Here is a 55,602-nt window from a genome sequence, read left to right on the forward strand (position 1 = left end):
TCTGGGCCAACTGCACATAGTCCGGGTTGTTGTCGTCCGTCACCGCGATCGTGTACGTCGTCACGTTCTGGCGGTTGTCCATGTTGCCCTGCACATCGGTCTGGTTCAGGAACCGCGCCCACTCGTCGCCCCAGTTACTCTGGTACTTGGCGTTGGTCGCCAGCACGATTTCCTGCTGCTGCGCCTTGGTGGCGCCGGCGCTGACCAGTGAATCGAAGGCGTTCTGGCCGGTGTCCTGCGGCTTGCCGTTGTTGACCGCGTTGCCAATGTAGATGATGAAGTTCCGCTGGCACGGATTGTCGATCGGCGACGTGTACTTGGTGCCGGACAGCCCCGTGTTGCCCGAGAAGAAGGCCCACGCTTCCTGCATCGCGCCGCCTACCTGCGAATTGTTCGAATTGTCGGACTGGCGGTCGATCGACTTCAGGTAGGTAAGGAATGCGGAGATGCCGTCTTTGTCCATCAGCGGCAGCTTGTACGGCGCCGCGCCCGGATAGCGCATCTTGCCGCCTGCGTTGTTGCCGGTGCCGAACATCATCAACCCGATGTTGATGTTGCCGTAGAGCGTGGGCGACGTCGTGATCGAGTTGATCGCGTTATAGAGCGCGCACTGCAGCGCGCCCACGTCCTTGCCGGCGTTGTTGCTGGTGACCACCCCGTCCGTGGAGCAGGTGAAGTTGGCGGAGGCATCCCACGTCGACGCATTGTCGAGGATGATCAGCACGTTCGGCTTGCCCGCCTGGGGCTGCAGCCCAGTGTAGAGGTCGATATCCTCCGCCAGGCTCGGAGACGCCGCCGTGGCCAGGCTCAGGCCAAGGGCCAGACAAAGAGAAGAAATGCGCATGAGTGCTGATGTCGGAGAAAACGGCGCTGGAATGCGGATTGGCGACCGGTCCGGAGACCGGCCAGGCCTTGTTCAGGACGGACACGCGGTGCCATACGGCACCCGCACGGCAATCCCCTGGTGCAGGGTGACGCGGCTGGCGGTCACGGCGGTATCGCTGACCGTCGCGGCCACGTCCCACTGGGTACCGTTGCAGAGCGAATTGCCGCCCCCGCCGCCGCTGCCGGTAACGATGCCCGTGTTGTTGTTGCCGTTGCCCACGAAACAGGACACGTCGTCGGCATTGTTTTCGTCCAGTTCGACGTTCTTGACCGGCTTGCTGGTCTCGCAGACCGGTGCGGCGACCTGCACGGTGTAGTCGGCCTTGCCGTCGCCCGTCACGTCGACGGGCACCGTCCTGGCCACCGGCGCCGCCGTGAAGTTCTGGCTGATGACCTGCTCGATCCCCTGTTGCGCGGCATGGCGCGCCTCCACGCCGTACTGCTGGTTCGCCGCCACCTTGGTGTTGACCACGCTGGAACCCACCAGCGAGATGGTCAGCATCAGGAACACGACCAGGAACACCAGCGTGATCAGCAGCGTGACGCCTTTCTGGCGATGTCGGATCGGACTCATTGGGACTCCCGGGAACCGGCGACGTTGGCAACGCGGGCCAGTTCGGCATAGACGTGGCGCTTGTATCCATCCCGGAACGGGCCGCTTGCCTGCGCCCGGCCCAGATCGTAGGTGCGCTGGTCGGTCCAGCCATTGGTCGCCACGGCGGTGCGGGCCAGCAACTGGACCCGCACGGCGGTAACGTTGCGCCAGTTCGTCAGCGCCACGGACCAGTCGTAGGCGGGCGCGCCAGTGCAATCTGCCGAGTTGTCGGCACCGGGATCGGCGACGTAGCAGTCCGGCGCGCCGTTGCCATCGAGATCGACCCCGTACGACAGGTGCATGTCCTCGATGCCATTGGCCACCGCCTGCACGCGGAAGCCGCCATTGAACAGTTCCGCCATCTTCAGCGTGGGCTTGCCGTCGCCGGTGCCGGTGCACAGGTCGCATCCGGCCAGGTAGAAGATGCGGACCACCGCCGCACGCAGTTCGGACGGCACCGTGCTGTCGCAGGCCTTGGTGCGCAGCTTGAACGCCGGGGCGCTGGCACCGAATACCAGCGGCGCCGTGTCGTCGGCACAGTAGGAAGCCTGCAGGTATGGCGTGCCGACCACCCCCGCCGACACCGGCGTGGTGCTGACGCGCCGCACGGCCAGGATCTCCGATCCAGGCAGCAGGTTGGGCAGGCATGGCGCCACGGCGCCCGGTGCGAAACCCTGCACGGCCAGCGGCACGGTGGCGGGCGATCCCGAGAAGCCGAGCAACGCCGGATCCGTCGCGCACAGGTCTGGGGCCGACACCAGCGCGCCAGCCGCCACGTTGGCAGGCCCGAAGAAGCCCGCCAGTTCCACCTCGCGGCTCATGATGTCTAGCGCGTATCGGCCGTTCTCGATCTGCTCGGCGCTGTTTGAAAACGCATTGCGCGCACGGCTGGTATTGAAGTACAGCGTCGCCAGCGCCGTGATCAGCAACAGGCCAAGCGTCATCGACACCATCAGTTCCACCAGCGACAGGCCTCGCTGGCGGCGCATCGACGCGACGCGTCGCACGGGATCGCGCCGCGTCATGACAGCACCCCGATACGCACCTGCACGCTGACCGCACGCCGGTTCGCGTCATTGCCGAACTGGTTCTGCCCGCACGGCAACGCCGGCGCCCCGGTTCTGGCCAGTCCTTGCCAGGCCACGGTGACGCGGTACGTCTGCGTGGCGGGATCGATTGCCTCGATACAGCCCAGCGCACCGATCATCGCGCCCACCTTGTTGCCCCCATCGGTCTCCGTACTGCCCTGCAGGGCGGCGCCCCATGCCGCCAGGTCGGCGGCGGCCACCGCGCGTTGCGCGTTGGTTCCCAGCGTGCATGCGGCCGGCGGCACCGTCGTGCTGCCCGCCACGGTGGCGTTCGGCCCGCTTGCGTAGCAGCCGATGACCTGCCGGTTGGCGTTGAGCCGCGCCACCATGTCCTGGAGCAGCGTCAACGCCTGCCCGCGCTGGTACGACTCCATTTCCGTCTGGCCCGAGCGCGCGATCATCCCGGCTGTGCCGAGCAACGCCACCAGCACGATCACCACCGAGACCAGCACCTCGATCAGCGTCGCCCCCCGCTGCGACGCACGCTGGCCGCCCCCGGAACGCCGCGAGCGGCGAGTACGGACAGACGTGTTCATGAGCAGGCTCCGCTGACGGTGGCCACACGGCCGGTGCCGTTGATCTGGATACAGACGACGTTCGACGTGCCGGTGCCCCCCATCGAGACCTGAAACGTCTGGCTGCCGTTGCCGGGCCGGCCATCGTTGCCAACCCACAGCGAGTTGCCGCCGGCCGTGCTGACGGTGATATCCGTATAGGGGCCATAGGCACGCAGGCGCTCGGCACCGGCCGTGACGACCCAGCCAGCCGACCACGTGCCATTGGCCGCCAGCGTCGCGATGCCATTGCGCTTGACGGCCTCGCTGCGCATCAGCGTAAACGCCGACGCCAGGTCGCTGGCGGCATTGCGCACGCGCTGGCCGGCAATGAATTGCTGGAACGAAGGCGCCGCCATGGTGGCCAGGATCGCCAACACCAGTAGCGTTACGATCAATTCGACCAGGGTGAAGCCCCTGGCCCCCACGTTCGCCCCGGCCATGCCGCGCCGGCGGGTTGCTGATCCCAGATCGACCGGCATGCGCTTATCTCCAGCAGCCGGCCTGTCCGGCAGCGCCGGTGGCGGTCTTGTCGCCGGCCTGCGTCAGGGCCAGCGTGCCGCAGCTGGTATCACGCGACGCCTGGCTGCCGATTGGCGCGGCCGTGATCGTATAGCCCGGCGGCGTCGCGGTGGCGGTCACGGTGATCTGGTAGTACGCCGACACGCTGGCCGGCGTGGCCGGGGCATTCAGCGCGGCCAGGCTGGCAGCATAGGCGCGGTTGTCCACCATGAACCGTTCCTGCAGGCTCGCCAGTTCCAGCATGTAGGACTCGGCGGCCGCGCGGTTGCCGCGGACGACATAATTGGTATACGAGGGAAATGCGAAGGCGGCGATGATGCCGATGATGGCCACCGTGATCATCAATTCGACCAGCGTGAAGCCGACCGACGGCGCGTGGGCGCGCGAAATGGCACCCCTGCCCGACCCGATAATCCCGACGATCCCGTTTGGCGCAGGCGCGAACGTGCGTCCGCGACCCGGCTGCCTTGTGGGGCTATGCTTGCCCATTTTTTTTCTGCTCCCGTTTCTTTCCGGCTGACCCTTAGCCGCGAGGAACCTTTGCCGGCGAGTGTAGGGGCAGCCCTCTAAATGAGTCAACGCTTTCTGAGTGTCGGTTATGTACAGCGTTGCCGATTTGCAAACGGACAGCAAAATGCGCGATCAAGCGGGCGCGTGTGCGCGCGGATTAATGCATGGTTAATGTTTGGCCAGTAGCGTCATCCGGCCAATGACTTTCCGTTCCGGCACATTAGGCTGCTTCCTTTCCCCTTGAGGAAGCAGCCTGTTTTTTTGGCGACGATCAGGCGGGCCCCGACTGCACGGGCTGCATCGCCGGCCGGTCCCCGTCGCCCTCGATCCGCAACCTTGGCAGGAATTGCGGATACTCGCGCTGCATGAAGTCGATCAATGCCTCACGCACGGCGCAGCGCAGGTCCCAGGCGAGCCCCGACGACGCCGCGGTACATAGCACGCGCAGCTGCATTGTCTTGTCGGTGGTATCACTGACCACCAGATTAAAGAATCGGCCATCCCACTCGGGACGCGCATGGACGATGCGCGTGAGCGCCTCGCGCAACGGCGCCAGCGGCATGCCGTAGTCCACGTGGAAAAAGACCGACCCCATGATCTGGGCGCTATTGCGGGTCCAGTTCTGGAACGGCTTCTCGATGAAATACTGCAGCGGAATGATCAGGCGGCGTTCGTCCCAGATCTGCAGCACCACATAGGTACTGGTGATTTCTTCCACGCGGCCCCATTCGCCCTCGACGATCAGCACGTCGTCAAGCCGAAGTGGCTGCGTCAGGGCCAGCTGCAGCCCGGCGATCATGTTGCTGAACACGGGCTTGGCCGCGAAACCGGCAATCAGGCCGACCACGCCGGCCGATGCCAGCAGGCTTGCGCCCACCTGCCGCGCGCCCGGAAACGTCATCAGCAGCATGGCCGCGCCTATCACGATGACCAGCGTCATGGCGATCCGGGAGATCACGCGCGTCTGGGTATGGATACGGCGCGCGCCCATGTTGTCGGCCACATTGACCGGGTGCTGGTCCAGCACACCCTGCGCGAACCCGGCGATGATGCGCACCAGCAGCCAGGTCACGGACACGATCATCAGCAGGCCGTTCAGATGCCGGACGCTGTTGATCCAGGCCAGGTCGTCGGGCGCGGCCTGCCAGGTGGTCTGCAGCAGGAACAGCGGCACCACCACCTTGGCGGGCACGCGCGCCTTCACCACCATCGCATGCAGTACCGGGGTATGGCGCGTCATCCGCAACAGCAGCAGGCCGCCTAACCGGTGGGCGAGCAGCCCCAAAAGAATGGCGGCAACGGCACCCATCGCCGTGCCGAACCAGGGATGACCTACCACGATTGCCATGTTCATCTATCAGCACCCCTGCGCACTTGGATCGTCGATATGCAGATAGCGACGCCTGCGGCGGGCAAAAGTTTCCCCAAAGGCAGTTTTACGGATCAGACAAAGACCGACACGGCGAGATGGCGCATCGGGCATAGGCGTATCGGGGATCTGGCGCCTAGACTCGTATCTGGTACGACGTGGAGTATCGCTTACGTACCGCACACCCAGACGCACCGGCAGGCAGCTCATTCGATGGGCGGGCCATCGGTGCATTCCACGATCGGATATGGAGTCAATAATATGAAGTATCCCGTCATCGTCGTACTGGCCGCGGCCACGCTTGCAGGCTGCGCCAACATGCCCGCTCCCTACACCCCGCCGCCAACCGCAGCCACGCGAGCCGTTGGCGAAAGCAAGCTGGCGCCGAAGGCTGCCGCGCAATGCATCGGGCAGAAATGGGCGGATGCCACCAAACAGCAGGTGTGGATGCAATACATGCTGGCCAACGACCAGGCATTCGATGTCTACGTGCCCGGTCAGCAGCCGCCAGCCGGGTCCGCGGCCGTCGTGCGGAAGTCCGCCAGCGGGCCAGGCTCGTGGCTGGGCTTCCGCGGCGACGACAGCAACGCTGCGAGCGCGCTCAGCCAGTGCCAGTAACGGCGCGACCGATGCGGTTGGTGTGAGTCGCCTGATGGCTTGATGGCTGGAGTACGCGAGGCGCACCCGACCGGCGCGCCTCGCGTGCCTGTCGGGCCGTGCCCGCGTCCCGGATTACTATGCAGCCGGCGCACGCGCGCCGCGCCCTCGCGTCGCGAGCCAGCACAGGATGGACCCCGCGCAGACCATTGCCGCGCCTTTCCAGAACGAAAGGGAAAGCGGCGCGTTCAGCAGCACGGCCGCCAGCGCGGCCGAGATCACCGGGATGAAGTACGACGCGCCCGCCAGCACGGTGACGTTGCCGTGCAGGATGCCGACATTCCAGGCGGCATAGCCAAACCCCATCGCACAGGCCGCGAGCGCCAGGTACGTGAAGCCCTTGAGACCGAACACCATGGTTTCGCCATCGGTGACCAGGTATTTGCCCCACAGGGTCAGCGCCGTCAGCATGAAGAACAGCGTCACGGCGTTCCTGCCCTGCGCGATCCGGCTCGTCACGGTGCAATACGCGGCCCAGATCAGGGCCCCGGCGAATGCCAGGCCATAGCTGAGCGGGTTGTCCCGCACGTTGCCGGCCATGCCGGCCAGGTCCAGCCCCTGATCGCCCCCCAGCACCGAAGCAATCCCCAGCATGGCCACCAGGAATCCCGGCACGACCAGCCAGTTGGCCCGCTGGCCGTTGAAGGCGATGGCGGCCAGCATCGTGAAGCTTGGCCACAGGTAATTGACCATGCCCACCTCGATGGCCTGCCTGCCGGTGTTGGCGTATCCGATGGACAGCGACAGACAAAGTTCGTAGGCCACGAACAGCAGGCTGCCCCAGATCAGATAGGCGCGTGGCAGCACGCGTATGCGGGGCGGGCCCACGGTGAGCCAGAGCAGCGCGGCAGCGACCGTATAGATCAGTGCGGCGCCGCCCGTGGCCCCGAAACTTTCACTGACACCCCGGATCAGGCCGACGATCGAACTCCACAAAAGGACCGCGACCAGCCCGATCAGCGTTGCCTGCCTCTTACTGCGCGTCACTGCCATGTGCGTGAGAACTTCGATGAATGCGGGAGGAGCGGCATTCTACCCGCTGGCGCCCCTGCAAAAATGCGCCGCGTGGGGCCTGGTGTATGGGGCTGGCGGCGCCCGGCCCGGTAGAATGCCGGCCATCGACAGACAACCTGCTCCGGATGCACCGCCTCAAATCCATCCAGATGATGCTGGTCACCGCCGTGGCCGCCCTTGTGACAACGGCATGCTCGCGCGAAGCCCAGACGCCGCCCGTCCCGGCTTCCCAGCCCGACACCCGCAGCGAGCTTGCAGTATCCGCCGGGCTCGTGCCCCAGATGGACGAGGCCGTGCTGCGCAATACGGTCAACTTCTGTGTCGAGCACGCGCCCAAGGCCCGCAAGGCCGTCCAGGGGGCGTGGACGCTCTGGCTGGATCGCAATGCGGCGCGGCTCGCCGTGGCCCGCCTCTATCGCCAGCGTCTGGAAGACGCGGCCGCCAATGGCACCAGCGAAAGCGAGCGGCAGACCAGCCAGAACCTGCTGGACCAGCATGCAACGCTGATCGAGAGCTTTACCAACCAGCAGCTCGACGTCATGCGGGTGGCCCTTGCGCACGAGCAACCGGATGCGGTCGAGCAACTCTGCACGGAGCAATTCGCGAAGGTCAATGCCGGCGAATGGGACATCGGCCAGCGAGACCCCGAGATCGCCGCGCTGCTCGACGCGGGTCCGCCAAAGCCGGTCATCCCGGCATCGGCTCCGGCTTCACCCGACACTGGCCAGCGTTGACTCCCGCCTGGCGTTCGCCTCATCGGACACATCCGACCCGCCATGCCACGAAAACGCCCCGTTGCATCGTCGATTCTTTAGTTTCAACGTGCTCGAATTGATCGAGGACAAATTGACGCAGTTCCGGCTCTTGCAAACTTGCGAACATGAATTCGAACTCCACTTCGTCCCCATCCGCGCGTCGCGCTCCACCCACCGGATCGGTCCCGCCCCAACCTCCCCAACCTGTCGATACCGCAAGCCGGCAGCCGTCCAAGGCCAGGCCGCAGCGCCTGGCATGGCTGACCGGCCTGCTCAGCGCCACGCTGCTGGTGCTCAACACGCTGGCCTGCTTCGTCCCGATCGTCCCGCTGGCACTGCTCAAGCTGGCCGTGCCGACACCGGCGGTGCGCCGCCGCGTGGACCCCTGGCTGAACGGCATCGCAACGGGCTGGATATCCCGGAACACCCGCTGGATCGCGCGCCTGCAACCGGAAATCTGGGACGTCCGGGGCAATACGGATCTGCGCCTTGACGACTGGTATCTGGTCAACTGCAACCACCAGTCGTGGGTGGACATCTTCGTGCTCCAGCGCGTGCTGAACAAGCGCATTCCGCTGCTGAAGTTCTTCCTGAAGCAGCAGTTGCTCTACGTGCCGGTGATTGGCCTGGCCTGGTGGGCGCTGGACTTCCCGTTTATGAAGCGGTACAGCAAGGCACAGTTGCGCCGCAATCCGGCACTGGGCCGCAAGGACCAGGAGACCGCGCGGCGCGCCTGCGAGAAATTCAAGCTGGTGCCCACCAGCGTGATGGTGTTTGCCGAGGGCACGCGGTTTTCGGAGGCGCGGCGGCAGGCGCAATCGTCGCCGTATCGCAACCTGCTCAAGCCGCGCGCCGGCGCGCTGGCCACCACGCTGAACGCCATGGGCACCCAGTTCCGCTCGATGATCGATGCGACGATCATCTACCCGGACGGCGTGCCAAGTTTCTGGCATCTTGCCTCGGGCCGTGCCGGCCGGATCGTCGTCCGGATTCGGCAAATTCCGATTCCCGACGACTTCTGCGGCGGCGACTACGCGGGCGACAAGGCTTTCCGGTCGGCGTTTCACCATTGGCTCGCCGATCAGTGGCAAGCCAAGGACCGCGAAATCGATGCGGTCATGGAGGTCCAACGGCCCCTGAACGCCGACCGAGACTGAGACAAATCGCACTCGAATTTCAGAAGATTCCGATGTTCGAATGAGAATCGTCTTCTTACACTGCAGTCGCCCGTGCAATACGGGTGACCCAACGGAGTTCAGGGTTGACCCCTCCCCTGCTCTCTTCACTTCAGATGCCACGCGGTTCCCCGCCGCGTGGCATTTTTTTCGTCCGTGGCCGGTGACAGCCGGCGGAATAGCGCGCCGGCTAATCCGGCATTCGCAGTGACTGCAGCAGGGTTGGTACCAGTTCGGAAACCGTGGGATGGATATGCATGGCGCGACTGATGGTGGTGTACGGCGCCCTGGCATACATGATGTCCAGCAGTGCATGCACAACCTCGTCGCCGCTCAGGCCGAGGATCGAGGCACCGAGAATCAACCTTGTGTCCGCATCGACCACCACTTTCATGAAACCCAGGCTTTCGCCTTTCTCGACGGCCCGCCCCACGCGGCTCATCGGGCGGGAGCCGACCAGCACCTTGCAGCCGGATTGCCGGGCCTCCCGCTCGCTCATGCCCACGCGACCCAACGGCGGGTCGATGAACAGCGCGTAGGCCGGAATGCGGTCTGCCACCGAGCGCGGATCGTTGTCGAACAGGTTGGCCGCAACGATTTCATAGTCGTTATACGAGGTGTGCGTGAAGGCGCCGCGGCCGTTGCAGTCGCCCAGCGCCCAGATGCCCGGCACATTGGTCCGTAGCTGTTCGTCCACCTTGATATATCCCCGCGCATCGGTCTCGACGCCCGCCTTGTCGAGGCCCAGATCGTCGGTGTTGGGTACCCGCCCCACCGCCATCAGCAGGTGCGAGCCCACCACTTCCGGCGAGCCCGCCGCGCAATCGAGCCCGACCGCCACGCGGTCTCCCGCCATGCGCGCGCTCAGGCAGTTGGCATCGAGCCGGATATCGATGCCCTCGGCTTCCAGAATCTCCTGAACGGCGTGCGATACATCCTCGTCTTCGCGCTGGATCAGCCGCGGGCCCTTCTCGACGATGGTCACCCTCGAACCAAAGCGCCGGTACATCTGGCCAAACTCCAGGCCGATGTAGCTGCCGCCCACCACGATCAGGTGCTCCGGCAGGAAATCGACATCCATCATGGTCGCGTTGGTCAGGTACGGCACGCGGTCCAGGCCGGGCATCGGTGGCACCAGTGCGCGGCCGCCGACGTTCACAAAAATCCGCCCGGCTTCCAGCAGTTCGCCGCCGACCCGCACCGTCCGCGCACTCTCAAGGCGGGCATGGCCCTCGAAGACCGTAGCGTCCTGCAGTCCGCGCATCCATTGCTCCACCCCGGCGCTGGACTGGCCGGATATCTGGTCCTTGCGCGCCTTGACCTGCTTCATGTCGACGACCACCGGCCCGCCGATCGTCACGCCGTACTCGCCCGCCCGCCGCGCCAGTTGCGCCGCATAGGCGCTGGCGATCAGCGTCTTGGTGGGAATGCAGCCGGTATTCACGCAGGTGCCGCCGAAGCGCCCTCGTTCCACGACGGCCACCTTCATGCCCTCGCCAGCCAGACGTGCCGCCAGCGCGGGGCCGGCTTGCCCGGTGCCGATGATGATCGCGTCGAACTGTCTGGCCATCCCTCCCAACTTGTCGCCTTGCGTCATCGCCGTTCCTTTGACTTGAAATGTCCTGGCCTGCCCCCACACCAGAATATGTCACCGGCGGCGGCATCAACCGCCCGTCTGTTTTGTTGTATTGCGCCCTAATCGGCATATTTGCGACAAAAAAACGTGCCGCCGGTTATTGCACCGCACAACTTCGTCAAGTATGATGCGCGGTTCCCCATTTTGCGCACACTGGATTCTGCGGGAGGCATTCGGCCTCGACGTTCCGTGCGCCACTCCACGATTTCGTTCGCGCCCGCAGGCTTGACCGACGGTCATGTCCGCGACGATCGTCGGCCACCAGTCCAGGAGAATGTATTGGCAAATCCGGTTCGTGACGATTCCGCATCCCGCATGACGACGGCTATTTCGAAGACCGCCCGCAAGAAGCCGGCCGGCAAGGCCCAGGCCACCGCCGCCCCGCTGGACCACGCTTCCGCGGCGCGCCTGGACGAGGAGCGCCAGCGGCAGATGCGCGCGCTGATCGCGCTTGGCCGGGAGCGCGGCTACCTCACCCACGCGGACATCAACGATCACCTTCCCGACAACGTGACGCAGACGGCTGCGATGGAAACCATCGTCAGCACGTTCAACGACATGGGGGTGTCCGTCTACGAGCAGGCGCCGGACGCCGAGACGCTGCTGCTGAGCGATGCCGCCCCGGCCGCGACGTCCGACGACCAGGCGTACGAGGAAGCCGAAGCCGCCCTGTCGACCGTCGACTCCGAATTCGGCCGCACGACCGACCCCGTGCGCCTGTACATGCGCGAAATGGGTGCCAGCGAACTGCTGACCCGCGCCGGCGAAATCGAGATCGCCAAGCGCATCGAAAGCGGCCTGCAGGACATGATTCAGGCCGTTGCGGCGTGCCCGTCCATCGTTTCCGCGCTGCTGGCCGATGTGGACCGTATCGTCGCCGGCGAACTGCGCATCGACGAACTGGTTGACGGCATCAACGACGGCGCGGAAGACGTCGACGTGGCCAGTGCGGCCGATGACGCGTCCGACGACGCCGATGCCGACGACGACAGCGCGTCCGCCGACGACGAATCGGACGATGACGACGACGATGCGGACACCCCGAACCCCGAAAAGGCGAATGCCGCCCGGCTGGAGCAGCTGACCACAGACAGCCTGGCGATTTTCGCGCGCGTGCGGACGCTCTACGAGCAACTGCCCGGCACCCCGGTAACGGGCAAGGCCCGCTCGGCGGCCGTCGCGCAGGTGCTCGCCGAGATCCAGCGCGAACTGGCGCCAATCCGCTTCGCCGCCAAGATGATCGACCGCCTGTGCGCGAGCATGCGCGAACAGGTTGACGCCGTGCGCGCGATCGAGCGCAGCATCCTCGAGATCGCCGTCGAGCGTTGCGGCATGCCGCGCGAGGCCTTCGTGGCGTCGTTCCCCGGCCGCGAGACCGACCTCGACTGGACCAGCCAGATGGCGGCCACGTCGAAGCAGTTCGGCCCGGCGCTGGAGCGTCACCTGCCGGCCATCCAGGCCTGCCAGCGCAAGCTCGTCGACATCGAGACCGCCGTCTCGGTGCCGCTGCAGCAGCTCAAGCAGATCTACCGCCAGATGAGCGCCGCCGAGCAGAAGATGCGCCAGGCCAAGCGCGAACTGACCGAGGCCAACCTGCGCCTTGTGATTTCCATCGCCAAGAAGTACGTGAACCGCGGCATGCAGTTCCTGGACCTGATCCAGGAAGGCAACATCGGCCTGATGAAGGCGGTGGACAAGTTCGAATACCGGCGCGGCTGGAAGTTTTCGACGTATGCCACGTGGTGGGTGCGGCAGGCCGTCACGCGCGCGCTGGCCGATCAGGCACGCACCATCCGGGTGCCGGTTCACATGATCGAGACGATCAACAAGCTGAACCGCATTTCACGCGAAATCCTGCAGCAGACCGGCCAGGAGGCCCATCCTGCGGTGCTGGCGGAACGCATGGAAATGACCGAGGAAAAGGTGCGCGGCATCCTGCGCATCGCGCGGCAACCCGTTTCGCTGGAAACCCCTGTGGGTGACGACGCCGACGCAACGCTCGGCGACATGATCGAGGACGTATCGGCCAGCTCTCCGGCCGAAGCGGCGATTCAGGCCAACCTGCGGGCGGCGATCGACGAGGCGCTCGACGCGCTGACGCCGCGCGAGGCAAAGGTCCTGCGCATGCGATTCGGGCTGGACATGGTGTCCGATCACACGCTGGAAGAGGTCGGCAAGCAGTTCGATGTGACCCGCGAGCGGATCCGCCAGATCGAGACCAAGGCGATGCGCAAGCTGCAGCATCCGAGCCGTGCCGACAAGCTGAAGCTGTTCCTGGAGCGTTAAGCAGGAATCCGGCAGCAAAAGAGATACGGCGCCCCGATTTAACGCGGGGCGCCGCAGATCACGCAGTCAATGCGTGAGGATTTACAGCGGCTTGATTGCGCCTGCCTGCTTGCCCTTCGGGCCCTGCTTCACTTCGAAGCTGACCTTCTGGCCTTCTTGCAGCGACTTGAAGCCGTTGCCCTGAATTTCGGAGAAGTGCGCGAACAGGTCTTCACCGCCGTCATCCGGCGAGATGAAACCAAAACCCTTCGCATCGTTAAACCACTTCACGGTACCAGTTGCCATTTTCTGAATATTCCAACAAAAACGAGATAAAGACGACGCCGCCAATATGGCGGACGTGCGGTTACCTTGTATCACACCCCGGCCGTTCGCGACAATCAGGATTGTTCTGACCCCGCCAATTACGCCTTGTCAGGCATCGCACCGACATAGCGGCCTCTCGGGCGGATCACCTGCCCAACTCCCAGCTGTTCCAGACTGTGCGCCAGCAGGCCTATGCTGCGCGCCGTGGCAAACATGGCGAACGCGGCGTCGTCCGGCAGTGCGCAATGAATCACCAGGGCCGCCAGCGCCACATCGATATTGGGCTGCAATCCGGTCAGCCGCGTGGCCTGCTCGATGAAACGGGCGATGCCCGGCGGGGGCGCGAACTGGCTCAGCAGCGCCACGGCACGCGGATCGCCGTCGGGATAGAGATGGTGGCCGAAGCCTGGGAGCGGCTGGCCGGTAGACAGGTACTGCGTGATGACCGGGTCTTCGCCCTGCCGCTCGACTTCGCTGAATAGCGCCTTGACACGCCCCGAGGCGTCGCCGTGCAGGGGCCCCGACAGCGTGGACAGCCCCGAGAGCAGGCAGGCTGGCAGCGACGCGCCGTTCGACGCCGCGATGCGCGCGGCAAATGCCGAACTGGTCAGTTCGTGATCGACCAGTAGCACCATGGCCACGCGTAGCAATTCCGCCACGTTCGGCCCCTGGCCCCAGCCCTGCGCGAAGCGTTCGTGCAGCGGTGCCTGCCCTGGCTGCGCGCCGAATGCGTTGGCCAGCAGCCCCACCAGCGCCTGACCCTCGCCATGCAGCACGCGCGTCATGCGGCCATGTGTGGAATGGCCGGTGGCGGCCAGTTCGGCCAATGCCATGAACGCCGCCACACGCCCCGGCTTGTCGATCCGCACGGACGACGACAGATCCACCGCCTGCGCCGAATCCCACAGCAAGCGCGCCGCGTCTTCCAGCGTGGCCGTGTCGGCCAGGGCCACGGCGTCGCGCCCCCGGAAGTAGAGCCGCTCGCGCACGAACGTCGAGATCGACGTGGGGATGCTGGGCTCGGCACCAAACAGCGTGTTGGTGGCCAGCGTCTCGTGCTTGCGGCCGGCCTGCTTGCGCCTGGCCAGCGTCGCCACATCCTCGGCCCGATACAGGCTGCGGCGGGTATCCGTCGGGTCCGACGTCACCTCGATCTTGCCCCGGCTCACGTACGCGTAGACCGTCTGCGGCCGCACGCCAAGCCGCGAGCACGCTTCGTCCATCGATATCCAGGCTCCCATCTGCACTCCTGCACGTCCCGCGGCATTTTATTTATGTTGATTTTATATATCAATATTGCGTACTGAATCAATATTTAACTACCATGAGTTCCACATTCCAGCCAAAAACGGACCGCTCATGAAGCCTCAGATCCTGCAACTGAATCCCATCCTGATTCCCGCCGCCAATGACGAACTGGCTTCGCTGTACCAGGTACACAAGCTGTTCGAGATCGACGACCAGGACGCCTGGGTCGCGCAGCACGGCGCGTCGATCGAGGCTGTCATCACGGGCGGTCACACCGGCATTTCGCGCGCCATGCTGGAACGCCTGCCGGCCCTGAAGGTAGTGGCCGTCAACGGCGTGGGCACCGACGCGGTCGATCTCGCCTATTGCCGTGAGCGCAAGCTGCCCGTGACCGCCACAATCGGCGCCCTGACCGAGGACGTGGCCGACCTGGCGATCGGCCTGCTGATTGCCGCCTGCCGCAACATCGCCGCGGGCGACCGCTTTGTCCGCGATGGCCAATGGGAACGCTTTCCGCAGCCGTCGGCCATCCCGCTGGCACGCCGCTTCAGCGGCATGCGGGTGGGCATCGTCGGCATGGGCCGCGTAGGCCGTGCGGTAGCCACGCGGGCCGCGGCGTTCGGCTGCCCGATCCGCTACACGGACCTGCGCGCCATGGACGACCTGCCGCACGAATTCGTCCCCGACCTGGTCGATCTGGCACGCCACAGCGACGCCCTGGTGCTGTGCGCCGCGGCCGACAAGGCCGAAGGCATCGTCAATGCCGCCGTGCTCGACGCGCTGGGGCCGCGCGGCTTCCTGGTCAATGTGGCCCGGGGGCGTCTGGTCAATGAAGACGACCTGGCGCAGGCGATCGAGGCCGGCCGCATTGCGGGCGCGGGCCTGGATGTCTTCGTGGATGAACCGCGCGTGCCACTGGCGCTGCGCCGGTCCGACCGCACCACGCTGCAGGCCCACCGCGCCAGCGCCACATGGGAAACGCGCGCCGCGATGATCCGCATGGTGCTCGACAGCGTGGCCGACGGCCTGGCCGGCAAGCGCCCAGCCGCGAGCCTGACCACCTGATACGGCCCGCCGGATCGCAACTGGAGCGCGAAGATGGAATACGTCCTGCCCGCCCCGGCGCCAAGCGCCCTGCCCGTGGTCAACAGCAATGCGCATTTCCCGGTCGGCCGGGTGTTCTGCATCGGGCGCAACTACCGCTGGACCGCGAACGAGCCGGCGGCGGCCGACATGCCCGCCTGGTTCATGAAGCCGTTCACCGCCGTGGCGCCCGCGACCGGCATGCTGCCCTACCCGCCCGGCACCGACGATTTCTGCCACGAAGTGGAACTGGTGGTGGCCATCGGCCGCGATGGGCGCGATATCGACCCCACGCACGCCGAATCGCATATCTGGGGCTATGCCGTCGGCCTCGACATGACGCGCCGCGACCTGCAGCAGGAGGCCAAGCGTGCCGGAGGCCCCTGGGAGCCGGCGAAGGCCTTCGACCATTCGGCACCGTGCAGCCCGATCGTTCCGGCTGCCTCGGTCGGTCATCCGCGCGATGGCGAGATCCGGCTGGCGGTCAACGGCGCGCAGCGCCAGCGCGCCACGCTGGCCGACCTGATCTGGCCCGTGCCGGACCTGATCGCCATGTTGTCGCGCTCGGTAACGCTGCGCGCCGGCGACCTGGTCTTCACTGGCACGCCCGCTGGCGTCGGCCCGCTGCAGCGCGGCGATGTCGTCGACGCCAGCGTGGCGGGCATCGGCCATATCTCGCTGACGGTCACGTAGCGCCTGCGGCGGCTGCGTGCCCTGACACATAGCACCGGCGGCGGCTGCCTGCCCGGACGAACAAGAACGGACAAGACCTCGCATAACGCATCTGGAGACCGCAATGCACCCTTCCCGACGAATCGCGCTGGTCACCGGCGCCGGCAGCGGCGTCGGCCGGCTGACCGCGCTGGCCCTGCTGGACGATGGCTGGACTGTCGTGCTGGCCGGCCGCCGTGCCGACCCGCTGCAAACATTGGCGACCGATGCCGCCGCGCGCGGCCAGACGGCGCTGGCTGTCCCAACCGATGTCACCGACCCCGCCAGCGTGCAGGCGCTGTTCGACACCATCGAGCAGGCGTTCGGCCGCATCGACCTGGTATTCAACAACGCCGGCGTCAACGCGCCGGCCGTACCGATGGACGAACTGCCATTGGACAAGTGGTTCAACGTGGTGAACACCAACGTGACCGGCGTGTTCCTGTGCGCGCGGGCCGCCTTCGGCCTGATGCGCCGGCAGTCCCCCCAGGGCGGGCGGATCATCAACAACGGCTCGGTGTCGTCGCAAACCCCGCGCCCGTTCACCGCGCCCTACACGGCCAGCAAGCACGCCGTCAGCGGCCTGACCAAGGCGCTGGCGCTCGATGGCCGTGCCTTCAACATCGCGGCGGGCCAGATCGACATCGGCAATGCCCTGACCGAACTGTCCGAACGCATGACGCGCGGCGTGCTGCAGGCCAATGGCACCACCGCACCGGAGCCGATGATGGACGCGCGCCACGTGGCCAATGCCGTGCGGCACATGGCATCGCTGCCGCTGGACGCCAACGTATTGAACATGACGGTCATGGCCAGCGCCATGCCGTTCGTCGGCCGCGGCTGACACCCCACCGCGCTCCCGGGGCCTCGCATTCCCGGCGGCACCACCCAGAGTTGACTCAAGTTGACCAATTTCCCAAAGGAGACCCCATGCGATTCACCACACGAAAGCTCATCGCCCTGGCCGGCACCCTGGCTGGCAGCGCCGCGTTGCTGGCGGCACCGGGCGCCGCCTCGGCTCAGAATTATCCGACCCGTCCGGTCACGATCATCGTCCCGGCACCGGCCGGCGGCGGCATCGACCTGATTGCGCGCGTGGTTGGCGAAAAGCTGTCGGTCAAGCTCGGCCAGCCGTTTATCGTCGAGAACCGCCCGGGCGCCTCGAACAACCTCGGCACGGCCGTGCTGGCCAACGCCAAGCCCGACGGCTATACGATCGGCATCGTCGGCGGCAGCCATAACATCAACAAGTTCCTGTTCAGGAACCTGGGCTGGGACCCCGAAAAGAGCTTCGAGCCCATCGTGTACACGCACGAGATTCCGCTGGTGTTCGCGGCGTATCCCAAGCTGCCCGTGAAGACCGTGCCCGAACTGGTGACGTGGATGAAGGCCAATCCGGCCGAAGCCAAGGTGGCCACCTCGGGCCGCGGCAGCGCGCAGGAAATGGCCGCCGAGATGTTCCGCATGGTCAGTGGCGCGCCGGTGCTGCTGGTGCCGTACAAGGGTTCGTCCGCAGCCCACCCCGACCTGATTGCCGGCCGCACGGCGCTCTATATCGACACCATCAGCGCCATCCAGGAACAGGTGAAGTCCGGCAACGTCCGCGCGCTGGCCGTATCCACCCGCAAACGCTCGAAGGCGCTGCCCAACGTACCGACCGCCGACGAACAGGGCCTGAAGGGCTACGACGCCAGCACCAATGGCGGGTTCCTGGCCCCGGCCGGCACGCCCAAGGACATCGTGGCCAGGCTCAATGCCGAGATCAACGCCGCGCTGAAGCTGCCGGAAGTGCGCGCCAAGCTGGAGACGGCTGGCATCGAAATCCAGGGCGGCACCCCGCAGGAGTACGCCGCCGTCATCAGGTCGGACCTGGCGAAATGGGCCAAGGTGGTCAAGGAGGCCAATATCCAGGCCGAATGATTCAGGCCGAATGACCCGGCCCAAAAGATCGCAAGTTGTGCACGCGACGCGCCCGGACGGCACCGGGCGGGCTGGCGACTGGGCTAGAATGCCAGCCTTTCGGCCCCACCCGCTCTCCGGGCGCTCTTGCAGCGTTGGCAGCGTCGGCCGCTCCCCTGCACTGGTTTTCCGCGTCATGCCTCAGCCCCACAACGACACCTCGGTTTCCGATGCCGACATCGAACCCGACCAGATTCACGAGCCCCGGCTCTGGCGCGACAAGGGCTGGACTGCGCGCGTCATCAAGAACGAAGACGGCGATGGCTGGGCCGTCGAGATGGTCCGCGACGGCAGTGCCGAACCTGCCCTGGTCGGTCCATGGACCATGGGCCGCAACAAGGTCGATCCCAAGCCGCTCGATGCCACCGCGCACCAGACCCTCGTGAAGACCGCCTCCGAGGTGATCCGCCGCCACGAGCAGCAGCTGCACGCGCAGCTCAATAAGCAGATTACGATTGAGATCGACGATCAGGTGATCAGCGTCAAACTGGCCATCACACCGGACGAATTCGAGCCATTTGGCACGCTGACGGCCACCAGCCCGTTCGGTGACGTACTCGCCACCACCACCGTGCGGCCCGATTTCCGCCTGACCCGAGACAGCGCCGCGCGCTGGGCAGCCAACGGGTTCGGCAAGATCCGCTGACCGCCTTCCGCGCCTTCCTGGTGACGCCGGGGCGGCAATTTCCGACCACAACCGGCCCCCGCCGGTATCCACGCTATAATCCCGCGTCGTTTGACTGAGCTAGAGCAATGGGTTTCGAACAACTGGCAGGACTGAGGGCAAAACTGGCCGAGCAGGCAAAGAAAGAGGCGCGCGAGAAGGCTCCGCGCCAGCCTGCGCCTGCCGCCAAGCCGAACAAGCCGTCGCGGCCGAACAAGCCGGGCGCAAAACCGGGTGCAAAACCGGCCGCAAAACCGGCTGGCCAGGCGGCACAGCAGGCCCGGCCGGCGACGCCTGTCGATCCGGTGGTGCGTAACATCGGCAAGCTGCAAAAGAAATTCCCGCTGGCGTTCCCGAAGAACCCCGCGCCCAAGGTGCCGCTCAAGATCGGTGTCTTCGACGATCTGCTGACGCACGCCACCGAGCTGGGCCTGTCCGAAGCCGAGCTGCGCGAGGCGATCCGCACGTGGTGCCGTGGCGCCCGCTACTGGACCTGCCTGACGCAGGGCGCGCCGCGTCTGGATCTGGCTGGCCAGCCGGCCGGCGAAGTGACCGAGGCCGATGCGGCACGCGGCCGCCAGCTGCGCTCCGCCCGTCCGAAGCAGAAGCCCGCCCAGCAAAAGCCGGCGGCGCAGAATGCTGCCCAGCCGGCTGCACCGCAGGCCGAAGCGCAGGCCGCCCCGCAGCAGGAAGCCGCGGCGGCAGACACGCCTGCCGAGTCGCCTGTCGAGTCGCCTGCCACACCCGAAACACCTCCCCAGCCGGAATAACGCGCCAGGGGACACCCCGCAGCCCGTCGCACGCACCGCGTACGAACGGGCTGTTTTCCTGGACGAATCGCCATCCCACGGAGTTTTCGCCGCCGCATACTGCCGCAGTCATGCAGCCGGAGATCCCTACCATGAGCGAATTTCGTCCACAGCCCGCACCCGCGTGGGCCGTCCAGCAGTGGTTCAACACTGACCGTCCCCTGTCGATCGAAGCCCTGCGCGGCAAGGTCATCGTTCTGGAAGCGTTCCAGATGCTGTGCCCGGGCTGCGTGTCGCACGGCTTGCCGCAGGCGCTGCGGGTCCATCAGACGTTTCCGTCATCCGAAGTGGCCGTCATCGGCCTGCACACCGTATTCGAGCACCACGACGCCATGACGCCCACGGCGCTGCGCGCGTTCCTGCACGAATACCGGATGCCGTTCCCGGTCGGCGTGGACATGCCCGACGGCCAGGGCGGCGTGCCGCTGACGATGCAGGCCTACGCCATGCGCGGCACGCCGACGCTGATCCTGATCGACGCGCGCGGACGGCTGCGCCGGCAGTATTTCGGCTCGGTCAACGACCTCACGCTGGGCGCCGACATTGCCGAACTGATTCTCGAAGCGCGTGTGGATGCCGATGCAGACAAGGGGCAGCCTTCCGCGCTACCCGCCGGCCATCCAGCCAGCGCGGCTGCCGGCGACTGCGCATCTGGCGCGTGTCTCGTCGACCCGAAATAACCTACCCAAGACCCATGGCAGACACCGGGCCCGGCCCTCACGTTGACGATACCGAGCGCGCCGCGCTGTACCGCATCCTGGCGCTGCGGCGCGACTGCCGGCATTTCACGCCGGGGCCACGTCTGCCCGATGACCAGCTGGAACGCCTGCTGCGCGCCGCCCATCAGGCGCCCTCGGTGGGCATGATGCAGCCGTGGCGGTTCATGCGCCTGAGCACGCCGGCCTGGCGCACGCGGCTGGTGCCGCTGGTGGAAGCCGAACGGCAGGCCACCGCCCGGGAACTGGGCGATCGCGGTGCCGAATTCCTGCGGCTCAAGGTCGAGGGGATTCGCGACTGCGCCGAACTGCTGGCCGTGATTCTGGCGCCCGACGACGGCACGGTTTTCGGCCGTCGCAGCATGCCCGCCGAAATGGCCTGGGCTTCCGCCGCCTGTGCGGTACAGAACCTGTGGCTGGCCGCGCGCGCCGAGAACCTCGGCCTGGGATGGGTATCGATGTTCGACCCCGTCGCCCTGGCGCGCGAGCTCGATCTGCCACCCGGCGCAAAGCCGTTCGGGCTGCTCTGCCTGGGGCCGGTGCCGGCGTTCTACGAGGCGCCGATGCTCGAACAGGAAGGCTGGCGCAGGCGCGCCCCGCTGCAGGACATCCTCTGGGAGCCTCCGGCGCCACCCGAGCCGCCTGCTGCATAGACAATCCATACCGGCACATCGGCTTCCGGGCGCTCCCTATACGGATTTGCTATACCATCGCCGCAGCACCCCTCCATAGACCCCCGGCATGAAGTTCAAGGAAATCCACGCGTTCCAGGCAGTCATGCGCTCCGGCTCGATGACTGCGGCGGCCACCGAGCTCTATACGTCGCAGCCGAACGTGAGCCGGCTGATCGCCCAGCTCGAATACTCGACCGGCCTGACGTTGTTCACGCGCACCGCGGGCCGCCTGCACCCCACGGAAGAAGCGCTGGCCTTCGTGCGCGAGGTCGAACGCGCCTTCGTCGGCCTTGACGCCCTCAAGGACGCGGCGCGCAATATCCGTCAGTTCGGCAAGGGCCGCCTGCGCATTGCCACGGTGCCGTCGCTGGCGATGACCGTGGTGCCGCTGGTGCTGCAGCGGTTTCATGCCGAGTACCCCGACGTCAACGTGGCCATGGAAACGGGCAGTACCCAGCTGGTGGCCGACCAGGTCGGCAGCCGCTACTGCGATCTGGGGCTGGTCTCGTTCCTGCCGCCCGCCGCCGTGACCGAAGCCCGGCCCGTGGCCGAATTGTCGGGCTGTTGCGTGCTGCCGCCCGGACACCGGCTTGCCTCGCTCGAAGCGATCACGCCCGCCGACCTGGCCGGCGAATCGTTCATCTCGATGAGCCATGGCGATGGCCTGCGCGCTGCCGTGGATGCCGCGTTCGCCAGCGACGACCGGCGCGTGATGCACTTCGAGACCCCCTACGGCGCCACCATCTGCAAGATGGTCGGCCTGGGCCTCGGGGTCGGCATCGTCAATCCCCTGGTTGCCCGCATGCACGCCGCCGAAGTCGTCATCCGGCCATTCCGGCCGCAGATCCCGTTTGTCAGCTACCTGCTGCTGGCCCGCAACCGCCCGGCCAATGTGCTGGTGGATCGATTCACCGAACGGATGATCGAGGTGATCGCTGCCGAAACGGCATCCCTGCCGGCCACCCTATCAGGTTTTGGTATGGCCGCCTGACAGACTCGTATTTGCACGCGGGGTGCTGGCTCCGCAATACTCGTCCCGACAGACACACCGGCCAGATCGCCCCGGATGGCCGGCGGCGTCACGATTCTTGCGAGTACCCGACATGAATTCCAGCAGGGCCCAAGGCCCGCACATTCCCTACGGGAGGCGCCGCTGATGGTGGCCTCCGCTCCCCGATTTCCGGTATTCGACGTCGCCGTGGTGGGCGGCGGCCTGGTCGGCTCCGCCGTGGCCTATGGCCTGCGCAATCGCGTGGGTGCCATTGCCGTGCTGGATGAAGGCGATATCGCCCTGCGCGCCTCGCGCGGCAATTTCGGCCTGGTCTGGCTGCAGAGCAAGGGCTATGGCATGGGTGCCTACAGCCGCTGGACGCTGAATTCGACGCGCCTGTGGCCGCAACTGGCGGCCGGCCTGCTCAAGGAAACCGGCATCGACGTCGCGCTGGAACAGAAAGGCGGCCTCACGCCGCTGATGGGCGACTACGAGGTGGAAGCCCGCCTGGCGTGGGTCAATACGCTGATGTCCCAGCCTGGCGTCGAGCCGTACGAGTGGAAGCTGCTCGATCACCACCAGGCGGCGTCGCTGGTGCCCGGCCTCGGCCCGGACGTGACCGGCGCGATCTGGACCCCGCACGACGGCATCGTCAATCCGCTCAAGCTGCTGCGCGCGTTCCATACCGCGTTCAGCACGAGCGGGGTCGAATACCTGCCGCACCATGGCGTCACCCATATCGCGCAGCAGCCCGGCGGCGATTTCGTGCTGGCCACGCCGAACGGCGAGGTGCGGGCGCGCAAGATCGTGCTGGCCGGCGGCCTGCGCAACGGCGACCTGGGCGCCATGGTGGGCATCGACCTGCCGATGGCGCCGCAGCGCGGCCAGATCCTGGTCCTGGAGCGCACCCACCGCCTGCTGGACACCCCCATGGTCACGCTGCGCCAGAACGACGAAGGCAGCTGGCTGGTCGGCGATTCGCAGGAAGACGCCGGCTATGCCGACCAGGTGACCACGCTCCCCGTGCTGGCCACGCTGGCCGACCGCGCCGTGCGGACGCTGCCCGCGTTGCGCGACGTCCGCGCCGTGCGCGCCTGGTCAGCCCTGCGCGTGCGCGCCAGGGACGGCTTTCCGGTCTACGAGCAATCGGCCACGCATCCGGGCGCGTTCATCGTCACCTGCCATAGCGGTGTGACGCTGGCCGCCACCCACGCCATGCACCTGGCCCCGATGATCGCCGCCGGCGCGCTGGCGCCGGAGCTGGACACCTTTTCGACCCGGAGATTCCATGTTCAGAAGAATTGACGCGGCCGTGCTGCAAGGGACGGCGCGCAGCGTGCGGGTCACCGTGGATGGCACCGCGCTCGAATGCCGCGAAGGCGATAGCGTCGCCGCCGCACTGTTTGCCGCCGGCGTGCTGGCCTGCCGCGACACCGCCGTATCGGGCGCCGCACGCGGCCCGTATTGCATGATGGGCGTCTGCTACGACTGCCTGGTGCGCATCGATGGCCGGCCCAACCAGCAGGCCTGCATGACCCGCGTGCAGGACGGCATGAAGGTGGAGCGCCAGCTTGGCGCACGCGAGGTGGCAGCATGACGGCCGACATCACGACGTGCGACCTGCTGGTGATCGGCGCCGGCCCGGCCGGGCTGGCCGCTGCCACCCAGGCGGCCGAACTGGGCCTGTCGACCGTGCTGATCGACGAGCAACCCGCACCGGGCGGGCAGATCTATCGCGCCATCGGCAACACGCCGGTACAGAACCGCGCCATCCTGGGGCAGGACTACTGGCACGGCCTGAGCCTGCTGGAGCCGTTCGCCAGGAGCGGCGCACGCCATGTTCCGGCCGCCACCGTGTGGTCGATCAATGCACGCGACGGTCAGCCCGAGGGGCAGTCCGCCGGCTACGAGGTCGCCTATTCGGTGGCCCGCGCCGGCCAGGACCCGCAGGCCGCGCTGCTGCACTGCCGCCATATCATCCTGGCCACCGGCGCGCAGGAGCGGCCATTCCCGATCCCCGGCTGGACCCTGCCGGGCGTGATCACGGCGGGCGCCGCGCAGATCCTGCTGAAGACATCGGGCGTGGTGCCCGAAGGCCGGACCGTGCTGGCAGGCGGCGGCCCGCTGCTCTATCTGCTGGCGTGGCAGTACCTGAATGCCGGCGTGAAGCTGCAGGCGATTCTGGAAACCACGGCCAGCGGCCAATGGCGCCAGGCGCTGCCGCATGCCTGGGGCTTCCTGCGCTCGCCCTATCTGGGCAAGGGGCTGAAGCTGCTGCGCGCCGTGCGCAAGGCGGTGCCCATCGTCAGCGGCGTGACCGCGCTGGAAGCCGTGGCCGGGCCCGGCGGCCAGGTCGCCGAACTGCGCTACGAGGCCGACGGCCAGCGCCACACCATCGCCATCGACCAGTTGCTGCTGCACCAGGGCGTGGTGCCGAATACCAACCTGTCGCGCGCCGTGGGCGCCGAGCATGTCTGGAACGAACGCCAGGACTGCTGGCAGCCGCAGGTCGACGACTGGGGCGCCACGTCGGTGCCGCACGTCAGCATTGCCGGCGACGGCGCGGGCATTGCCGGCGCCGTGGCGGCCGAGCACCGGGGCCGTATCGCCGCCGCGCACGCGGCCGCTGCGCTGGGCCGCATCAGTACCGACACGCGCGACCGCACGGCGGCCCAGCCGCGCGCCGAACTGGCACGCGCCACGCGCGGCCGCGAATTTTTCGAGGTGCTGTACCGCCCGCTGCCGCAGTTCCGCCGCCCGGTAGGCGACACCATCGTCTGCCGCTGCGAGGAAGCCACCGCCGAACAGGTGCGCCATGCCGCGCGCATCGGTTGCCAGGGGCCGAACCAGCTGAAGGCGTTCCTGCGCTGCGGCATGGGCCCCTGCCAGGGCCGCTTCTGCGGGCTGACCGTGACCGAACTGATCGCCGACGAGCAGCAGCGGCATCCGCGTGATGTGGGCTACTACCGGCTGCGGTTTCCCACCAAGCCGGTGACGCTTGGCGAAATTGCGACGTTGCCACAGACCGAGGCATCGCGCGAAGCGGTGGTGCGATTCAAGAAATAAGCCGCGACATGGCGGAACGCGTGGCCGGATTGCGATGCAGGCCGGCCACGCCAGCAGCAAACGCATACACAAAATGAGCGGGAGCCGGGATACACCGCGCCTCGCCAGTTGGACCAGCACAGCGAGTTCATCCTGAGAGCACTCATCAACCCATCCTTTCGAGAATCAACCATGGTGTTTTCCAAGATCGTTCCCGCTCTCGCGCTCGCATTGGCCGCTGCCTCGGCCGCCACCCCTGCCCTGGCCCAGGAACTGCCGCCGGGCCCGCTCCGCATGCTGGTCGGATTTGCCCCCGGCGGCGGCAACGACGTCATCGCCCGCACGGTCGCCACGCAATTCCAGCTGAACACCAGGACGACGATCGTGGTGGAAAACAAGCCCGGCGGCGGCAGCACGCTGGCCACCGCCGAGATGGCGCGCGCGAAGCCCGATGGCTCGGTGCTGCTGCTGGGCTCGGTCGGCGGCCAGGCCATCGCGCCGTCGATCTACAGCAAGCTGCCCTACGATCCGGTCAAGGGCGTGCAGCCGGTGTCGCTGGTGGCCAAGTCGGCCAACGCGCTGGTGGTCAACAACGACCTGCCGGTCAAGAACGTGCAGGAACTGCTGGCCTACGCCAAGGCCCATCCCGGCAAGCTCAACGTGACGTCGCCCGGCAATGGCACGATCTCGCACCTGTCGGCCGAACTGTTCAAGAGCATGGCGGGCGTGTCCATCACGCATATTCCGTATCGCGGCGATGCCCCGGCCATGCAGGACGTGATGGCCGGCCAGGCCCAGATGACGTTTGCCAGCCTGCCCTCCGCCAAGGCCGGCGCCGATTCCGGCAAGGTCCGCATCCTGGCCGTGACCAGCGCCAAACGCGTGGAAACGATGCCGAACGTGCCGACCATCGCCGAATCGGGCGTGCCGGGCTACGAGGTGGTGTCGTGGTATGGCGTTTTTACGACGGGCGGCACGCCGATGCCGACCGTCAACCGCCTGGCCCAGGAAATCGCGGCCGTGGTGGCGCAACCGTCGATCCGCGAATCGATCGCCAAGCAGGGCATGGAGCCCAGCGCGCTGGGCCCGGTTGAGTTCACGCAACTGGTGAACCGCGACACCCAGAAGTGGGACAAGGTGGTGAAGAGCGTCGGCATCAAGCTGGACTGACCGATCCGACCCGCGTACCGAATGCCGGAGCATCGCAGACACAGCGGATAGAATTCGCGGCTACGTCACCATTCGCGCCACACTGAACCGGACATGGCACATACAAGCCGCGCGCTGCACTGGTCCGCGCTCCTGGCCGGTACGCTCGCATTGAGCTACCTGCTGCAGCCCGTGATATCGACGGCCAGCGTGCTGGTTGCCGCGATGGGGTGCGCCATGGTCGCCGGTTTCATGGACGTCAGGCTGCGCATCCGCCCCGCGTTGACGGCGTTCGCGCAGGCCATGACCGGGACGGCCATCGCCAGCACGCTGCATCTGGCCGAACTGCTTGAAGCGGCGTCGGACGGGCTGGTGGTGCTGGGCGTGGCCCTGACCATCGGCAGCGCCGCGGCCGTGGGCTGGCTGCTGGTCCGCTATTCGCCGCTGCCTGGCACCACGGGCGCGTGGGGCAGCCTGCCCGGCGCGGCGTCGATCATGGGCGCCCTGGCCACCGAGAACGGCGGCGACGGCATCCTGGTGTCGCTGATGCAGTACCTGCGCGTGGTGCTGGTGGTCGTCACCGGGCCGCTGGTAGCCCATGCCATCGTCGATGCACAGATGGCGACGGCCTCGGCATCGACGACGGCTGGCCAGGCATTCAGCCATGTCTCGCCCGTCGGCACGCCGGTCGCCATCGGCATTGCGATCGTCGGGTGCTGGATCGGTGTGCGCTTCCGCATCCTGGCCGGGGCGTTCCTGGTGCCGCTGGCGCTGGGCGCCGTGTGGGTGACGCTGGTGCCGGCCCCGGTGGTGGTGCCCACGCCGCTGCTCGGCTGCGGCTTCGCGGTGCTGGGCTGGACCATCGGCCTGCAGTTCCGGCGCGACCTGCTGCGGCCTTTGGTGGCGTCGCTGCCGACCATGCTGGCCGCCATCGTGGCGATGATGGGACTGTGCGCCGCCTCGGCGTGGTTGATCTCCGCCAGCCACAAGGTCAGCTTCCTGACGGCCTACCTGGCCACGTCGCCGGGCGGCGTGGAATCGATCGTGGCCATCGCGCTCGGCACCAACGCGGACATGAATTTCGTGGTGGCCACCCAGACGCTGCGGCTGTTCTCGGTCGTGCTGATCGGGCCATGGCTGGCCAGGCGCATTGGCATGTCGACCGGCGGGTCGGGCGGCGGGGGCGGGTCGGGCGGCGGGTCGGGCGGCTGACGCCGTCAGGCCGTCAGATATGCCGCCGCGCCCGCCCCGGCCACCCGTCCACTGGCGAAGCAGGCCGTCAGCAGATAGCCGCCGGTCGGTGCTTCCCAGTCCAGCATTTCGCCGGCGCAGAACATGCCCGGGACCGCGTTGAGCATCAAGTGATCGTCCATCGCCTCGAAGCGGACGCCGCCCGCCGTGCTGATCACTTCGTCGATGGGTCGCGCGCGGATCAGCACCAGCGGCAGCGCCTTGATGGCGGCGGCCAGTGCCACGGGGTCGTGCATCGCTTCCCTCGTCAGCACCTCGCGCAGCAGCCGTGCCTTGACGCCGGTGATGCCCAGCCGACTCTGCAGGTGGCTGGACACCGAGCGCGATCCGCGCGGTCGTCCGACTTCGGCGGCAACGTCCTCGGCAGAGCGCCCCGGCGCCAGGTCCAGCGTGACGGTGGCGCTGCCGTGCGCATCGATCAGGTCGCGGATCGGGGCGGACAGCGCGTAGACCAGGCTGCCTTCGATGCCGGTTTCGCTGATCACGAACTCTCCTTGCCGATGCAGGACGGTGCCGTCGGGCGCGGTCACGCCGATGGCCACCGATTTGACGGGATCCCCGGCGTGCTGGCTCCGGAACACCTCGCTCCATTCGATATCGAAGCCGCAGTTGGCCGGCCGCAGCGGCGCCACATCGACACCCCGGGCTGACAGCATCGGCACCCACGCGCCATCGGACCCAAGCCGCGCCCAACTGCCGCCGCCCAGCGCCAGCACCACGGCGCGGGCCGCCACTTCCACCTCGACCTGCTCCTCGCCCCTGCGGGTGGCAAAGCGCAGCACGTGCCAGCCATCGGCAGACTGCCCGAAGCCAATCCAGCGATGCCGGACGTGCAGGCGCATTCCGGCTTCGCGCAGGCGATGGAGCCACGCGCGCAGCAGCGGGGCGGCCTTCATGTCGGTGGGGAACACCCGGCCAGAACTGCCCACGAAGGTGTCGATGCCCAGCCCATGCACCCAGGCGCGAAGCCGGGCGGCATCGAATGTGTCGAGCAACGGCCCGATGCGGTCGGCGCGCACGCCGTAGCGGCCCAGGAAGGCATCGGCCGCCTCCGAATGCGTGATGTTCATGCCGCCCTTGCCCGCCATCAGGAACTTGCGCCCCACCGACGGCATGGCGTCGTAGACATCCACCGGCAACCCCTGCGCGGCCAGCATCTCGGCCGCCATCAGGCCGGCCGGACCACCGCCAACGACAATGGCACCGGCAAGGCGGACGGGTTCGGCGGAAGTGACAGCGGACATGGAATCGATGATGTGGCGGTGGCGGAAAGCCGGCGAATTATAAGCGTAGCGATGTGCGGGCATGACCGGCGCCCGCGCTTGCAGCCGGTACGCCTGCACGCCAGTGACCGGGTGACGGCGCCGCCGCCGGGTGCGGTCTCAGGCACCATGCCCGGTGACCGTTGGCGCCGGCCTGTCTTAGAATCGCTCTCCATCGACATCCGCGCCGGTTGGCCCCAATGTTTGCGGCAGGCTTTCCGCAGGTGTCCTTTTTCCAGATTCGCAGGAGTTCGCCATGCAAGACCCACAAAAATCGCCGCCCACCGTTGCCGAAGGCTGGCAGGCCCCGCCGCCAGACCGCACGAGCGTGACCGATGACGCGCATGTCGACGACATCATCCCCCTGCCCCCGCCTGAACACCTGATCCGCTTCTTCCCGATCCGCGGCACGCCGGTAGAGTCGCTGGTGACCCAGACGCGCCAGCGCATCTCGCGCATCCTGCACGGCCAGGACGATCGCCTGCTGGTCATCATGGGCCCCTGCTCGATCCACGACCCGCAGGCCGCCCTGGAATATGCGCGGCGGCTGATGGCGCAGCGCGAGCACTATGCCGACTCCCTAGAAATCGTGATGCGGGTGTATTTCGAGAAGCCCCGCACCACGGTGGGCTGGAAGGGCCTGATCAACGACCCGTACCTGGACGAGAGCTATCGCATCGACGAAGGCCTGCGCATTGCGCGCAGCCTGCTGCTGGACATCAACCGGCTGGGCCTGCCGGCCGCCGGCGAGTTCCTGGACGTGATTTCGCCCCAATATATCGGCGACCTGATCTGCTGGGGCGCGATTGGCGCCCGCACCACCGAGAGCCAGGTGCACCGGGAGCTGGCTTCGGGCATTTCCGCGCCCATCGGCTTCAAGAACGGCACCGACGGCAACATCAAGATCGCCATCGACGCCATCCAGGCCGCATCGCGGCCGCATCACTTCCTGGGGGTACACAAGAACGGCCAGGTGGCGACGGTCCATACCAAGGGCAACCCGGACTGCCACGTCATCCTGCGCGGCGGCAAGGCGCCCAACTACGATGCCGATTCCGTGGCCACCGCATGCCGCGAACTGGAAGCGGCCGGGCTGCGCAATACGCTGATGGTGGATTGCAGCCATGCCAACAGCAGCAAGCAGCACCAGAAGCAGATCGACGTGGCGGCCGACCTGGCGCGGCAGGTCAGCGCCGGTAGCGGGTCGATCTTCGGTGTCATGGTGGAAAGCCACCTGCTGCCCGGCGCGCAGAAATTCACGCCGGGCGAACACCAGCCGTGCAACCTGACCTACGGCCAGAGCATCACCGATGCGTGCATCGGCTGGGACGATTCGGTGGCGGTGCTGGAAACGCTGAGCCAGGCGGTCAAGGCGCGCCGCGCGGTGGCCAAGCCGTGAGCGGGAAGCCGGCCGATGTGGACGCCGGCTGGATCGTGGCAGGCGCGACGGCCAGGGCCTGAGGAAGCCCTGCGCCCGTCGCTGCCCCGGCGTGACGTGGTGACGGGATCGGCGGCGTTGCAGCGCTGGCGCCGGCATGGGGCCGGGTAGAATCCCGCCTTATGCCGAGTCTGATCCATTACCTTCGCGGCGGGGCGGCGGCCATCGCCGCCGTCGTCGCCTGCGCGGCCCACGCCAGCGATATCTCCTGCGAGGCGCCGGCCACGCGCGCCAGCCAGATCATCTGCGAGACCGCACTGTTCTCGATGGGCTACCAGCGCATCTATGCCGACCAGCAACGCCTGCTCAAGGCCGGCGTGATCTCGCAGGCGGACATCGACGCCTTCCGGCGCCAGCGCGACGCCTGCGACGCCGCCAGTTGCCTGGATGCCGTGTTTTCCGCGTGGCGGCAGCATCTGACGGACATCGGCGCGCCGCGCTCGCGCCAGGGCCGGTAACGGCCGCACGCCCGACTAGGCCATCGGGCCGCTTCGCAGCCGGCCCAGCACCTCGGGGTTGGCCAGGTTTGCAGGCGCCCCGGCAAAAAAACGGTTGATATTGTCGAACGCCCCGCCGTAGTACGCCTCGTAGTTGTCCTTCTCGACAAAGCCGATATGCGGCGTGCATAGCGCGTTGTCGAGCCGCAGCAGCGGATCGTCGGCACCCAGCACGGGCTCGCGTTCATAGACATCCACGGCGGCAAACCCCGGGCGTCCGGCCCGCAGGGCATCCGCCAGCGCACCCGGCGCGACCAGCTCTGCCCGGCTCGTATTCACGAGCAACGCGGTGGGCTTCATGCGCGCCAGATCGGCGGCGGTGACGATGCCTTCGGTGTCCGCACTGAGCCGGACGTGCAGGCTGACCACGTCGCTCTGCGCGAAAAACGCCTCGCGCGACGGTGCCACATCGAACCCGTCCTGGCGGGCGTCGGCGGTGGAACCTTCCCGTCCCCAGACCCAGACCTGCATGCCGAAAGCCCGGCCGAAGCCCGCCACCTGCCGGCCGATGCGGCCATAGCTCCAGACGCCCAGCCGCTGGCCGCGCAACTGCTGACCCAGATGGCCCTGCCACTGGCCCGCCCGCAGCCGGTTGGCCTCTGCCACCAGATGGCGGCGGCTGGCCAGTATCAGCGCCCAGGTCAGCTCGGCCGTTGCCGCGCCCGATCCGCTGCCTTCCGTCACCGCGATGCCACGCGCCGTGCAGGCGGCCAGGTCGATGTGGCCCGCCACCTTGCCGGTCTGGCTGATCAGCCGCAGCCGGGGCAGGCGGTCGAGCAGCGCCGCCGTGATGGCCGTCCGTTCGCGCGTCAGCACGATGGCATCGGCCTCGGCCAGGCGCGCCGCCAGCGCGTCGATGTCCTTGACGTTGTCGTGGTAGAGCGTCACCTCGTGTCCGTCCAGCCGTGAAAAACAGTCGAGGCTGCGCACGCAGTCCTGGTAGTCGTCGGGAATCGCGATTCGCATGAACAATCGGGCCGGGAAGGCGCCGGCGGGTTGTGGAATGCCGAAAATGAAAAGTGTAGGAAGAAAACCACGTCGGGAAAGGCTGCATTTCCATGCCATGGAAATGAATGGCCTGCGACGCTGTTCGGTGCAGGCTGGCTGGCCTAGATTTGAGGCTGCGTCCCCACGGCACCGCCCGTTTTGCCTGCTGGTCAGCGGTCGGCCGTGTGCGGATGCACCCGACGAGAACAACGACAAGGAAGACAAAGGAGCGCCCCATGCCCACCTACCAGTTGCAGGTCAACGGCAAGCCGCATGCCGTGGACGTCGATAGCGATACGCCCCTGCTCTACGTGCTGCGCGACAATCTGGGCCTGCACGGCCCCAAGTTCGGCTGCGGCCTCGGCCAGTGCGGCGCCTGCACGGTGCTGTTCAACGGGACGGCCACGCGGTCGTGCGTGCTGCCGGTGGCGTCGGTCGGGGACGCGCGCATCACCACGCTGGAGGGGCTTGGCACGCCGGACAAGCCGCATCCGGTGCAGCAGGCCTTTATCGACGAACAAGCCGCGCAGTGCGGGTATTGCATCAATGGCATGGTGATGACGTCGGTCAGCTTGCTCGCACAGACCGCCAGGCCGACCGAAGAGCAGATCCGCAATACGCTGGCCGGCAACCTGTGCCGTTGCGGCACGCACACCCGCATCATCAAGGCCGTGCAGCGCGCGGCGCAAACGTCCGCAAAGGAGGCCTGACCATGGATCGTCGCGCATTCCTGAAGGGCAGCGGCGGGCTGCTGGTTTCGTTCACGTTGCCGGACCTGGTGCCCACGGCCCACGCGCAGGCGGTCACCGGCATCGACGCCGCAGGCCAGACCGTGAGCAAGGCGTCCACCGCCAAGGGCGAGGTCGATGCCTGGCTGGCCATCGCGCCCGACGGCCGCGTCACGGTCTACAGCGGCAAGGTGGACCTGGGCACCGGCGCGCGCACCGCGCTGGCGCAGATGGTGGCCGACGAGCTCGACGTCGGCTTCCAGCAGGTGGATCTGGTCATGGGCGATACGCTGCTGACGCTGGACCAGGGCCAGACCGCCGGCAGCCTGACCATCCAGGACGGCGGCGGCACGCTGCGCCGCGCTGCCGCGTGCGCGCGCCGGGCACTGGTGACCCGGGCCGCCGCGCAATGGTCGGCCGATCCCGGCACGCTCGCCGTGGCGGACGGCGTGATCGCCACCCCGGGCGGCGAACGCCGGATTGGTTATGGCGAACTGGTGGCAGGCAAGCCGCTGCAGGTGGCGCTCGATCCGAATGTCCCGCTGAAGGCGCCGGCGCAGCACAAGCTCGTCGGCAGGAACGTGCCGCGCGTGGACATCCCGGGCAAGGTGACCGGCCGCTTCACGTTCATGCAGGACTTCCGCCTGCCCGGCATGCTGCACGCGCGCGTGATCCGTCCAGCCGGGCCAGGGGCGAAGCTGGTCAGCGTCGACGAAGCGTCGATCCGCGACCTGCCCGGTGTCCGCATCGTCCGCAAGCAGGATTTCCTGGCCGTGCTGAGCCCCAGCGAATGGGGCGCGGTCAAGGCCGCGCGCCTGCTGCAGGTGAAATGGGACGACCCGCCTCACTTCCCCGACCAGGCCGCGCTCTATGCCTGGTGGCGCAAGCTGCCGGTCAGCAGTGTCGAGACCCCGGCCAGCAAGGGCGACGCCGCCACGGCGCTGGCGGGCGCGGCCCGGCGTATCGAAGCCACCTACGAATTTCCGCCGCATACGCATGGCTCCATCGGCCCGGCCTGCGCCGTGGCCGACTTCCGCGACGGCCAGTGCACGATCTGGTCGGCCGCGCAATCCACGCACTCGCTGCAGGGCGAGATCGCGCTGACGCTGGGCGTCGACAAGGCGAAGGTCCGCCTGATCTACCTGGATGGTGCCGGCTGCTATGGCCGCAACGGCCACGAGGACTGCTCGGCCGACGCCGCGCTGGTGTCGCAGCTCGCGGGCGCCCCGGTGCGCGTGCAGTGGATGCGGGCCGACGAACATGGCTGGGACCCCAAGAGCCCGCCCACCGCCATCGACCTCAAGGGCGGCCTGGACGCACAGAAGCGCCCCGTCGCCTGGCAATCGGCGTTCTACGCGGCCGCCCAGAAAGGCTCGATCGCCGAATTTCCGCTGCTGGCCACCATCGCGTCCGGCATCAGACGGCCGGCCTATGTCACCGGCAATATCTCGAAAAACGCCGATATCCAGTACACGCTGCCGAACGTCAGCACCAGGGTCTACCGGGTGACCGACAGCACCTTCCGCACCGCCCATCTTCGCTCGCCGGGCCGGCTGCAGAACGCTTTCGCCAACGAGGCGTTCTTCGACGAACTGGCAGTGGCCGCCGGCGCCGACCCGCTGCAATGGCGGCTGGAGTACCTGTCCGATCCGCGCGCCCGGGCCGTGCTGGAAGACGTGGCCAGGCTATCCGGCTGGAATCACAGGACCGCCAGATCGATCCGCCGCAAGGGCGACCCGCGCGATGTGGTGCGCGGCCGGGGCCTGGCCTTTGTGCGCTATGACAACGACCGCACCTACGTGGCCACCGTGCTCGAAGTGGCCGTCAGCCGCAAGGACGGCCATATCCGCGTGACCGACGTCTGGTGCAGCCACGACTGCGGCCAGATCATCAGCCCGGACGGCACGCGCAACCAGATCGAAGGCGGCATCGTGCAGACCATCAGCCGCGTGCTGATGGAGGAACTACGATTCGACGCGCATCGCGTGACGTCGGTCGACTGGGCCAGCTATCCGATCCTGCGCTTCCCCGATGTGCCCGACATCCATATCAGCCTGATCGACCGGCCCGAGGCGCCGCCGTGGGGGGCCGGCGAAATGGCGCCTGCCACGATTCCCGCGGCAATTTCCAATGCCGTGTTTGCGGCGACGGGCGTGCGGTTGCGGTCGGTGCCGTTTCTGCCCGAGAAGATGCTGGCGGGGCTCAAGGGCGCTGCGGGCGGGAAAGCGAAACTCACGGGCACGAAGATGAAGAACGCCGCCGCCTGACACCGCGACGCGGTTCGCGCCATGAACAAGGCCCCCGATGCCAACGCGTCGGGGGCCTTTGTGCAGTTGCTCCGTCGGTTATCAACCTCCGGCCTGCAGCCCGCGCTCCACCATTTCCAGTAACCGCTGCCCGATCACCGCGGCCTGCTCTTTCGCCCGGCTGCGCAGTGGGCCGTCGATCAGCAGGACGGCCAGGCCATGGACGGCCGACCACGCGATGTACTCCGCCCCGGGCCGGCGGTCCGGCGCCAGCAGCCCCGCCTCGACCCAGCGATCCAGCGCGGCGCCCAGCAATTCGAACGGATTCAGTCCGCTGTTGCCGGCCTTGGCCGGGTCAGTGTCGATCTCCACGTCGTCCGGCACCGAAAACGCCGTGCGGAACAGGCCGGTCTCGGCCAGCGCGAACTGCAGATATCCCATGCCGACCGCCCGCAGACTGCCGCGCGCGCGCTCGGCCGGCGACGCATCGGCAGGAATCGCCGCCATCTCGGCTTCCATGGCCATCGCCAGGTTCGACAGGGCCCACGCGCGCACGGCCTGCAACAAATCCTGCCGACTGGCGAAATGGCGATACGCGGCGTTGGGCACCACACCCGCGCGCCGCGTGGCTTCGCGCAGCACGATGGCGTCCGGACCGCCATCGCGGGCCAGGTCGATACCGGCGTCCAGCAGCGCGCGGCGGAGGTCGCCGTGCCGATAGGTCGTGCGCGTGGGCGGCGCTGCAGCAACGGCACGGTTCATGTGATCCCCCATGTGGACGGCGTCCAATCCTGTTCGTTTCATAGTAGACAGTGTACACAAATCCTGCCAGTGCCTGACACGCCATCCAGGACGGAATGTGGATCGCACGGCACGGCTCGAACGTACTCAAAGTATCGGCGCGAACAGCTTGGCCACGTGCATGGCCACGCGCAGGATGGCCGGCGAGCCCAGGAAATCGCTCGGGCCGATCTGGCGCGCCTGGGCAAAATCGGCTTCGAGCATGCGCGCCACGTCCGCGGCGAAATCGGGGTGGGCGGTCATCACCATCAACTCGAAATTCAGCCGGAAAGACCGGTTGTCCAGGTTGGCGGTGCCCACGGCGGCCGCCTCGTCGTCGATCAGGATCACCTTCTGGTGCAGGAATCCGGGCTGGTAGCGGTAGATCTTCACGCCCGCGCGAATCGCCTGGTACGCGTAGATGGTGGACGCGCCGTAGACCACCTTGTGATCGGGCCGCGATGGGATCAGGATGCGCACATCCACGCCACGCAGCACGGCCAGCCGCAGCATCGCAAACACGGCTTCGTCGGGCACGAAGTATGGCGATGTCATCCACAGCCGGCGCGTGGCCGACTGGATGGCCTCCACAAAGAACAGCGAACAGGTTTCCTGCGCGTCGGCCGGCCCCGACGGCACGACCTGGCACACCATGTCGCCCACGTGGCCCGACGGCGGCGTCATCAGGTACGGCACTTCGCGCGCGGCCCAGTACCAGTCCTCGGCAAAGGCCATCTGCAGGTCCAGCACCGCCGCGCCCCGGATGGCGATATGCGTATCGCGCCACGGCGCCAGCGGCGGCCGGCGGCCCAGGTACTCGTTGCCGACGTTGTGCCCGCCCACGAAAGCCTGTGCGCCGTCGACGACCACAAGCTTGCGATGATTGCGAAAATTGAGCTGGAAGCGATTGACAAAGCCGGGATGCGTGGCAAACGGTCGCGCCTCCACGCCGGCCTGCTGCAGCACGCGCACATAGCCACGCCCCAGGGCATGGCAACCGATGCTGTCGTAGAGGAAATAGACCCGGACGCCGGCACGCGCCCGCTCGCAGAGCCGCTTTTGCAGCGCGCGCCCGAGTTCGTCGTCATGCACGATGAAGAACTGCACCAGCACCTGCTCGGTGGCCGCGTCGATGGCGGCGAAGATGGCATCGAAGGTGGCGTCGCCGTTGACCAGCAGCCGCACATCGTTATTCATCAGGCATGGCACACCGGTCAGGCTGGGCAGCGCCCGCATGCAGGCCTGCTCGGGCTGCAGCACCACGCTGGCGGCGAGCGCCTCGCGATCCTTGGCCGTCATGCCGTGCCGGATTTCGCGCAGGCGGTCGTTGTTGAACCGGCGCGCATTGACATAGCCGGCAAAACGACTCCGCCCGAAAATCAGGTACGGGATGATCGTGAAGTACGGCATCATCACCAGCGATCCCGCCCACGCGATGGCGCCTGGCGCCGTGCGCACGGTCATCACGGCATGCAGCGCCGCGAGGACTCCGACGATATGGAACGCGAGGACAACGGAGGCGATGACGCTGGGACTGAGCATAGGCACTGGCACCACGAACGGCCCGGATTCGATGAGCCGTATTCTGGCATAGCGGATCACATTGGCGCAGACCGATATCGCTGGCGACGGATCCGGCGGCCCAGGTCAGCCAGCCGCGGGCCGGATGCGTTCGCCCCGTTTGCTCAATTTTTAATCACGCCGATCCGTCACCCGCTTCGCCGCACCGCACCGCCCGCCCCTGCCCCGGTTATCCACAAAATCTGTGGATAACGATGGCTGCCCACAACAAGCCGTCGGCATGCAAGCGGATCCCCTCCATTTAAAGAAACGCCGATTGTTGGACCTCTGCCGGGCCGATACGCTGCACCGTGTTTGCCCGATTCAATGCGTTTCGCCCCTCCGATAGTGTCCGATAGTGTCGTATGAATGCCCAATCCAATATTGCGCTGCTGGCCAGCCGCAACTCGCCTCTCCATCCCATGCAGGAGCTGCTCTCCATCGCGGGATTCCAATGCAACGTCTTCCAGGCTGGCCGTGACCTGATCCACGGCCTGGGTCATGACAGCTACGACATGCTGCTGATCGACCGCGACCTGCCCGATATCTCAGCCATCGACGTCATCCGCGCCGTGCGCGCCGTGCGCAATCGCGACGTGCCCATCGTGATGTTCTCGGGCGACAGCGACGACGACGACATGGTGGAAGCCCTGGACGCGGGCGCCGACGATTACATCGTCCGGCCGCTCAATGCCCGCGTGCTGCTGGCCCGCATCGCCGCGTTGCGCCGGCGCATGGCCGGCACCCGGCTCAATGCCAGCATGCCGCTGCGTGCCGGCCCCTACGAACTCAACAACCCCGGGCGCTTCGCCACGCTCCATGGGCAGCGGATTCCGATGACACCAAAGGAATTCGACCTGGCCATGCTGATGTTCGCCAATGCCGGCCGTATCCTGGCCACGCAGCGCATCGAAAACACCATCTGGGGACACACGCTGCCGCATTCGTCGCGCGCGCTTGCCGGACTGGTCTCGCGCATGCGCCGCACCCTCGATCTTCGCGCCGAGAACGGCGTGACGATCACGGTGGTATACGCGCAGGGGTATCGCCTGGACATCCTTGACAGCGCGGCGCGGGCCGAACTGACGGCGCACCGCCGGCTCGGACTGGCTGGCAACGGCGCGCTGGCCGACTACTAGCGCGCTGGCTGACCAGTTCTCCAAGGGCGGCTGAGCGCCCCAGGCAGTAGCCCAGCCCCGCAGACAAGCCCGGATCCCTGACCATTGCAGATTCCCCGGCCATCTCGATGCCTTCGGCGATGATGCGACGGCCGGCATGTCGCCGTGCTGCACTGCGGCGTGAATGCCTGACGTGGCAGATTGCACGCCGCTCGGCTGGCGCCCCGCCACGGACGTCCGGCTTCAGCTTCGTTCCGAACCGCCGTAATTCAAGAAGATGCGATTCGACGGCAAGCATTGCGCCACTAGCATGGCGGTAGGGCCATCGCCGCTACGCGGCCGGTCGAGACAGGGATCGTCGCTGAGGCGGACAGAGAGCGGAGAACACACATGCTACGCAAGGCAGTGGATGACGATGCAGCGTTCCAGGAGGATTTCGAGGCGGCCGGACGCGACTGGGCACCCAGGCTCAGGCCTTGTGGCACCTGCCATGCCTGCGAGAAGCCGGTCGGCCACGCCGACCTGTTCTGCAGCATCACCTGCCAGTACGCCTTCGAGCATTTCGAAATGCGTTTATTGCGCAAGGAATAGAACCCGAAGCCCAACAGGCACAATGCGCGCCCCCGCGAATTTCCACCCACACCGGCCGGCATTCCGGTCCCCGCCTGTGGTGTGTCAAAGCGACGAACATTTCCTTTCAAATTCCTGTCAACCACCCTCGCTTACCACCCGTTGAGGCGTGCATTACGGCGATATCCGCAACGCGGAGCAGGCCGGAAACAAGGCCTGGCGCGGCAGGTGTGTCCGCGAGAAACACTTCGACCGACGCAGTAACTGGCATTAACGAGTCACGCGTAAAAGTTACACAACTGTTGCACTTACGCACACTTTGTGTCGACTTTCCCACGCCAAAGCCGGATACGCTTGATTCATCCCATCACCGATTGACCGCGAGAAATCATGACTGAACGCCTCATCATGCTGGACGTACCCGGCGTCCTGTATTCGGACCGCTCCGCAGCCCGCCTGGGCGGTACGCCAAACACGGGGACCCTGCGTGACGTCAGGTTTTTCGATCCCATCGCGCTGGGCTTCCTGCGCCGCCTTTTCGGTATCGCCGGCGCGCGTGTGGTGGTATCCGACGCATGGCGCCGAGGCACGCCGGCGGCCATCTTCCAGCAGCTTGATCTGCAGGTGGAAGGTATGGCGCCCCGCGTGGCAGGTGGCCATGGCGCGGAAATCGACGCCTGGTTCAGCCAACGCGCGGCCCCCGGCGCCTGGGTCATCCTGTCGACCGCGCCGGCATCGTCGTTTACCGAGGCCCAACGCGCCCGCCTGGTACAGGTGAATCCGGCCGAAGGCCTGACAGTGGACAACTTCCGTCAGGCGCTGGACATCCTCGGTGTGGCCTGCCCGTCCACCGTTACGCCCGATTCGCGCGTGGAGCCCGGCCTGAAAGCCAAGCTGCGTCATTTGCAACGCCTGGCACGCGACGAACCCGAGCGTTTCATGCCGGCACCGGCCGCCGCGGAAGCCCGCGAACAGGCCATGGCGGTGGCTGTGGCCAGCCTGACCGGCAAGCACCTGGAACCTGCCGCCATCCACGCCTGATCCGCACAGAGACCGCCGGGAAATCCACGGGTACCGCCAATGCCACGTTGATGTAATTGGTGAACAGATTCAGCGCGACATGGGCGACGATCTCAACGATTTCCCCGTCGTTGAAGCCCACTTCGCGCAACCCCGCCACATCGGCACCGGATACCTGACCGCGCGCCTCGACGAGGTTCAGCGCGAACGCCAGCGCCGCCGCTGTCTTCGGGTCATGCGATTGGCCGGACTGGGCGGCCGTCATCTCTTCGGCCGTGGCGCCCGCCTTGCGGCCCAGCGCCGTATGCGCGGCCAGGCAATAGTCGCAGCGATTGCGGTCGGCGACGGCCACGGCAATCTGCTCGCCAAGCTTGGCCGGAATGACACCAGCGCCGAGCGCGCCAAACGCGGCCCACATCGACTGCAGCGCCGCCGGCGAATTCGACACGGCGCGGAACATCTGCGGCACCCCGCCGAAAGCGGCCTGGATCTGGGCCAGCGCGGCCTGGCTGCCGGCGGGCGCGGCCTTGGGTTCGGGTACGGAAATGCGTGCGGTCATGATGGAATCTCCTGTGGAAGTGATCCGGAAAGTGATCGAAATCAGGACGTCGCCGTCCATGGGTTCCACTATGGTGGCGCAAGGCGTACGATGGGATACCATCCGTCCCGAAAACGTATCAATTCATCCCGCCGTGACCGCCACCCCCGCGCCGCTTACCGTCGATCGCCTGTCCGCGCTGCTTGAGCGGTTTCGTATCCAGGCGCATCTGTTTCATACCGGCCCGCTTTGCGGTGTGACGCGTTTCGACGAATCCCACCGTGGCTTTCTGCACGTCATGCGCGAAGGCAGCATGACGGTGACGCATCAGAGCCGGGGTCTGCCCCCACGGCTGGATGTTCACGAGCCATCGCTGCTGTTCTATCCGCGTCCCGCGATCCACACCTTTCACAATCCACCGGCCGAAGGGTCACAGTTCTCCTGTGCCACGCTGGAATTTGCCGGCGGCGCCCGCAATCCGCTCGCGCGCGCCCTGCCGCCGCTGATCGTGCTGCCGCTGGCTGACGTGCCCGGGCTGGCTCCCGCCCTGTCGCTGCTGTTCGCGGAAACCGAACGCGTGCGATGCGGCCAGCGATTGCTGGCGGATCGGCTATTCGAAGTGGTGGTGATCCAGCTCTTGCGCTGGATGCTCGATCATTCCCAGCAGGTCGGGATCCAGCCCGGGCTGATCACTGGGCTGTCCGATCCGCGTCTGGCGCGGGTGCTGGTGGCCATGCATGAGGCGCCGGGAGACAACTGGAACCTCGAAAAGATGGCGGCTTGCGCAGGCATGTCGCGCAGCGCCTTTGCGGCGGCGTTCCGCGACATCGTCGGCCAGACCCCGGCCGACTACCTGACGGACTGGCGCATCAGCCTGGCGCAGGCGCGGCTGCGTGACGGCGCGCAACTCAAGCTGCTGGCCGACGAACTGGGCTATGCCAATCCGTCGGCCCTGTCGCGCGTGTTCCAGGCCCGGGTCGGCCAGTCTCCGCGCGACTGGCTGCGCGCGCAGAGCAACGGCATGGCGGAGGACGCGACTCAGTAGTCGACTGTCATCGATACCTTGAACGTACGCGGATTGCCGATGTACAGCGTGCTGGCCGACGTCGATACGCCAGCCCAGTAATCCTTGTTCGCCACATTCTCGACGGCGGCGCGCAGCGTGTAACGCATCTGCGACGCCTTGAAGGTGTAACGCGCGCCCAGGTCGAAACGGTTCCAGGACGGCAGCGCGATCGTGTTCGTGTTGTTCGCGTACTGGCGGCCAGTCTGGATGTAACGGCCGGACACGGTGGCGCCAGCCAGGAACGGCAGGTCGCACTCGCCGCTCAGCGTCATCGTGTAGTTCGGCACCCCTACGCCCTTCTTGCCTTCCGTCAGCGGGTTGCCCGTGTTCTGGTACTGCGAATCGATATACGACACGCCGCCCAGCAGCCGCACCCCGCGCACAGGCTCGCCAAACACGCTCAATTCCACGCCGCGATTGCGCAGGTCCTGCAGGCCGAACACGTTGCCCTGCATGGTGGTGCCCTGCGGCTGTTCGATCTGGAAGAACGCCAGCGTCGTGCCGAACGAACCCGCGTCGTACTTCACACCCGCCTCGTGCTGCTTCGACTTGACTGGCGCGAAGACCTCTCCGCGGTTGACGGCGGTATTGCCCGCCGTCGGACCCTGCGCCAGGCCTTCGATGTAGTTGTAGTAGACCGACACGTTCTCCAGCGGCTTGACCACCAGGCCGAACATCGGCGACGTGGCCGAATCGCTATAGGTCGACGTCTGGGCACCGGTCGCCGTGGCGTAGCCGCGCACGTTGATCACCTGCTGGCGCACGCCGGCGGTCAGCAGCACGCGGTCGTTCAGCAGGCCGAGCGTATCGGACACCGACACGCCATTGAGGTTGGTCCGCTGCGTCACGTACGGATCGGACATATTGCCCGTGGCCGGGGCGGCCGGATAGGCAACGACCGGCGCGTTATAGAGGTTGGTGGCAAACGAGCCCGAGAATTCGAACGCCGTGGCCCGCTTCTGCTCCAGCCCCGACCAGCTCAGGTTGACCGTATGCTTGACCGGCCCAGTCACGAAGCGGCCGCGCACGCCGACTTCGCCGGAGAACGTGTCCTGCTCGAACGGCACGGTCAGGCGCGTTGCCGTGCCTACGCCGTTGTTGCCGACGCTCGCGCCGCTATAGCTGCCGAATTCGTTGGTGTGGTGTCCGCCGAAGGCGGCATAGGCCGTCCAGTCCTTCGTGATGTCGTACTCGGCGCGGATCGTGCCGTAGATATCTTCGAGCGAAGAATTGGTCCACGGCTGCGCGAAGTTCGTGCTGGCCGACGGCACCGGCGGCAGCGCCGTGCCGGACAGCGTGACCGTGCTGCGGCCCTGGTAGATGCGCTGCTTCTGATAGCCGAAATCGGCGTTCACGCGCAGGTTGTCGCCCTGGTAGTCCAGGCCAAGCGTGAACAGGCGCTGCTGGCGGCTTTCGTTGTCGATGGCCGTGTCACCGCCGCGCGCCATGGCGTTCACGCGTACGCCGAATTCCTTCTTGTCGCCGAAGCGGCGGCCCACGTCGATGTGTCCGCCGGCCTGGCCGTCGCTGGTGTAGTCAAGCGTGCCCTGTGTGATCGGCGCGGCCGTGGCGTACTTCGGCACCAGGTTGATTGCGCCGCCCACGGCGGTGCCGGCGGCGGACACGCCGGTCAGGAAGGCATTGGCGCCGCGGAACACTTCCACGCGTTCCAGCCCCTCGGTCGACGCCAGCTGGCGCGGTGCAATGCCGTACAGGCCGTTGTAGCCCAGGTCATCCGAACTCAGCGTGAAGCCGCGCACGACGAAGGTCTCGGAGAAGTTGCCGAAGCCCGAGCTGACGCGAACGGCCGGATCGTCGGCCAGCACCTGGCCCACCGTGTGTGCCTGCTGGTTCTGGATCTGCTCGGCCGTGTACGACGTGACGCTGAACGGCACGTCCATGAAATCCTGGTTGCCGAGGATGCCGATGCGGCCACCGCGCGCCACCTGGCCGCCGGCATACGGCGCGGGCAACTGGTCCGGCGACGACTCGCCCTTGACCGTCACCGTCGGCAGCGTCTGCTGCGATGACGGCGGCGCTGCTTCCTGCGCAAACGCCAGGGACGGCAGCGCGCCGGCGGCAGCCAGCGAGGCCGCAAGGATACTGAGTCGGGCGGTACGGGACGAACGAGAAGAGCGGGCGGCGCGTGCGGTATGTGCAACGGCGCGGGTTACGGCAAAAGACAAGATGACACTCCCAAAATAAATCGACGACTCCTGCGCCGCGTTCCCGACGCGGCGGACAGGCATGACCCGTGTCCGTAAATGGCGGCAGCGCTCTGTCGGCGATGCTCGTTGGTGTTCGTGGCGGCTTGCCGGCGGCGTGCTGCGGCGCTACGACGGTACAAGCCACGGCGACGCAATGGCCGCCGCCATGCCCACGGCGATGGACGCGCGCGCCAGCCGTGGCGTGGCATGGGGGGCCCAGGCGAACGCGCCGACCACGGCCAGCGCGCCAAGCGTCAGCAGTCCGGCCCAGTAGACGACACCGAAGGCCCAGCCTTCGGCCAGCACGCACGCGGCGAGGGCCAGTGCCAGGGCGAGCGAGCCCTGCCAGCGCAGCCGTGCAACAAGGGCCGGCGCCGGCGCACTGCCGCGCCCGAACATGTCGGCGTGATGGCGATCCATGGCCTGCGCCAGCCACATGAATCCGCCGATCGAGAAACCCAGGCCCGCAACGCAGGCCGCCCCGACCGGCATCGATGCCACGCTCATTGCGACACCTCCCGCGACATCTCGCCCACGCCAGCTGCCGCGCGCGGGGCAGCCGCCTTGCGCGGCACGACACCGCGCTTGCCAAGCATCGTGGCTGCGGCACCCAGGCCGATGCCGAGCGCCAGTGCAGTCAGATCGAAGCCGGCGACCACGACAGGCCCGTGGAACAGCGTCACGCCGAGGTGGGTCGATGTGGTCAGTGCGTTCAGCACGGGCACGCCGGCAAACAGTGTCGCGGCCACCCACAGCTGCACGCGCCACATGGCGCGCGTGGGGCGCCATTGCGCCAGCAGCGCCGCTACGGCCCAGGCGCCGAAGAAAGTCTGGATTTCCGTGGCCTGGCGTTGCGCCAGATCGACCGGAAGCAGACGATTGGCCCAGAAGTACGCGCCGATCGCGATCGGCAGGCCGGCAATCACGCCGAGGTTCAGCGCCTCGACCAGCCGCAGGCCGAACGGCGCGCGGCCCGTGGCGGCTATCCGTCTGGCATGGTGCTGCCGCGTCTTGACTGCCCACAGCAACGCGCCGGTAGCCACCATCAGGCAGCCGGCGAGGCCGGAAGCGAAGAACAGCGCGCGCAGCAGCGGCGGCGCGAAGTGCGCCACGTGCAGCCCGATCATGGTCGAACGCGTGGTGCCGGCCGGAGCCATCTCGTCGCCCAGCGTCGCCTTCAATTCACCGGTGGCGCCCGTAAAGACCACGGTGGGCGTCGTCGTGCCGAACTGGCGGCCTTCCTCGCGGGCCACGGCTACCGTGGCATTGGCCTTGTTGGGCGCCTCCACGGTGACGCGGCGCGGCGCGGCGCCCTGCCAGTGCGCCGACGCCTGGGCGAGCATCGGCCCGATCGGCGCCAGCGGCGCGGTTTCCGGAGTCGGCTTCACACGTGGCGCACGGGCGGCCAGCTCGGCGTTGAAGGCCTGCTCGTCGCCCTTGTACACGGCCTGGATGCCCCAGGGCATGTACATGAACAGCAGCGTCACCAGGCCCGTGTAGGTGATCATCAGATGGAACGGCAGCGCCAGCACGGCCACGGCGTTGTGGGCGTCAAGCCAGGAACGCTGTCCCTTGCGGGGGCGGAACGTGAAAAAGTCCGCGAAGATGCGCCGGTGCGTGATCACGCCGCTGATGATGGCCACCAGCATGAACATGGTGCAGAAGCCGATGATCCAGCGGGCCCAGATCGCGGGCATGTAGTGCAGGTCGAAATGGAGCCGGTACAGGAATTCGCCGCCGCGCGTCTGGCGGGCGCCGGGGATCGGCTCGCCCGATACCGCGTCCAGCGTGCGCGTTTCCAGCCGCGCGCGATTGGGCTTGCCGGCGTCCTCGGGCGTGGCCGGACGCAGCCAGAACATCGAGATGGCGGGATTGCGGTCGTCCGGCAGCGTGATGAACCAGCGTTCGGCACCCGGCGCCTCGCGCTGCAGGAAGGCAACGGCGCGCCCGACGGCATCGGCGGCCGGTACTCTCTGGTTCAGCGAAGCGTGCAACTCCGGCTTCATCCAGATCGTGATCTCGTCCTTGAAATAGCTCGCGGTGCCGCCGCAGAACACCAGGAACAGCACCCAGCAGACCAGCAGGCCCGACCACGTATGCAGCCACGCCATCGACTGCCGCAGGCCCTGGCCTTTCTTCAGTTCGGCCATCACGCGCCACCCAGGGCCAGCCAGCCCGCCGCCAGCACCGCGGCGGGCACGGCCAGGCCGATCCAGGCACGCCGGGCCGTATCGGCGGCAAACACCCAGATCACCGCCAGCGCAAACCACAGGAACGACAGCAGCGTCGACGTGATGACCGCCTCGACGCGCGCCATGCCTGCCCAGTTGGCAAGCACCAGCGCCAGGCATCCGGTTGCCAACGCGGCAACCGCGTAGCCGCCCAGGATGGCGGCCACTGCGCGCGAGGCAATCGCCATGCGATAGCCGATCGGAACGCCCTGCTTCATGTTTGTACGATGCCGGAAAAAATTGAACGCACATGATAAGCGTTCTCATCTCCATTGTCTTCAGGCACATACGACAAGCCATGTTTCTAGCACAAGACATTGGCAGACATGTCGCAAACACCACAAACCGGGGGCCGACCGACGAACGCGACCCGCCGATATTCGCACAGAGATTGCCATGCGGTTCTGCCATGCAGAACTACTATTCCACCGTGCGGTTGACACTCGTTGGAAAACGATGGGACGATGGCCCACATCGAATACCGGCGATCCAACAGGTCAATACGCCGGAGCCTTACCCGGAGACATCATGCGCAGTACCGCTGTACCCGCGACCCATGCCGGGTCCGCACCCGCTCAGGCGCCATCCGCCGCAAACACCCCCGATTCACCGGCCCCGTTCGAACCCGCGTTCGCCCGCCTGCACCAGACCATGGCGCCGTGGGTGGCCAGCACGCCCGACCGCATCGCGATCATGGATGCGCACCGGGCCCTGCGCTACGCCGAACTCGACGTAGCGGTTCGTGAAACGGCGACCACGCTGTCCGACCTCGGTGTGCGCGGCGGCGACCGCGTGGTGCTCGTGACCGAAAACAGCGTGGGCTGCGCGGTGCTGCTGCTGGCGCTAAGCGCCATCGATGCCTGGTCGGTGCCGGTCAATGCGCGGCTGTCGCAGCGGGAGATCGCCAACATCGTCGATCACGCTGGCGCGCGCGCGACGCTGTATCTCGACAACGATTTCCCCGAGGCGCGCGAGCACGGCCTGGCGCGTGGCGCGCAGTGGACCGAGTGGCCGCACGTTGGCAAACTGATGGTCAGCGCCATCGACGACGGCGTCGAGCCCGAACCCGTGGAAGCCGACCCGCGCCAGCAGGTGGCGGCGATGATCTATACGACGGGCACCACCGGCGCGTCGAAGGCCGTGATGCTGACGCACGCCAACCTGATGTTCATCGGCCATTCCAACCGCATGCAGTCGCGCGTGAAGCCCGGCGACCGCATCTACGGCGTGCTGCCTATCTCGCACGTGTACGGCCTGTCGGTGCTTTTGGTGGGCCCCGTATCGAACGGTGCGACGGTGTTCTACGAACCGCGTTTCCGGCCCGACAAGCTGGTGCGTACGCTGATCGACGATCAGCTGACGGTGCTGCATGGTGTGCCGGCCATGTACGCCAAGATCATCGAATGGGGCCGCGCCAACAACCAGTCGCTGCGCACACCATCGCTGCGCATCGCGCAGTCGGGCGGCGCACCCCTGACGGCGACGCTGAAGGCCGCCTTTGAAGACGCGTTCGGCATCGTGCTGAACAATGGCTACGGCATGACCGAGACATCGCCCACGGTTTGCCAGACCCGGGTGGAACACCCCCGCAGCGACTGCTCCGTGGGCCCGGCCGTGCCCGATGTGGAAATCCGCCTGGGCAACCCGCTGCCCGACGGCAGCGGCGAACTGCTGGTGCGCGGGCCCAACGTGATGAAGGGCTACTACCGCCGGCCCGACCTGACCGCGCAGACCATCGACAGCGATGGCTGGCTGCATACCGGCGACCTCGCGCGCATCGATGCCGACGGCGCCGTGTCGATCGTCGGCCGCTCGAAGGAGATCATCATCCATTCGGGCTTCAACGTGTACCCGGAGGAAGTGGAGCAGTCGCTCAATGCCTTCCCGGCCGTGCTGCAGTCGGCCGTGGTGGGGCGCGCCGTCGAAGGCAACGAGGAAGTGATTGCGTTTGTCGAGGTGCGCAGCGGCATGGCGCTGGACGAAGCCGCATTGCGGGCCTTCCTGCGCGAGCGCCTGTCGCCCTACAAGATTCCCGCCGAAATCCGCATGGTGCAGCAACTGCCTGCCGCGCCGTCGGGCAAGATCCTCAAGGCCCGCCTGCGCGAGCAGCTGGCGGCCGGCAACGTGTGAGCAGCCTCATGGAAGACACCCTGACCGAACGGCCGGACGCCGCCGACATTGACGACCGCGACGACGCCATCGACATGCCGTCCGACACCGCCCCGGCACGCAAGGACAACCGCAAGGAAGACCGCCACTTCGTGACGGCGCTGGCGCGCGGGCTCGACGTGCTGGCGTGCTTTCGCGGGTTCGACGCGGAACTCGGCAATGCCGAACTGGCACAACGCTGCGGCCTGCCGAAATCGACGATCTCGCGGCTGACCCACACACTAACCGAACTCGGCTACCTGCAGGCGCTGACCGACCCGGTGCGTTACCGGCTGGGCAGCTCCGCGCTGGCGCTGGCGCCGGCCGGTCAGCAAGGCGCCGACGTGCTGTCGGTGGCCAAGCCCTTCATGCGTGAACTGGCCGAACTGTCGCAAGGCGTGGCGTCGCTGATCGTGCGCGACCGTGGCCGTATGCTGATCTACGAAAACTGCCAGTCCGAAAGCTACCTGACGCTGCGGGTACCGGTCGGCAGCCGCGTTTCCGGCCTGACCACGGCCGCGGGACGCGCGTACCTGCTGGCCCTGTCGCCCGCCGAGCAGCGCCAGGCGCTGAGCGCGTTCCGCGCCGACGACAAGGTCAGCGCCGCGCAGGCCGAAGGCATCCTGTCGAACTGTCGTGACGAACAGCGCCGGCTGGGCTGCACGACGTCGTTCGGGGAATGGCTCCCCGACATCAACTCGATTGCGCTGGCGTTTCGGCCGGGTTCTTCGCTGCCGCCGATGACGCTGAGCTGCAGCGGCCCCAACGCGCTGGTGCCGCCCGCCCACCTGCTGGAAAAGGTCCGGCCGCTGCTGCAGCAGCACATCCGGGGCATCGAAGCGGCACTGGGCGTGAGCGCCTGAGCGGAAAGCCTGCCGGACATGCTGCCTCGCGCTCAGCGCGGCGGCATGTCGCCCCCATCGTCGTCCCGGTCGTCATGTTCCGGCGGCAGCCTTTTGGTCAGCCTGCCGTCGAAGCGCGCGTGCAGGCTGGTCTCCAGCTTGCCGCCCAGCCTCAGCAGCAGCATGCCCAGCCCTAGCGCCATCACGACGATCGCGTAATAGCCGGCACCCGACGCCGCGCCCAGGATGGCCGCGAGCCAGATGCCCGCCGCCGTGGTCAGACCCTGCGGGCGGTCATGCACGCCGTGACGCGCAATCACGCCCACCCCCAGGAAGCCCACCCCGGTCATCAAGCCCTGCAGCACGCGCGACATGGCGTCGGGCGGGTGCCCGTTGAGCGTCACCACGCAAACGGCCGTGGCCGCCCCCAGCGCCACCAGCCCCAGCGTGCGCATGCCGGCTGCCTTGCCGTGCAGGTTGCGGTCCAGGCCGATGATGGCGCCCGCGGCAAGCCCGCCCAGCAGGCGCCAGAAGAGTTCCAGCGAGAATTGGTCCATGTCGGCAAGCTTAGCGCGTGATGCGTCGACATGACAGGCGGGATTGCCGTACGATGCGGGGGATCCCTGCCCTCCTCCCCAACGGAACCGCTTCCATGCCCCATCTGATCGTTGAAATCACCGAAAACACGCGCCTGACCTGCTCCTTCGAGGAACTGCTGGACGAAGCGAATGCCGCGCTGCTGTCGAGCGGCCAGTTCCAGGAACCCGATATCAAGTCGCGTTGCATCACGCTGTCCACGTTCCGCCAGGGCACGGAGCCGGCCGACCGCGCCTTTGTCCATGCCACGCTGCAGATCCTGGACGGCCGCGACCAGGGCGTGCGCAAGCAGCTTGGCGAACTGGTGGTGAATGCGATTTCGGAAATGGTGCGCCCCGGTGCGCCGGGGCAGACCGTGCAGGTCACGGTGAACGTCGTGGAGATGGAGCGCGCCACCTTTTCCAAGCAGATCATTGCCGGCTGACCGGCCGGCTGAACCGGGACGGCGCGATATCACGGCGCCAATCCTGACCTAAGCTGGAACCTCCGGCTGGCCACGCCGGCCGCCAGTTACCGGGAGACATCGCCATGGACACCCCCTTCCACCAGTTCTCCGACCTCTTCGCACAGCTTGGCCTGCCGTCGGACGAGGCCAGCATCCGCGCCTTTATCGGCAAGCATTCGCCGGTTCCGGAAGATGTCGATCTCTGGGACGCATCCTTCTGGACACCCGCACAGGCCACACTGCTGCGCGACGAGATCATCGAGGATGCCGACTGGGCCGAGGCTGTCGATCAGCTGAACCTGGCCCTGCGCGCGCCCGCCTGATCCGCGCCGCGCATCAGTCGCACGTAGAACCTTGGGCCGATGGACGCCAGCGCGGGATCGGCGCTACCATCGGCTGACCCACCATCCAGGGTGATTGCGACCTGCCACCCGCCGCCCTGCGGCGGGCGTGCCAGTACGCCACGGAGATATCCATGCTGCTGTGCCGCCATGCCAACCGATTCGCTTTGTTCGCCGCGTCGTTCGTCATATTGTTCGCCGGTCTGACGCCCCTGTTCCACGGGCATGCGCAGACACCGCAGCCGTCTGCGGGCGACGCCGCCATCAACGACGCCATTTCCGATGCGGTCCGCCAGGGCTCGATCCGCTTCCAGCCCACCCCATCGCATGCGCCCACGCTCGAAGAGCAATGCGACCAGCTGGCCCTGCAGATTGGCGAAACCCCACGCCGCAGCTACCGGCCATCGAACGCGCCGGTCGAAAACAGCCAGGGCAACGAGATCTCGACCGTCGAACGCGATCGCACCCGCCGGCAACTCCAGAAGGTTTATCAGGAAAAGTGCATGCAGTAGCGGACCACCGATCCGCTACTGCCAGGAAGCAACCCTACCGTGATCGGATAGCGGCAGAAAAGCGCCGTCATCCGCACTTCCACCCGATAGCCGAGACCGCTCAGGTCACCGGCGCGGGGTTGAACAGCGCCAGCGAATTGTGCAGGCCATGGTGCTCGGCCCAGGTCTTCTTGCGGCCGCTGGCCACGTCGATCATCAGGCGGAACAGCTCCCAGCCCACATCCTCGATGGTGGCTTCACCCGTGGCGATACGGCCCGCGTTGACGTCCATCAGGTCGTGCCAGCGGCGCGCGAGGTCGCTGCGGGTGGCCACCTTGATGACTGGCACCTCGGCCAGCCCGTAAGGCGTGCCCCGGCCCGTGGTGAACACGTGCAGGTTCATGCCGGCAGCCAGTTGCAGCGTGCCGCAGATGAAATCGCTGGCCGGCGTGGCGGCGTAGATCAGGCCCTTGGTGCGGACCTTGTCGCCGGGCGACACCACGCCCGAGATCGGCGCGCTGCCCGATTTCACGATCGACCCCATGGCCTTTTCGACGATGTTCGACAGGCCGCCCTTCTTGTTGCCCGGCGTGGTGTTGGCGCTGCGGTCCACGCGGCCACGGTCCAGGTATTTGTCGTACCAGTCCATCTCGCGGATCATCGCCTCGGCCACTTCGGGCGTGGCGGCGCGCGAGGTCAGCTGGTCGATGCCATCGCGCACTTCGGTCACTTCCGAGAACATCACCGTCGCGCCGGCCCGCACCAGCAGGTCCGTGGCAAAGCCGACGGCCGGGTTGGCGGTGACGCCCGAGAACGCATCGCTGCCGCCGCACTGCACACCCACCACCAGCTCGGACACAGGCACCGTCTCGCGCTTGCGCGCATTGAGCGCCTCAAGGTGCGGAATGGCCGTCTGCACGATCGAATCGATCATCGAGCCGAAGCCCACGTGCTTGTCGTCCTGCAGGCAGACCACGCCTACCTGCACTTCGCCGGCGCCGGTCTGGATCGGGATCGTGCCCGGCGGCATCAGGCGCTCGGGCTGCAGCTTCTCGCAGCCCAGGCTCACCATCATGGCGGTACCGCCAAAATTCGGGTTCAGCGCGATATTGCGCAGCGTGCGGATCGGCACCACGGCATCGGGCGCATCGATGGCCACGCCGCAGCCGTAGGTGTGCTCCAGCCCGATCACGTCGTCGACGTTCGGATACTTCGGCAGCAGTTCGGCCTTGATGCGCTTGACCGCGTGATCGACCACGCCCGCCACGCACTGCACGGTCTGGGTGATGGCCAGGATGTTGCGGGTGCCCACCGAGCCATCCGGATTGCGGAAGCCTTCGAACGTGTAGCCTTCCAGCGGCGGCAGCGGCTCGGGCAGGCGCGTGCCGATCGGCAGGTCGGTCAGCCCCGGTGCCACGGGCATCTCGATCACGCGCTCGTTGACCCAGCTGCCGCGCGGCAGGTCCTGCAGCGCGTAGCCGATGGTCACGTTGTAGCGCGTGACCGCGTCGCCCTTTTTCAGGTCGACCAGCGCCACCTTGTGGCCCTGTGGCACGCGTTCCACCAGGGTCAGCCCGCACGGAAACACCGTGCCGGCAGGCAGGCCGCCGTCATTGGCGACGATGGCCACGTTGTCATTGGCATGGATGCGGATGTACAGCGGCGGACGTTGCTCCGCGGCCTGGGCGTTCTGTACCGACAGGTCCGACATGGTGGGGATTCCTTCTTTATTGGGGGTGCTTCAGTTCGACGCGGCGAATATCCTTGACGATCACCAGGTAGCTCAGCACGGTCACCAGGGCGTTGATGCCCACGAAGACCAGCGCGCCGTTGAACGAGCCCGTGGCGCTCAGGATATAGCCGATCACGATCGGCGTCACGATGCCGGCGATATTGCCGAACGTGTTGAAAATGCTGCCGGCCAGGCCGATCACTTCCTTGGGCGCCGTATCGGCCACCACGGCCCAGCCCAGCGCGCCAATGCCCTTGCCGAAGAACGCCAGCGCCATGATGCCCACGACCAGCCATTCGGCATCGACGTAGTTGCACGCGATCATCGACACCGACAGCAGCATGCCGGCCACGATGGGCACCTTGCGGGCCAGCGTCAGCGAATGGCCGCGGCGCAGCAGCGTGTCGGAGATCACGCCACCCAGCACGCCGCCCAGGAAACCGCAGATGGCCGGCAGCGAGGCCACGAAACCGGCCTTCAGGATCGACATGCCGCGCGCCTGCACCAGGTACACCGGGAACCAGGTCAGGAAGAAGTACGTCAGCACATTGATGCAGTACTGGCCCAGGTAGACACCGGCCAGCATGCGGTTGGTCAGCAACTGCCTGGCGTAGAACCAGCCGGCCGGATTGGCCACGCCGCCGCCCTTCCTGGCGTCTTCGCCTTCGCCCATGTGAATCAGCCCGCCGCCCTGCGCGATATGGTCAAGCTCCGCCTGGTTGACACCGGTGTGCGTGGCCGGGCTACGCATGACCTTGAGCCAGACCACGGCAAGCAGCATGCCCATGATGCCCATCCACAGGTACACATGGTGCCAGCCCCAGCTATGGACGATCCACGCCATCAGCGGCGTGAACACCACGGCGGCAAAGTACTGCGCGGCGTTGAAGATGGCCGATGCAGTACCGCGCTCGGCGGTCGGGAACCAGCTGGCCACCACCTTGGCGTTGGCCGGGAAAGCCGGCGATTCCGCCAGGCCCACGGCAAAGCGCAGCGCGAACAGCACGCTGATGGCCTGGCCGATCGTCGCGAAAACGCCAATCCAGCCCTGCAGCAGCGTGAAGAACGACCACAGGAAAATGCTGAAGGCATAAATGCGGCGAGCGCCGAAACGGTCGAGCAGCCAGCCGCCCGGGATCTGCGCCATCACGTAGGCCCAGCTGAAGGCCGAGAAGATATAGCCCATCTGCACCGCCGAGAAGCCGAACTCCTCGCGCATGGCGGGGCCGGTGATGGACAGCGTGGCACGATCGGCGTAGTTGATCGTGGTCACGATAAAGATCAGGGCAAGGATCCAGTAGCGGACGTTGGTGCGGCGGGCGCCGGATGCGGCGGCCGCGCTGGAAGCGGGTGTTGCGTTCATCTGGGTCTCCTCACAGCCGGCGGACCTGGATGCGGGAATGCGTCGGGACCGGCTTGTGATATGTCGTCGTACGACCAGAATTATAAAGACCGCGTTCCTTCCCCCGCAGTGCGCGTTTACCCTGCCTCGGTGCAATTGGCTGCGTTACCGTGCAACGGGCGATACCGCCGCCTTTCAATTGGCTTGCGGCTTTGCGGGGTATTGTGCTCCCCTTGCCTTCCTGAACCGTGGGGCCCCAACGATGCCGCGCCGCCTGCCTTCGGCCCCCTTTTCCCCGGGGTTTTCCCTTGGTTTGATCCCTACCCCTTGCACGGTCAAGTTGTTAGTTGTACGATGACTTATCTCGCGACATTCACAACGATGGACCGAGGTGCCAACCGGCCTTGATCCACACTTAACCACCATTCGCCATGTGGCGATCAGGAAGAGCGACATGACTACACCGCAAGAACTGAAGCAGATTATCTCTGAAGGCCTGCTCTCGTTCCCCGTTACCGATTTCGACGCACAGGGCAACTTCCGCGCCGACACCTATACCGAGCGCCTGGAATGGCTGGCGCCGTACGGTGCCTCGGCCCTGTTCGCCGCGGGCGGCACCGGTGAGTTCTTCTCGCTGACGCAGCAGGACTACTCGAATGTGATTCGCACCGCGGTGGAAACCTGCCGTGGCAAGGTACCTATCCTGGCCGGCGCCGGCGGCCCGACCCGCGTGGCCATCGAGTACGCCAGGGAAGCCGAGCGCCTGGGCGCCCACGGCATCCTGCTGATGCCGCACTACCTGACCGAAGCCAGCGAAGACGGTATCGCGAACCACATCGAAGAGGTTTGCCGCGCCACCAAGTGCGGCGTGATCGTCTACAACCGCGCCAATTCGCGCATCGGCGCCGACCTGCTGGCCAAGGTCGTGGACAAGTGCCCGAACCTGATCGGTTTCAAGGACGGCGTGGGTGACATCGAAGCCATGGTGCGCGTGCGCCGCAAGCTGGGCGACCGCCTGGCCTACCTGGGTGGCCTGCCCACCGCCGAAGTCTACGCCGCCGCCTACAAGGCGCTGGGCGTGCCGGTGTACTCGTCGGCCGTGTTCAACTTCATCCCGAAGACCGCGATGGACTTCTACCGTGCCGTGGCCGCCGACGACCACGCTACGATCGGCCGCCTGATCGATGACTTCTTCCTGCCGTACCTGGACATCCGCAACCGCAAGCATGGCTACGCCGTGTCGATCGTGAAGGCCGGCGCCAGGCTGGTTGGCCACGACGCCGGCCCGGTGCGCGCGCCGCTGACCGACCTGACCGAGGAAGAAGTGGCCAGGCTGGACGCCCTGATCAAGAAGCTGGGTCCGCAATAAGCCGTACCGTATCGAGTTGAAGCGTTGAGAGCCGACACAAGTCGGCTCTTTTTTTGTGCAGGCGACGGGGCGAGCGGGCAATTCCGGCGGTCCGCCGGCCGTCCGCCGACACGCCAATCGTCAGCAATTCCGGCATCCGTATTCACCCTGATTCCGCGCCCAGTTCGACCAAATCGCGCGATCATTGCGCCATTGACCGATGACGGAGGCCCGATATGGCAGCGCAGTCAGACGACAAGGCAGCCGAGCCGCTGGTGTTGCATGACAGCAGCGATGGCGTGGTGACGCTGCGGCTGAACCGGCCGCTGCAGTTCAACGCGCTCTCCGAAGCCATGCTGGCCGCGCTGCACAGCGCCTTCCAGGGCATCGCCAACGATGACAGCGTGCGTTGCGTG

55 protein-coding genes and 1 pseudogene (2 of these 56 running past the window's edge) are annotated in these 55,602 nt (G+C 66.9%); 33 read left to right on the plus strand and 23 right to left on the minus strand.

Annotated features, from left to right (window positions below; genetic code table 11):
• From BLQ58_RS18715 to BLQ58_RS18745, 7 genes are all read right to left on the minus strand, one after another.
• Positions 1-844: the beginning of a pilus assembly protein gene (locus tag BLQ58_RS18715; RefSeq protein WP_092601000.1), read on the minus strand. It extends 2,345 nt beyond the left edge of the window; only the first 844 of its 3,189 coding nucleotides appear in the window; the start codon lies at positions 842-844; the stop codon falls past the left edge of the window.
• 72 nt (positions 845-916) lie between these two features.
• Positions 917-1,459: a pilus assembly PilX family protein gene (locus tag BLQ58_RS18720; RefSeq protein ID WP_092601002.1), complete on the minus strand. Its 543-nt coding sequence runs from the start codon at positions 1,457-1,459 to the stop codon at positions 917-919.
• Complete coding sequence (locus BLQ58_RS18725) at positions 1,456-2,505, minus strand: PilW family protein (RefSeq protein ID WP_092601004.1); 1,050 nt, start codon at positions 2,503-2,505, stop codon at positions 1,456-1,458. Before BLQ58_RS18725 ends, BLQ58_RS18720 begins: the two co-directional genes overlap by 4 nt.
• Positions 2,502-3,104 carry a type IV pilus modification protein PilV gene (gene pilV / locus BLQ58_RS18730; protein WP_092601006.1) on the minus strand — a complete coding sequence of 201 codons (603 nt, stop codon included), beginning with the start codon at positions 3,102-3,104 and terminating at the stop codon, positions 2,502-2,504. Before pilV ends, BLQ58_RS18725 begins: the two co-directional genes overlap by 4 nt.
• Positions 3,101-3,565, minus strand: a complete 465-nt coding sequence (locus BLQ58_RS18735; RefSeq protein ID WP_092601177.1) for a GspH/FimT family pseudopilin — start codon at positions 3,563-3,565, stop codon at positions 3,101-3,103. Before BLQ58_RS18735 ends, pilV begins: the two co-directional genes overlap by 4 nt.
• Positions 3,566-3,608: 43 nt before the next feature.
• Positions 3,609-4,133 (minus strand): type IV pilin protein, encoded by a 525-nt coding sequence (locus tag BLQ58_RS18740; protein WP_092601008.1) that lies wholly within the window; start codon positions 4,131-4,133, stop codon positions 3,609-3,611.
• Between the two features lie 292 nt (positions 4,134-4,425).
• Positions 4,426-5,508, minus strand: a complete 1,083-nt coding sequence (locus BLQ58_RS18745; RefSeq protein WP_092601010.1) for a mechanosensitive ion channel family protein — start codon at positions 5,506-5,508, stop codon at positions 4,426-4,428.
• Between the two features lie 276 nt (positions 5,509-5,784).
• Here BLQ58_RS18745 and BLQ58_RS18750 point away from each other — a divergent pair, with 276 nt between their 5' ends.
• Entirely contained in the window at positions 5,785-6,141 is a 357-nt protein-coding gene (locus tag BLQ58_RS18750) for a hypothetical protein (RefSeq protein ID WP_092601012.1), read from the plus strand.
• A gap of 117 nt (positions 6,142-6,258) precedes the next feature.
• On the opposite strand, the gene yddG is transcribed toward BLQ58_RS18750, so the two are convergent.
• Positions 6,259-7,173, minus strand: a complete 915-nt coding sequence (gene yddG / locus BLQ58_RS18755; RefSeq protein ID WP_092601014.1) for an aromatic amino acid DMT transporter YddG — start codon at positions 7,171-7,173, stop codon at positions 6,259-6,261.
• A 146-nt stretch (positions 7,174-7,319) separates the two neighbouring features.
• Here yddG and BLQ58_RS18760 point away from each other — a divergent pair, with 146 nt between their 5' ends.
• Complete coding sequence (locus BLQ58_RS18760; RefSeq protein WP_139186139.1) at positions 7,320-7,928, plus strand: hypothetical protein; 609 nt, start codon at positions 7,320-7,322, stop codon at positions 7,926-7,928.
• Positions 7,929-8,074: 146 nt separating this feature from the next.
• Positions 8,075-9,106: an acyltransferase gene (locus BLQ58_RS18765; protein ID WP_092601018.1), complete on the plus strand. Its 1,032-nt coding sequence runs from the start codon at positions 8,075-8,077 to the stop codon at positions 9,104-9,106.
• Between the two features lie 208 nt (positions 9,107-9,314).
• Here the strand turns inward: BLQ58_RS18765 and BLQ58_RS18770 are convergent, their stop codons facing one another.
• Positions 9,315-10,694 (minus strand): FAD-containing oxidoreductase, encoded by a 1,380-nt coding sequence (locus BLQ58_RS18770; protein WP_092601179.1) that lies wholly within the window; start codon positions 10,692-10,694, stop codon positions 9,315-9,317.
• A gap of 381 nt (positions 10,695-11,075) precedes the next feature.
• On the opposite strand from BLQ58_RS18770, the gene rpoD reads away from it, so the two are divergent.
• Complete coding sequence (gene rpoD / locus BLQ58_RS18775) at positions 11,076-13,046, plus strand: RNA polymerase sigma factor RpoD (RefSeq protein WP_092601020.1); 1,971 nt, start codon at positions 11,076-11,078, stop codon at positions 13,044-13,046.
• Between the two features lie 81 nt (positions 13,047-13,127).
• On the opposite strand, the gene BLQ58_RS18780 is transcribed toward rpoD, so the two are convergent.
• Positions 13,128-13,331 (minus strand): cold-shock protein, encoded by a 204-nt coding sequence (locus BLQ58_RS18780; protein WP_066740354.1) that lies wholly within the window; start codon positions 13,329-13,331, stop codon positions 13,128-13,130.
• A 119-nt stretch (positions 13,332-13,450) separates the two neighbouring features.
• Positions 13,451-14,593: a citrate/2-methylcitrate synthase gene (locus BLQ58_RS18785; protein ID WP_092601022.1), complete on the minus strand. Its 1,143-nt coding sequence runs from the start codon at positions 14,591-14,593 to the stop codon at positions 13,451-13,453.
• Between the two features lie 118 nt (positions 14,594-14,711).
• Here BLQ58_RS18785 and BLQ58_RS18790 point away from each other — a divergent pair, with 118 nt between their 5' ends.
• The 14 genes from BLQ58_RS18790 to BLQ58_RS18855 all read left to right on the plus strand — a co-directional run bounded on the left by BLQ58_RS18790 (position 14,712) and on the right by BLQ58_RS18855 (position 27,613).
• Positions 14,712-15,665, plus strand: a complete 954-nt coding sequence (locus BLQ58_RS18790; protein WP_092601024.1) for a 2-hydroxyacid dehydrogenase — start codon at positions 14,712-14,714, stop codon at positions 15,663-15,665.
• 33 nt (positions 15,666-15,698) lie between these two features.
• Positions 15,699-16,376, plus strand: coding sequence for a fumarylacetoacetate hydrolase family protein (locus BLQ58_RS18795; protein ID WP_092601026.1), 678 nt, complete (start codon positions 15,699-15,701; stop codon positions 16,374-16,376).
• 103 nt (positions 16,377-16,479) lie between these two features.
• Positions 16,480-17,238 (plus strand): SDR family oxidoreductase, encoded by a 759-nt coding sequence (locus BLQ58_RS18800; protein WP_092601028.1) that lies wholly within the window; start codon positions 16,480-16,482, stop codon positions 17,236-17,238.
• An 86-nt stretch (positions 17,239-17,324) separates the two neighbouring features.
• Positions 17,325-18,314 (plus strand): Bug family tripartite tricarboxylate transporter substrate binding protein, encoded by a 990-nt coding sequence (locus BLQ58_RS18805; protein WP_092601030.1) that lies wholly within the window; start codon positions 17,325-17,327, stop codon positions 18,312-18,314.
• 175 nt (positions 18,315-18,489) lie between these two features.
• Positions 18,490-18,999 (plus strand): hypothetical protein, encoded by a 510-nt coding sequence (locus BLQ58_RS18810; RefSeq protein ID WP_092601032.1) that lies wholly within the window; start codon positions 18,490-18,492, stop codon positions 18,997-18,999.
• A gap of 107 nt (positions 19,000-19,106) precedes the next feature.
• Entirely contained in the window at positions 19,107-19,787 is a 681-nt protein-coding gene (locus tag BLQ58_RS18815; protein ID WP_092601034.1) for a ProQ/FinO family protein, read from the plus strand.
• A 131-nt stretch (positions 19,788-19,918) separates the two neighbouring features.
• Complete coding sequence (locus tag BLQ58_RS18820) at positions 19,919-20,506, plus strand: redoxin domain-containing protein (protein ID WP_139186140.1); 588 nt, start codon at positions 19,919-19,921, stop codon at positions 20,504-20,506.
• Positions 20,507-20,520: 14 nt separating this feature from the next.
• Entirely contained in the window at positions 20,521-21,195 is a 675-nt protein-coding gene (gene bluB / locus BLQ58_RS18825; protein WP_092601036.1) for a 5,6-dimethylbenzimidazole synthase, read from the plus strand.
• Positions 21,196-21,283: 88 nt separating this feature from the next.
• Positions 21,284-22,207, plus strand: coding sequence for a LysR substrate-binding domain-containing protein (locus BLQ58_RS18830; RefSeq protein ID WP_092601038.1), 924 nt, complete (start codon positions 21,284-21,286; stop codon positions 22,205-22,207).
• A gap of 165 nt (positions 22,208-22,372) precedes the next feature.
• A complete protein-coding gene (locus tag BLQ58_RS18835; protein ID WP_092601040.1) occupies positions 22,373-23,512 on the plus strand; it encodes an NAD(P)/FAD-dependent oxidoreductase in 1,140 nt (379 codons plus the stop codon).
• Entirely contained in the window at positions 23,496-23,804 is a 309-nt protein-coding gene (locus tag BLQ58_RS18840; RefSeq protein ID WP_092601042.1) for a (2Fe-2S)-binding protein, read from the plus strand. Before BLQ58_RS18835 ends, BLQ58_RS18840 begins: the two co-directional genes overlap by 17 nt.
• Entirely contained in the window at positions 23,801-25,273 is a 1,473-nt protein-coding gene (locus BLQ58_RS18845; protein ID WP_092601044.1) for an FAD/NAD(P)-dependent oxidoreductase, read from the plus strand. Before BLQ58_RS18840 ends, BLQ58_RS18845 begins: the two co-directional genes overlap by 4 nt.
• 171 nt (positions 25,274-25,444) lie before the next feature.
• Positions 25,445-26,422, plus strand: coding sequence for a Bug family tripartite tricarboxylate transporter substrate binding protein (locus tag BLQ58_RS18850; RefSeq protein ID WP_254776014.1), 978 nt, complete (start codon positions 25,445-25,447; stop codon positions 26,420-26,422).
• Between the two features lie 93 nt (positions 26,423-26,515).
• Complete coding sequence (locus BLQ58_RS18855; RefSeq protein ID WP_092601046.1) at positions 26,516-27,613, plus strand: AbrB family transcriptional regulator; 1,098 nt, start codon at positions 26,516-26,518, stop codon at positions 27,611-27,613.
• Between the two features lie 5 nt (positions 27,614-27,618).
• On the opposite strand, the gene BLQ58_RS18860 is transcribed toward BLQ58_RS18855, so the two are convergent.
• Positions 27,619-28,896 (minus strand): TIGR03862 family flavoprotein, encoded by a 1,278-nt coding sequence (locus tag BLQ58_RS18860; RefSeq protein WP_092601182.1) that lies wholly within the window; start codon positions 28,894-28,896, stop codon positions 27,619-27,621.
• A 274-nt stretch (positions 28,897-29,170) separates the two neighbouring features.
• Between BLQ58_RS18860 and BLQ58_RS18865 the strand changes: the two genes are divergently transcribed.
• On the plus strand, positions 29,171-30,313 hold the full coding sequence (locus BLQ58_RS18865; protein ID WP_092601048.1) for a 3-deoxy-7-phosphoheptulonate synthase: 1,143 nt from the start codon (positions 29,171-29,173) through the stop codon (positions 30,311-30,313).
• 161 nt (positions 30,314-30,474) lie between these two features.
• The gene (locus BLQ58_RS18870) at positions 30,475-30,810 is read left to right on the plus strand and encodes a hypothetical protein (protein ID WP_092601050.1); all 336 of its coding nucleotides are present in this window, start codon (positions 30,475-30,477) and stop codon (positions 30,808-30,810) included.
• Between the two features lie 15 nt (positions 30,811-30,825).
• On the opposite strand, the gene BLQ58_RS18875 is transcribed toward BLQ58_RS18870, so the two are convergent.
• Complete coding sequence (locus tag BLQ58_RS18875) at positions 30,826-31,815, minus strand: D-2-hydroxyacid dehydrogenase family protein (RefSeq protein ID WP_092601184.1); 990 nt, start codon at positions 31,813-31,815, stop codon at positions 30,826-30,828.
• Between the two features lie 257 nt (positions 31,816-32,072).
• Between BLQ58_RS18875 and BLQ58_RS18880 the strand changes: the two genes are divergently transcribed.
• Positions 32,073-32,546 carry a (2Fe-2S)-binding protein gene (locus BLQ58_RS18880; protein WP_092601052.1) on the plus strand — a complete coding sequence of 158 codons (474 nt, stop codon included), beginning with the start codon at positions 32,073-32,075 and terminating at the stop codon, positions 32,544-32,546.
• A 2-nt stretch (positions 32,547-32,548) separates the two neighbouring features.
• Positions 32,549-34,831, plus strand: a complete 2,283-nt coding sequence (locus BLQ58_RS18885) for a xanthine dehydrogenase family protein molybdopterin-binding subunit (RefSeq protein ID WP_092601054.1) — start codon at positions 32,549-32,551, stop codon at positions 34,829-34,831.
• A gap of 81 nt (positions 34,832-34,912) precedes the next feature.
• Here BLQ58_RS18885 and BLQ58_RS18890 read toward each other — a convergent pair whose 3' ends face one another.
• Together BLQ58_RS18890 and cls are read right to left on the minus strand one after the other, a co-directional pair.
• Positions 34,913-35,572, minus strand: coding sequence for a TetR/AcrR family transcriptional regulator (locus tag BLQ58_RS18890; RefSeq protein WP_092601056.1), 660 nt, complete (start codon positions 35,570-35,572; stop codon positions 34,913-34,915).
• Positions 35,573-35,698: 126 nt separating this feature from the next.
• Positions 35,699-37,132, minus strand: a complete 1,434-nt coding sequence (cls, locus tag BLQ58_RS18895; protein WP_092601058.1) for a cardiolipin synthase — start codon at positions 37,130-37,132, stop codon at positions 35,699-35,701.
• A gap of 383 nt (positions 37,133-37,515) precedes the next feature.
• Here cls and BLQ58_RS18900 point away from each other — a divergent pair, with 383 nt between their 5' ends.
• The 3 genes from BLQ58_RS18900 to BLQ58_RS18910 all read left to right on the plus strand — a co-directional run bounded on the left by BLQ58_RS18900 (position 37,516) and on the right by BLQ58_RS18910 (position 39,879).
• Positions 37,516-38,289, plus strand: coding sequence for a response regulator transcription factor (locus BLQ58_RS18900; RefSeq protein WP_092601059.1), 774 nt, complete (start codon positions 37,516-37,518; stop codon positions 38,287-38,289).
• A gap of 369 nt (positions 38,290-38,658) precedes the next feature.
• On the plus strand, positions 38,659-38,859 hold the full coding sequence (locus BLQ58_RS18905) for a hypothetical protein (RefSeq protein ID WP_092601061.1): 201 nt from the start codon (positions 38,659-38,661) through the stop codon (positions 38,857-38,859).
• 369 nt (positions 38,860-39,228) lie between these two features.
• On the plus strand, positions 39,229-39,879 hold the full coding sequence (locus BLQ58_RS18910) for an HAD domain-containing protein (protein ID WP_092601063.1): 651 nt from the start codon (positions 39,229-39,231) through the stop codon (positions 39,877-39,879).
• Position 39,880: 1 nt separating this feature from the next.
• Here BLQ58_RS18910 and BLQ58_RS18915 read toward each other — a convergent pair.
• Positions 39,881-40,417: pseudogene (locus BLQ58_RS18915) on the minus strand (carboxymuconolactone decarboxylase family protein); the annotation flags it as partial.
• Between BLQ58_RS18915 and BLQ58_RS18920 the strand changes: the two are divergent.
• Positions 40,416-41,441, plus strand: coding sequence for an AraC family transcriptional regulator (locus BLQ58_RS18920; protein WP_254776015.1), 1,026 nt, complete (start codon positions 40,416-40,418; stop codon positions 41,439-41,441). The pseudogene BLQ58_RS18915 and the gene BLQ58_RS18920 sit on opposite strands and share 2 nt — an antisense overlap.
• On the opposite strand, the gene BLQ58_RS18925 is transcribed toward BLQ58_RS18920, so the two are convergent.
• From BLQ58_RS18925 to BLQ58_RS18940, 4 genes are all read right to left on the minus strand, one after another.
• Positions 41,435-43,648 (minus strand): TonB-dependent receptor, encoded by a 2,214-nt coding sequence (locus tag BLQ58_RS18925; protein ID WP_254776016.1) that lies wholly within the window; start codon positions 43,646-43,648, stop codon positions 41,435-41,437. The genes BLQ58_RS18920 and BLQ58_RS18925 overlap by 7 nt on opposite strands.
• Before the next feature lie 147 nt (positions 43,649-43,795).
• Positions 43,796-44,176: a DUF3325 domain-containing protein gene (locus BLQ58_RS18930; RefSeq protein WP_254776017.1), complete on the minus strand. Its 381-nt coding sequence runs from the start codon at positions 44,174-44,176 to the stop codon at positions 43,796-43,798.
• Positions 44,173-45,819, minus strand: a complete 1,647-nt coding sequence (locus tag BLQ58_RS18935; protein ID WP_092601069.1) for a PepSY-associated TM helix domain-containing protein — start codon at positions 45,817-45,819, stop codon at positions 44,173-44,175. Before BLQ58_RS18935 ends, BLQ58_RS18930 begins: the two co-directional genes overlap by 4 nt.
• Positions 45,819-46,118 carry a DUF3649 domain-containing protein gene (locus BLQ58_RS18940; protein WP_092601071.1) on the minus strand — a complete coding sequence of 100 codons (300 nt, stop codon included), beginning with the start codon at positions 46,116-46,118 and terminating at the stop codon, positions 45,819-45,821. The genes BLQ58_RS18935 and BLQ58_RS18940 overlap by 1 nt, the downstream gene beginning before the upstream one ends.
• Before the next feature lie 310 nt (positions 46,119-46,428).
• Here BLQ58_RS18940 and BLQ58_RS18945 point away from each other — a divergent pair, with 310 nt between their 5' ends.
• Positions 46,429-48,030: a class I adenylate-forming enzyme family protein gene (locus BLQ58_RS18945; RefSeq protein ID WP_092601073.1), complete on the plus strand. Its 1,602-nt coding sequence runs from the start codon at positions 46,429-46,431 to the stop codon at positions 48,028-48,030.
• Between the two features lie 8 nt (positions 48,031-48,038).
• On the plus strand, positions 48,039-48,911 hold the full coding sequence (locus BLQ58_RS18950; protein ID WP_254776018.1) for an IclR family transcriptional regulator: 873 nt from the start codon (positions 48,039-48,041) through the stop codon (positions 48,909-48,911).
• A 32-nt stretch (positions 48,912-48,943) separates the two neighbouring features.
• Here the strand turns inward: BLQ58_RS18950 and BLQ58_RS18955 are convergent, their stop codons facing one another.
• A complete protein-coding gene (locus BLQ58_RS18955) occupies positions 48,944-49,447 on the minus strand; it encodes an MgtC/SapB family protein (RefSeq protein WP_092601075.1) in 504 nt (167 codons plus the stop codon).
• Positions 49,448-49,542: 95 nt separating this feature from the next.
• On the opposite strand from BLQ58_RS18955, the gene BLQ58_RS18960 reads away from it, so the two are divergent.
• The 3 genes from BLQ58_RS18960 to BLQ58_RS18970 all read left to right on the plus strand — a co-directional run bounded on the left by BLQ58_RS18960 (position 49,543) and on the right by BLQ58_RS18970 (position 50,785).
• Positions 49,543-49,911 (plus strand): 5-carboxymethyl-2-hydroxymuconate Delta-isomerase, encoded by a 369-nt coding sequence (locus BLQ58_RS18960; RefSeq protein WP_092601077.1) that lies wholly within the window; start codon positions 49,543-49,545, stop codon positions 49,909-49,911.
• Between the two features lie 104 nt (positions 49,912-50,015).
• Entirely contained in the window at positions 50,016-50,255 is a 240-nt protein-coding gene (locus tag BLQ58_RS18965; protein WP_092601079.1) for a DUF2789 domain-containing protein, read from the plus strand.
• Between the two features lie 152 nt (positions 50,256-50,407).
• Complete coding sequence (locus BLQ58_RS18970; protein WP_092601081.1) at positions 50,408-50,785, plus strand: hypothetical protein; 378 nt, start codon at positions 50,408-50,410, stop codon at positions 50,783-50,785.
• A 100-nt stretch (positions 50,786-50,885) separates the two neighbouring features.
• Here BLQ58_RS18970 and garD read toward each other — a convergent pair whose 3' ends face one another.
• Together garD and BLQ58_RS18980 are read right to left on the minus strand one after the other, a co-directional pair.
• Positions 50,886-52,475 carry a galactarate dehydratase gene (gene garD, locus BLQ58_RS18975; RefSeq protein WP_092601083.1) on the minus strand — a complete coding sequence of 530 codons (1,590 nt, stop codon included), beginning with the start codon at positions 52,473-52,475 and terminating at the stop codon, positions 50,886-50,888.
• Between the two features lie 16 nt (positions 52,476-52,491).
• Entirely contained in the window at positions 52,492-53,859 is a 1,368-nt protein-coding gene (locus BLQ58_RS18980) for an MFS transporter (protein ID WP_092601085.1), read from the minus strand.
• Positions 53,860-54,292: 433 nt separating this feature from the next.
• On the opposite strand from BLQ58_RS18980, the gene kdgD reads away from it, so the two are divergent.
• Together kdgD and BLQ58_RS18990 are read left to right on the plus strand one after the other, a co-directional pair.
• A complete protein-coding gene (gene kdgD, locus BLQ58_RS18985) occupies positions 54,293-55,207 on the plus strand; it encodes a 5-dehydro-4-deoxyglucarate dehydratase (RefSeq protein WP_092601087.1) in 915 nt (304 codons plus the stop codon).
• Positions 55,208-55,422: 215 nt separating this feature from the next.
• On the plus strand, positions 55,423-55,602 hold the 5' portion of the coding sequence (locus BLQ58_RS18990; protein WP_092601089.1) for an enoyl-CoA hydratase. 624 nt of this gene lie beyond the right edge of the window; the window shows 180 of its 804 coding nt (coding positions 1-180); its start codon is at positions 55,423-55,425; its stop codon lies off the right edge, out of view.

Source organism: Ralstonia sp. 25mfcol4.1, from assembly GCF_900104095.1.
Taxonomy (GTDB): Bacteria; Pseudomonadota; Gammaproteobacteria; order Burkholderiales; family Burkholderiaceae; genus Cupriavidus.

Excerpts from the sequence above, each read along its gene's own strand:
- BLQ58_RS18720 (WP_092601002.1), bottom strand. The coding sequence starts at position 1,459 with ATGAGTCCGATCCGACATCGCCAGAAAGGCGTCACGCTGCTGATCACG.
- BLQ58_RS18725 (WP_092601004.1), bottom strand. The coding sequence starts at position 2,505 with ATGACGCGGCGCGATCCCGTGCGACGCGTCGCGTCGATGCGCCGCCAG.
- pilV (WP_092601006.1), bottom strand. The coding sequence starts at position 3,104 with ATGAACACGTCTGTCCGTACTCGCCGCTCGCGGCGTTCCGGGGGCGGC.
- BLQ58_RS18735 (WP_092601177.1), bottom strand. The coding sequence starts at position 3,565 with ATGGCCGGGGCGAACGTGGGGGCCAGGGGCTTCACCCTGGTCGAATTG.
- BLQ58_RS18740 (WP_092601008.1), bottom strand. The coding sequence starts at position 4,133 with ATGGGCAAGCATAGCCCCACAAGGCAGCCGGGTCGCGGACGCACGTTC.
- BLQ58_RS18745 (WP_092601010.1), bottom strand. The coding sequence starts at position 5,508 with ATGAACATGGCAATCGTGGTAGGTCATCCCTGGTTCGGCACGGCGATG.
- BLQ58_RS18750 (WP_092601012.1), top strand. The coding sequence starts at position 5,785 with ATGAAGTATCCCGTCATCGTCGTACTGGCCGCGGCCACGCTTGCAGGC.
- yddG (WP_092601014.1), bottom strand. The coding sequence starts at position 7,173 with ATGGCAGTGACGCGCAGTAAGAGGCAGGCAACGCTGATCGGGCTGGTC.
- BLQ58_RS18760 (WP_139186139.1), top strand. The coding sequence starts at position 7,320 with ATGCACCGCCTCAAATCCATCCAGATGATGCTGGTCACCGCCGTGGCC.
- BLQ58_RS18765 (WP_092601018.1), top strand. The coding sequence starts at position 8,075 with ATGAATTCGAACTCCACTTCGTCCCCATCCGCGCGTCGCGCTCCACCC.
- BLQ58_RS18770 (WP_092601179.1), bottom strand. The coding sequence starts at position 10,694 with ATGGCCAGACAGTTCGACGCGATCATCATCGGCACCGGGCAAGCCGGC.
- rpoD (WP_092601020.1), top strand. The coding sequence starts at position 11,076 with ATGACGACGGCTATTTCGAAGACCGCCCGCAAGAAGCCGGCCGGCAAG.
- BLQ58_RS18780 (WP_066740354.1), bottom strand. The coding sequence starts at position 13,331 with ATGGCAACTGGTACCGTGAAGTGGTTTAACGATGCGAAGGGTTTTGGT.
- BLQ58_RS18785 (WP_092601022.1), bottom strand. The coding sequence starts at position 14,593 with ATGGGAGCCTGGATATCGATGGACGAAGCGTGCTCGCGGCTTGGCGTG.
- BLQ58_RS18790 (WP_092601024.1), top strand. The coding sequence starts at position 14,712 with ATGAAGCCTCAGATCCTGCAACTGAATCCCATCCTGATTCCCGCCGCC.
- BLQ58_RS18795 (WP_092601026.1), top strand. The coding sequence starts at position 15,699 with ATGGAATACGTCCTGCCCGCCCCGGCGCCAAGCGCCCTGCCCGTGGTC.
- BLQ58_RS18800 (WP_092601028.1), top strand. The coding sequence starts at position 16,480 with ATGCACCCTTCCCGACGAATCGCGCTGGTCACCGGCGCCGGCAGCGGC.
- BLQ58_RS18805 (WP_092601030.1), top strand. The coding sequence starts at position 17,325 with ATGCGATTCACCACACGAAAGCTCATCGCCCTGGCCGGCACCCTGGCT.
- BLQ58_RS18810 (WP_092601032.1), top strand. The coding sequence starts at position 18,490 with ATGCCTCAGCCCCACAACGACACCTCGGTTTCCGATGCCGACATCGAA.
- BLQ58_RS18815 (WP_092601034.1), top strand. The coding sequence starts at position 19,107 with ATGGGTTTCGAACAACTGGCAGGACTGAGGGCAAAACTGGCCGAGCAG.
- BLQ58_RS18820 (WP_139186140.1), top strand. The coding sequence starts at position 19,919 with ATGAGCGAATTTCGTCCACAGCCCGCACCCGCGTGGGCCGTCCAGCAG.
- bluB (WP_092601036.1), top strand. The coding sequence starts at position 20,521 with ATGGCAGACACCGGGCCCGGCCCTCACGTTGACGATACCGAGCGCGCC.
- BLQ58_RS18830 (WP_092601038.1), top strand. The coding sequence starts at position 21,284 with ATGAAGTTCAAGGAAATCCACGCGTTCCAGGCAGTCATGCGCTCCGGC.
- BLQ58_RS18835 (WP_092601040.1), top strand. The coding sequence starts at position 22,373 with ATGGTGGCCTCCGCTCCCCGATTTCCGGTATTCGACGTCGCCGTGGTG.
- BLQ58_RS18840 (WP_092601042.1), top strand. The coding sequence starts at position 23,496 with ATGTTCAGAAGAATTGACGCGGCCGTGCTGCAAGGGACGGCGCGCAGC.
- BLQ58_RS18845 (WP_092601044.1), top strand. The coding sequence starts at position 23,801 with ATGACGGCCGACATCACGACGTGCGACCTGCTGGTGATCGGCGCCGGC.
- BLQ58_RS18850 (WP_254776014.1), top strand. The coding sequence starts at position 25,445 with ATGGTGTTTTCCAAGATCGTTCCCGCTCTCGCGCTCGCATTGGCCGCT.
- BLQ58_RS18855 (WP_092601046.1), top strand. The coding sequence starts at position 26,516 with ATGGCACATACAAGCCGCGCGCTGCACTGGTCCGCGCTCCTGGCCGGT.
- BLQ58_RS18860 (WP_092601182.1), bottom strand. The coding sequence starts at position 28,896 with ATGTCCGCTGTCACTTCCGCCGAACCCGTCCGCCTTGCCGGTGCCATT.
- BLQ58_RS18865 (WP_092601048.1), top strand. The coding sequence starts at position 29,171 with ATGCAAGACCCACAAAAATCGCCGCCCACCGTTGCCGAAGGCTGGCAG.
- BLQ58_RS18870 (WP_092601050.1), top strand. The coding sequence starts at position 30,475 with ATGCCGAGTCTGATCCATTACCTTCGCGGCGGGGCGGCGGCCATCGCC.
- BLQ58_RS18875 (WP_092601184.1), bottom strand. The coding sequence starts at position 31,815 with ATGCGAATCGCGATTCCCGACGACTACCAGGACTGCGTGCGCAGCCTC.
- BLQ58_RS18880 (WP_092601052.1), top strand. The coding sequence starts at position 32,073 with ATGCCCACCTACCAGTTGCAGGTCAACGGCAAGCCGCATGCCGTGGAC.
- BLQ58_RS18885 (WP_092601054.1), top strand. The coding sequence starts at position 32,549 with ATGGATCGTCGCGCATTCCTGAAGGGCAGCGGCGGGCTGCTGGTTTCG.
- BLQ58_RS18890 (WP_092601056.1), bottom strand. The coding sequence starts at position 35,572 with ATGAACCGTGCCGTTGCTGCAGCGCCGCCCACGCGCACGACCTATCGG.
- cls (WP_092601058.1), bottom strand. The coding sequence starts at position 37,132 with ATGCTCAGTCCCAGCGTCATCGCCTCCGTTGTCCTCGCGTTCCATATC.
- BLQ58_RS18900 (WP_092601059.1), top strand. The coding sequence starts at position 37,516 with ATGAATGCCCAATCCAATATTGCGCTGCTGGCCAGCCGCAACTCGCCT.
- BLQ58_RS18905 (WP_092601061.1), top strand. The coding sequence starts at position 38,659 with ATGCTACGCAAGGCAGTGGATGACGATGCAGCGTTCCAGGAGGATTTC.
- BLQ58_RS18910 (WP_092601063.1), top strand. The coding sequence starts at position 39,229 with ATGACTGAACGCCTCATCATGCTGGACGTACCCGGCGTCCTGTATTCG.
- BLQ58_RS18920 (WP_254776015.1), top strand. The coding sequence starts at position 40,416 with ATGATGGAATCTCCTGTGGAAGTGATCCGGAAAGTGATCGAAATCAGG.
- BLQ58_RS18930 (WP_254776017.1), bottom strand. The coding sequence starts at position 44,176 with ATGAGCGTGGCATCGATGCCGGTCGGGGCGGCCTGCGTTGCGGGCCTG.
- BLQ58_RS18935 (WP_092601069.1), bottom strand. The coding sequence starts at position 45,819 with ATGGCCGAACTGAAGAAAGGCCAGGGCCTGCGGCAGTCGATGGCGTGG.
- BLQ58_RS18940 (WP_092601071.1), bottom strand. The coding sequence starts at position 46,118 with ATGAAGCAGGGCGTTCCGATCGGCTATCGCATGGCGATTGCCTCGCGC.
- BLQ58_RS18945 (WP_092601073.1), top strand. The coding sequence starts at position 46,429 with ATGCGCAGTACCGCTGTACCCGCGACCCATGCCGGGTCCGCACCCGCT.
- BLQ58_RS18950 (WP_254776018.1), top strand. The coding sequence starts at position 48,039 with ATGGAAGACACCCTGACCGAACGGCCGGACGCCGCCGACATTGACGAC.
- BLQ58_RS18955 (WP_092601075.1), bottom strand. The coding sequence starts at position 49,447 with ATGGACCAATTCTCGCTGGAACTCTTCTGGCGCCTGCTGGGCGGGCTT.
- BLQ58_RS18960 (WP_092601077.1), top strand. The coding sequence starts at position 49,543 with ATGCCCCATCTGATCGTTGAAATCACCGAAAACACGCGCCTGACCTGC.
- BLQ58_RS18965 (WP_092601079.1), top strand. The coding sequence starts at position 50,016 with ATGGACACCCCCTTCCACCAGTTCTCCGACCTCTTCGCACAGCTTGGC.
- BLQ58_RS18970 (WP_092601081.1), top strand. The coding sequence starts at position 50,408 with ATGCTGCTGTGCCGCCATGCCAACCGATTCGCTTTGTTCGCCGCGTCG.
- garD (WP_092601083.1), bottom strand. The coding sequence starts at position 52,475 with ATGTCGGACCTGTCGGTACAGAACGCCCAGGCCGCGGAGCAACGTCCG.
- BLQ58_RS18980 (WP_092601085.1), bottom strand. The coding sequence starts at position 53,859 with ATGAACGCAACACCCGCTTCCAGCGCGGCCGCCGCATCCGGCGCCCGC.
- kdgD (WP_092601087.1), top strand. The coding sequence starts at position 54,293 with ATGACTACACCGCAAGAACTGAAGCAGATTATCTCTGAAGGCCTGCTC.